This window comes from Pseudomonas sivasensis (assembly GCF_013778505.1).
Taxonomy (GTDB): Bacteria; Pseudomonadota; Gammaproteobacteria; order Pseudomonadales; family Pseudomonadaceae; genus Aquipseudomonas; species Aquipseudomonas sivasensis.
The window spans coordinates 112586-170256 of the sequence record NZ_JAAOWU010000014.1 but is presented as its reverse complement, the minus strand read 5'-3'; the positions used below and the strand labels follow the sequence as shown (position 1 = coordinate 170256).

The window sequence follows — 57671 nt, the reverse complement described above, 5'->3', positions numbered from 1 at the left end:
AATTGCTCAAAGGCCTTCATGCCCGTTCCAAGCCCGTTTAGAAAGAGGCTACGCCTAACGTAAGAGGTGAGCGATTCGTCAGTCTGTATCTGAGGGAGCTTTGTAGAAGGTAGTTGCAATGTATATAGACCAGAAATTGAAATAAGAGGTACAGCCGTTCGAAGAAAAGAGTAAAACCTTTCAAAAAAATGACTGCTTTTGATGATCATTTACCGCTGAATCTCAAAGGATTAATTCTTCCATCGGATACTTTCTAGCGATTTATTATTTAGAAATAAAACCAGCCCGCAAGCGTAATCGGAATTTCTTAGGTAATAGGCTAGATGATGATTCCATTTTCGGTCCTCTGGATCATCGGTTTCGCTAGGTATGTTGAAATTGACAATTTCTCATTAAAGGCTCAGTCGACCCCTATCATTTTAAGCATAGCTGTTAATACCTCCCCGGAATTACCTATCAACATAATCTCATTCGCACCTTCTAATGCGACGTCATCCAAATTTACATGGATCACTGCCGCCCCTGCAGCCAAAGCTCTCTCTGGAATGCTCGCTGCCGGCATGACAACACCGGAAGTGCCAACAGAAATCAGTAAATCGCATTCCCTCACAAGTCGAACAGCTGATCGCCAAGCAACCTCGGGCAAATTCTCCTTGAACCAGACAATTCCCGGTCGAAGCCTGCCGTTGCAGCGAGCACATCGGGGCGGTTCAATCAGTTGTCCTTCTTCAGCAATTTGAAGCTGCTCAGGCGCCAACTCAAATGGGCGGTGACAGCCAAAGCATTTCACGTTCATTAAACTGCCATGAAGGTGGACCACGTTCTTTGAGCCAGCTCGCTCGTGCAAGTCGTCAATATTCTGAGTGATGACAGAGACTTCCCAACCGGCGCTAGCGAACCGAAGAATGGAGAGGTGCGCTGAGTTGGGCACAGCTAAGCTGACCTGCCGGCGTCGCCAGAGGTACCAGCCCCATACAAGAGCCCGGTTTTCGCGGAAAGCGCTCGCAGTCTCCAGACGTTGTGGATCATGCTTTTCCCATAATCCGGTCAGCTTGTCGCGGAAGGTGGGGATTCCGCTTTTTTCGGAGATACCCGCGCCAGTAAAGAAAGCTATCTTTTTGGCCGAAAGGATCGCGTCTACAGCTCGTTGCATTTCCACTGAACAAGGTCCTCTCCTGCTGCGCTCGTTTCAATCTTACTGGGAGTCCTCAATCGGACTATTTACTTCGGTTTCCCAGGACCTGATGGCGGCGAATGCGACTTCATGTAGTGACGAAACGATTTTTTGAGATCCTCGTCTGTCGCCATAGGTATAGGTGCTCGTCGGGTAGGTTTGGCTAGAGTTTTCTCTTCGGGCAAGGCCATACGCTCCAGCACTGAGCGCTCCGTCTCGGTAATCGACGAATCAAAAACCCTCGCCTGTACACGCTGGTCGCGATCTGCCCGAGCGAAGCTCACCACGTTCGACTTAAACTCAACTGGCAACTCAAATGGGCAGTGCAGGTCGCGATTTGTTCGGCTGGTTCCGTTGTTGATGACTTGCAGTTGCAGATCTTCAACATCCCTGGAGTTGCTCGTGTATGCGCTGGACCTGTATGCCTTGTGCAGGTCTTCGACCTCAATCCGATTCCTTTCGGCAGAACGGCATTCGATGTAAGCGAGCTTTATGAGCTGCACAGCGAGTCGCTTGATGCCGAAGGTGGAGCGGTAAAGCTCAGCCGCAAACTTCTCATTGCTTGCTTTGACACGGCCACCGCTAACCCTCATGCACTCGCGCACATAGTCAGACCAATCTTGGCTCTTCGGATCTTCGGGCAGCATGATCCGTGGTTCGGAAAGCAACCTTTGCTTATCCTCACTGTTACGACGAAGCAGCTTGTGCACGAGACTGTAATTGGACACAAAGATCATCGGCGGTCCAATGGCTGCCATCGTCAGCAAGATGTCGGTCACCTTGGAAGCGCCCATACCGGTATTGATGTGCTGAGTTTCCTCTAGGACAACCATTGAAACACCGTCCCGGTTGGCGCGCCGACGGCACTCAACCAGCAGCTTAGCCAGGTTGCCACCGCGCCCGTCATGGCCGCTACCGTGCACGAAATCTAAGAGAAGCTGCTTGCCACTCGCTTTGCCGCGGGCACTCGCGTACCAAAGAGAAGTCAGCTCAACGATGCCTTGATATAGATCGCAAGCCATCTCTATCGGTGGAGGCAGAGCCCTACGCAGAGCAGCAATTGTCTGGCTCTTACCAACGCCCGCCAAGCCGGTAAGGCAGATCGGTAAAACCTCCACCTCAGGAGGCTTGAAGATTCTTGCGGCGTACTCAACCTCACTGCTGAACACTCTAAGGTTGTGCAGATACGCCAGGCCGGCCATTTCATGAATAAAATTGAGAGAGAATGCGTTAGGGAGGTAAATCTCCTTTAGCCTCTCGGCGAGATGATCAGCGGCGAGCGAGGGGGGAAGCGCCTCCAAATTCGCTACAGGCTCCGGACGAATGAGAACTCGTTTACGGATGTTTTCAATGTCCATATAACCGTCGAAACGAGTTTCGATTGTTCTGTTCATTTCGTAACCCCTCTTAAGCGATTGTAATCGGCGGTGTCGCGAAGGGCAGCACCGCCTTTCGATGGCCGTCCTAGTATCCGCTCACCAGCGTCCCAATCCTCGCCTGTGTTCAGTTTGAATCGGTCCTCGAAAAGTTGCTCGTGGGCAGGCCGCTCGTCTCGAAGATCAGCGGCAGATTCTCTCCGCATTTTGGCGATATCCTGCAGATCGCGTAGCGAGATATCGATCGTGCCCTGCAAGGTACGCGCTGTTCTCACATAATCTAACTCATACAATATCCCTTTAACTTCGATCCATATGTGACGAACGCACATGACCAAAACATAAACTGAAGTTTTAATGACGCCTTTCTGAGCTACTAGATCAAATACTCCAGTTTCTACCAATGCATGGGATCTATATTTCCGCCCGTAAAAATAAACGCCATCTTTTCTTATTGCAGCGGGTCGCTCGTCGAGGAACTCCCTTACCGCCACATCGAAAGGAACGCCGATTGAGGAGTCTCGACCACGCATGCTCCAATAACTGTAGATGCCATGTGGCGTCGGCTTAACTCCAGCTAGAATCATCTCCTCGTCCATGCGTAGCTGAGCGTCGGAGGTGTGGTTATCCTTCAGCACCCGAACGATCTCACGCTTGGCCATCTGCACGAAATCAAGCTTGCTGTGCACATAGGTAGGCTGCTCAAGCGTTTTCCTGTTTCTCGGGTGTGAGGATTCAATGGAGGCTTTGGATTGTCCTGAATAGACAGGTGTTAGCTCTACCGACTTTAACCAGTGAATCTCTGGTTCAACTTCGTAGTGTGCAGCAGGACCTCTATCCAGCACCATGTCGCCTGACAAGCCGGCACTTGGCCATTCTTCCGCGCTGATCTCTACTCCATACTGCTCGCACAATTTGACCTTGTTGCAGGCCATGGAGTAGATCGCCATGCGATAAGCGGCCATATTTTCCTTGCCTTCTGAAAAACCAATCCCCAGTACCATCCCAGATAGCGCACACACAGTTCGTACGACGCAGAAGCCGTCTACCGCACTACCTTCAGTCAAACCAGAAAGCTTTTCGGTAATATTGTAACCGTCAAATTCTATGCGCTGATTCACATTAATAAGATTGTCAGCAAAACTTCCTTCAGAACCTGATTTTGCGCGCGCACGATGCTTTCCTTTTAATGCGATACGAAGATCTTTCGCACTAATCAGTTTGGAAATCCAATACCTAAACTGTGGAAAGGAAGGAAAAGGTTTTCCCTTAGGGTGCTTGTATTCCACTGCAGCATCGTGCTGTTTGATAGAGACACAACCAAACTCCTTCGTGAGAATTTCACTGTAAATTTTGTTCTGAGTTTTGTGAGGAGATTTATATTTCAGAAAGCCTTTTAAAATCTTTTGCTGCATGACTACATCGCAACGATAACCATGCCGTTTCCCCTTACGCGAGGGCCGGCCGAGCTTCTTTGTTAGGCTAGGCCCCTCTCGATTCCACGCCCCAATTCGGTGAAGAGATGGCATCAAGGACCATTTGGTCTGGCCGAAAACTACATAGGAATAGAACCAGAGCCTTATTCTGGCTGCGTTCTGATGGGGTCGCTGAGATTTGGCGTGGGCGTTTATGAGCCCGTCAGGATCATCGCTCCCCAATATCTCATCCCGGCGAGCAATCAGGCTTGAGATTGCAGCAAAGCGCTTGTTCACCTTCTGCTCATAACTCTCCTTCGTAGAGACCCGACGGTCTTCCAGACAGTCGATGGCTACACCTTCAATCGGTATTAGCCAAGGAGGAGTCGAATCGGCCTCGCCATCCTCCAACAGCCATCCATTCTCGACAGCTTCCTCAAAGTAGATCCGGCTAAGCTGAACCAGGTGAGTACTGATGCTTTTTCCGTTGTCCTTGAATTCGACCAACCGAACACGGTTTCGTCTGCCGTCGCTGACCAAGAAGTGGTAAACAGTGCCTTGTGCGAGGTTGAGAAACCCCTCTGGGGCGACAATTCTCGACCCCGTCCTCATGATGGTGCCGCGTCTTCGAAAAAAGCGCTGAACTCACAAAGCAGATCGCAGCCTCCGGTAACGAACGGTTGATCAACGTGAATAGGCTCGTTGAAATCGACGAGGAGCTTTCGATCCCAAATATCTTGGTAAATTTTTGCGAAGAATTGATCTCGGTATCCCCAACGTGCGCTGTGCTCAAACACCACATAAGCAACAGGTTTTCCTGCATGGACAGCATCAGTCACAGCGCCGCTGAAATCCTCCAACAGAGCGGCCTCAAGCGAAAAATCAAGATCGTGCATTCCGAATAGAAGATTCAGGTTAGCTTGGATCGTGGGCGGTACCAGGTCGCAGGAAACCTCAACCGTTCGGATGCCAGCGCTTGCGTAATATCGCCGCTCTAGCTCCCCCCTGAGCTCGGCGTACTCGCGATCTCTCCGCTGTTGTACAGGAGTCTTCGGGGATGTACTGCGGCGCTCACGAAACGCCGCGACCTGATCCTTGACAGTCCAGTTGACGGCGAAAGGCTCCCCTCGACTGTTGCGGAGGTACAGCAGAAGATCGCCCTGATAGGGATACGGGATTTTGCGCCTGTCGCCACAAGCATCTTCTACTACGATTGCATGATGCTTAAACCCGATGTCCATCGCGATATCGACAGTGCCGCGCAGAGGGGGCAGGAAAGTCCCCTTCGTTAAAGGGTGTCCTCGTAATGGATGACCTGCATTAACAGGCCAGAGCATTTTCTGCTCATGCAACTCAAACAAGTCAGGGTGGTAGAGCGCCAGTTGCGTAAATATCTTCTCCGGCCGCGAAAGGAGGTGAATCGTGCGTCTCAGCTTTCGGCTGTGCAGCCTGCTGATTCGAGACCCCTTCGGCGCCTCGCGGGGAACCGCCAATGTCGATGGTAGGTATTCCCCACCCCATTCGAACCCACTCTGCCGGTCCATGATGAGGGCGAATCTATCCTGCGGTTTCATCCAAGCATTCCAATTTCATCTGGGATTTCAGTGTCGCGCTTGTTGGGGATAACAACAGGCGCATCAGCGAAACCCTTATCATGCGGGAGGTAACCACGCGTCTGACTGTGGATAACGCGCAGTTTCTTGTGGATGAGTGATGCCGTGCGAGGCTTGACGTCTCGCATGCAAGGAATAGACAATGGAAGAGTCAGGGTGCTTATCTGACTTATCCACAGGGGCCCAAGCTCGTTACTTGGGCCCTTGTCTACTGACTTTCAGCTCTCTCGTTTTTGATAGCTGTCGTATGAAATTCTTTCGATATGCCTACCTTAAGCGTCGCCGATTGAGAATCCGCCCACCGTCGAAGCCTGATTAGGTCATCGAGAGCGCATTGCGTTATTCGCTACCAGTTTGATAAAAAAGAATATATTAACGCCGGGAATTCCTGGCTGACAACAACTTTGCGCATCAACCATTGCAAACTCGTCATGCCCCCACCCAAATAAATCTCTGCCTACGCGGAGCGTACACAAGATTCCGGTCCCCTACGAAAATTGTGGGAGTTTTGAGTGGTACAGAAGGCATCTTTTCATGGTTATTAACAGGAACTCCTATTAATCCTTTTCCTAATAACTTTTAGACCTTTGCAATCATGGCCCGAAGTACTATTTTGTCTTATTTGGGGTCACGTAGATGAACCTCACCGGCAAGAAAACTCCTTTCCTAAATTGGTTACCAGATGAATGCTTTTATAGCCTCTGTAGCCGGCAGCATTGTTTTTTGGGCGACCAGTCGACTGACGATACGCTGAGACTGCTGTTAGGAGATCTCGCGAAATCGTTCGCACACGATTTCCCCCACAACCTCAACCTGTTGAATAAGGATGCAATGCTTGCTTGGGGCAGCCCGGAGAAAATAATCTGTGAACATACAATCTCACCTATATTCTTTCCATTCCAGTCATCCGAACATGTACAGGCACTGAAGGACGCATTGCTTGGCCCCAGATTGGGCTCTTGCAAATATAAACTTGGACTCGTAACTGGCCGGTTCGGTGGAGCACACCCGCTAAAGGCCTGCGCTAAATGTATGACCGCTGATCGATCAGTCTATGGGACCACGTACTGGCATCTATCCCATCAGCTTCCGGGTGTAATCACATGTCCAATTCATGGATTATTTCTGATGGAATCTACAGAGAACAGGCAGTGGTCCAGGAGCTTTCGGTGGATTCTCCCGGATGAACCCGTTCTAGCGGAAATGGGCAAAGCGACCAGCGACCGTTCAACGCTTACCACACTCCAGGCCATCTCTAACTCTTCGGTGACTCTGTATAGATTGGGCATCAACAGCCAGTTTGATCTCAGTAAAGTTGTCCAAGTCTACAAGGAGGCTTTCAGAAATCTAGGCACCTCCAAGAAGGCATGCGTGGCTGCTGGCGACCGCTTTGCTGAGTACTGTTCAGTGCTGGAACCCTTTCCACCTTTCTCCGCATTGCCTTGCGATCGGCAGCATGCGATAGGGTTTATTTCCCAAATGACACGAAAGCCCCGTGGTTACTGCCACCCACTAAAGCATCTGGTTCTGATTTCGTGGCTGTTCGGACGCTTAGAGTTATTCCTAGACGCTTATCAACATTTAATAAAGCGACAGGAAATCCCAAAAGTTCGAAACCCAAAGTCGCTGAGACTTTCTCAAACTATCGATGAGCGACGTCCAAAAGCCGACAGAAAATTGGGCGCTCCGAGACCAAAAAAAATATTCAATGATTTGAAGAAAGAAGTTCTTAACGCGCTTTTGAATGGCTCCACCAAAATAGAGATATGTTCAAGTTTTAATATATCTATATGTACAGTTAATCGGCTTCTGCGTTTAAATCCAGACGTCGATAAAATGTTTATCAATAAATCTTACCTAAAAAAACTTGAAGAAAAGAGAACCACCTGGAGTGCAACAGTTCGTAATTATCCCGGTGCCAGCGCGAAGACTATTAAAAACTTAGTTCCAGACATTTACGCTTGGCTCTATAGAAATGACCGATCTTGGTTACTTTCACAGACAGCTGCACTACCAAGTGGTAGATGCGGAAACCATGTGACCATTGACTGGGATGCACGCGATGAGAATTTTTGTTCGCTGATTAATCAGTTATTGACAACAGCGTCTTCAAACTTGAAGAAAGTCCGTAAGTGCGACCTCTACCAACTGGTACCCAATCTGTTCTCTTCGCTTGAGAAAAGGTCACGTTATCCTAAGACGAGAAAACTTCTAACCGAAATTACGAAGTAGTTTTCCCCAGATTGCGCGACAAGCAATCTTTTGACTGACACAACCACTTGGTATGACAGCACCTCACTGAGAAATGAGGAGGTTGTCGCTCCGGAAGCGACTGAAGCGTTCAAGGAGATCAGCATGCCAACAGCACTGAGCAGTCCTGTGTGGTGAACAGGATGTGAGGATACGGAGGCGGGAAGCATCGCAAGAGACGGTAGAACAGATCTGACCGGCCCTTGCTGTTTCTTGCTAAATAAGAAGGTGACAAGATTCGTTGATTTCATTGACTGAAATGGTGCCATCGTTTCGAACGATATCGAAAAAAAGAAGGTGACAGAATCTAGGGGAGTCGAATTTTCCAACATTTCTTTTGCTAAAAAAGCAGGTTACAAATTTTGCAGCCTCAGCAAACATTACGCCATCCTATCCTCAACGGCGGCAGCTATGAGCCATTTGCCATCGGTCATGCTTGGGTGGGTTGGGTCGACTCCATCGCTTTTTCTAGGGCTGTGGTGGTTGCTGGCAAACTATGTTGTCAGCAACCAATCGCTCAGCACGCGCAATTGTTCCTTGTACATCTCTTCCAAGTCCGAGCAGTCTGCATCGGCCAAGCCCTGGCGGCGTAGTAGTGCAACCACGCCCTCTACCTGGACGTTGTACCGAGCAAGGTCAGCAGCAGCGTACAGAATGCCTTGCTGCAACAGGGTCGGTTTGTCGCCTTACAACAAAGCCTGTCCGGACTTGCTCAGGAGCGTGCAGTTGCATTTTCTCAACGGCCATTTGATGCTGAGTGCACGTCGGTCCCCTTAGCCAATCATGGGCATAGATGGCGCTATCAGGATTATTTCTGCCTAATGAGGGCTGCGCTCCCCCCGTAATAACTCCAACGCCTTATAGGACATTCGGGTCCAGTATTCGATACGCTCCGTGAGCAGATCGGTCGCCTCACGCTGCTTTTCCTGACTGTCTGCAACAAACACTTGAGCCGGTTGTTTAGCGTGCCAGGCGGACGCTGACAGTGCTTTGCTGCGTTGCACGACATCGAGCCCGAAGAAATCCCCCAGATGCCCACTCACCGCACCGGGCAATTCCCAATAGTTCACTGGTAAGCCACCCAAGGCGCGGCAGTGCTCAAGGCCAAAATCGAGAATCCAACCCAGTCGCTGCCCGATGTAGTCTTCTCGCGAATCACTCTGACTTTCTCCGTCCAATGAGCTGGGACCAATGATTCCTGGCACCATGTGCATGCCCGCACGGCGGATATGAGAAACAGCGATTTCCAGTGGATCCCGGTAGATAAACATCCACGGCACCTCAGGAAAGCACTCGTGTAACAGCGGCAATTCTCCGATGTTCCATGCATCCAGTTTGATCACCAGTTTCTGCTCGTTGCCACGTCTGGGCTGGCCGTAAGCGGCCAGTAAACCGTGCAGGGCAGCACGCCGGACAGCGGGTTCAAGCACGCCACGCAACAGTGCATCAAGCGGCGGCGGTTCGGATATCACTATTACTTCATCGAGTTGCGCCAACATCTGGCCAAGCAATGTCGAGCCACAACGCGAGGCATGGTAGACGAAAGCCATGGGTTGAATCGCAGGCCGCTGCCATTCGCAAAGTACCGAAAGCGGTGTCTCGCGTCGGAAAGCCTGGTTGAAAGGCAGCCGCAGCGCTTCGTCTACTGCATCGCGAAAGAAGGGTTGATCAAGCTTGCGTTCACCAAACCAACACCAGTCTACCCGCCAGTCTTCGGCCTTTTGCCAGATGCGGATTGGCAACCAGTCTTTCAGGCTGTCCATTGTCGATTCCATTGGTTACGCCCCAAACGCATCGCAGCGCGCACCTCTTCACGACTAAATTGCAGACCCTGTTCAGCACCCATCGCCAGCGTTCGGACGATGAAGGCTTCGCTGTCTGGTTCGGCCTGCAAGCCGCTGCATAGCAAAGGGGCGCTCTCCAGCAGGGCCCGAAATTTTGCAAAGGCTTCGGCTGCTCGGCCCGTACCCGCTGATGGTGTTGTCGATAAGCCGTCTTTGATCTGCTGTTCAAGCCAGGCATTGGGTCGACAGTCGAGCACCAGATGAACCCGCTCTTGCTGACCCCAATTATCGACACTATGAGGCCGGGCAAGGTCGAGAAACCAGCACTCGCCCGCACTCATCGGGATGCGCTGGCTTTCCATCATGAAGTCCACATCTGGCGAGCTGAGCAAGGGTATGTGCAAACGACAATCAGCCTGGGGGCCCCCGAGGTCATAGTCGCGGTGTTCGTGAATTCTGCTACCTGGCCCGAGGCGCAGCAGACGAGCGCTCCGAATATCCAGTGGCAGCTCGCGCAGGGCCACAGCCCAACGGTCGTCGTTTTGCCAGGAGTCTCGGGAGATGGGTTCACCTGCGCCTGACGATAACGCCGTCAGGGCGTCGGAAGCAGAAATTAACGCGACCCCCGACCATTGCCCGTCGTAGTAACTGGCATTGAAATGCGCGGTCCAGGCTGTATCGGCAATACGCGAGAGCGCCTGTAACAGCAGAGGCAAATCCACTGTTACGAGCAGGCGGGAAAAGACCGGAAGCACAAACCTGACCCTCCGACGCTCCGCTTAGTTGGCCTTGGCTTCAGCCGCTTTCACGGGTTGGGCGATGTTACCGGCCGACCATTGGTTCTCACGCGATGCCAAGGCACCCGCGATCACTTGAACGTCAGTAGAAGGCAGTTGCTCCGGTAATGGATCAAGCCCGGCACTGGCGAATATCTGCCCGTAGGCATTACGCAAGTCGGCGTAAGCCAGGTCACGACGCAGGTCGGCTTGCAGGGTATTGAGCTCGCCCTGAATCAGGTCCAGTTCACCAATGCCTGCCGTCTTGTAGCGATTGCGCAGTTGACCGACGATTTCACCGTCGATGTTCGACAGTTGCTGGCTGGTCTTGAACTGGCGCAGGGCTTCACGGTAGTTGGCGTTCGCTACGTAAAGCTGTGCCAGTACCGCAATCGACATCGCCTGACGACGCGCTTCAGCGACTTCTTCACCCGCCTTGGCCACATTGATTGCCGCTGGAGCGGAGATTACGTTGAAGAGGTTCCAGGTGACCTTGACGCCCATGTCGGCCCACTTGTCATTGACCAGGAAGGAGTTGCTGTCGTAATGACCACCCGCAGAAAACTCCAGGCCCGGCAGCAGACGCAGCATGGCTTTGCGCGTTTCGGCAGCGCTGATACGGGTCTGGTAATCCTGCTCGCGCAGTTCTGGACGGCTGGCCAGTGCTTCGTGCTCCAGCACGGCCATATCGACCTTGAGTTCCGGTATAGAGTAATCGTCCGGGGTCGCCAGGGTGAGTTCACTGCCCAGTGGCAGGTTGATCAGGGTCGACAGTTCGGTCTTGGCCAGCGACAGCGCCTTGCGCTGCTCTTCGAGCTGACGGGTCGCCTGGATCAATGAACGCTGATAGCTCAGCGCCTGAACCGGATCGCCTACGCGCTGTTCGCTCATCTTCTGGCTGTTACCCTGAGCCTGTTCGACGCGGGCCATCAGGCTGTCGATCTGCTTGAGCAAACGCTCGGCGGCCACTGCCCGCCAATAGGCTGAGCGCACGTCCTGAACGATGGTGTTGACGACTTTGCGACGACGCTCCTGAACGATCAAGCGCTGGTCGCCCTGCTGCTTGGCGCTTATGTAGCTGACGCCGAAGTCGAGCACGTTCCAGACCATGGTGAGATCGGCGACACGACGGCTGCGATCCTGGGAAGTCGAAGGTTCCAGAGACTGGGTGCCGGTCTCGACGCTTTCACTGCTTGAGGCACTGACGTTGCTGCGTCCGGCGTAACCCGCGGACAGGGCCATACGCGGCAACATGTCAAAGCTGGCCAGGTCCAGCTGACGCTTTGCCAAGGCTTCTTCCATGATTTTCAGTCGTGCTTCAAGGTTGTACTTTACCGCGCGAGCCATGGCCTGATGCAAGGTAAGAGGGCCGTTTAGTGGCTCCTGATCCTTGTACATCAGTTGCAGGTCGCTTTGCGCACGTTGCTCACTGACACTACGGTCTATCGGCTGGCTGGTGACAGCACAACCACTGACTAACAGCGCCAGCAGGCTCACACTGAATAACTTCTTACTTCTTTTCATCCGTTCGACCGCCCCTAACTGTCCATTCTTTTTATAAGCGCCGGGATTTTTCCGGCGCATGACTCAAACTTTGTCTCAGGCCTGCACTTCACTGATACCGGCTTTCCCCAAAGCCCACGCTAGTTCATGCAGCTGTTTCTGCTCTCCATCTTTAAGCAGTTGCAGTTGTTGCTCCAGCGTCAACGCGCCAAAGCTGCCACGAATACCTTGTGACGAATCACTCAGCCCACGGCTGCTGCCACTGCCAAAAGCACTTTGCGTCGAGGTGTCCGTGGAGGACTCGCGATTGAAGAGTGTCGACAATGTACTACTACCGAACACACTGCCCTCTGCGCCGCTAAAGCCAAGGAATCCGCCCATGCCCCCCGTACTGATGCCAGGAGTATCCGAGCTGAAAACCTGTGCAATGAAGCTTGGAGCCAGCGCGCCATTGCTGATGAAGACGTTACCCAGCGGTGGCAGACTGCCGCCTGTAGTGCGTTGCTCGAACAGTGGTGCAAAACTCAGCGGCGAGCCCAGATTACCGGTCGGGGGACCAAAGATCGTCGGCTGCAATGGCAAGTTTGGCTGGCTAATCAGAGGGACCGAATCGGTAATGCGGAACTGCGGATCGCCACCTTGAGAAAGCGTAGCGATTGCGTAGCCGCTGGAGTTGGTAATACCGATACCGGTATTGCCTGCCAGGTCCGTCACATTGCTGCTGTCGAGCGTGATGAAGTTGCTCGGGGCCTGAGTATTCGCTGTCGGGGTAAGGGTCGCTGTCCAGGTCTGACCACCATCGCTACTGGTCAGGTTCGACAGGGTGCCATTAGCAACGCTGAGGTCCGAAAGATCGAAATTACTGACAGGCTCACTGAACGTGAATGTCACCTGAGTGGTCTGCCCAGTGGTCAGGTTCGGGTTGGCAACCACAATGCTCGAAATGGTTGGAGCCTGACCGTCAATGGCGTAATTGGCGGAGTTCTGGACGCCAGAACCCGCGTTGCCCGACAGATCAGTTACATTACTGCTGTCCATGACGATGAAGTTGGTCGCATCCGTGATATTCGCCGTTGGCGTCATGGTTGCTGTCCAGGTAATGCCACCATCGCTGCTGACCAGGTTCGACAGAGTACCGTTGGCCACACTGAGGTCCGATAGGTCGAAGTTAGTGACCGCTTCACTGAAGGTGATGGTCACTGGCGAGGTTTGAGCAATGCTCAGTGCGCTGTCCGCCACCACAATGGTCGCGGTCGGGCGCGCAGTATCAATCGCATAGTTGTTGGAGTCGGTGACGCCGCTGCCGATATTGCCGGAAGCACTGGCGATGCCTGTGTTATCCAGCGTGATCAGGTTGGTGGTATCGGTCACGTTGACGGTTGGCGTCAAAGTCGCCGTCCATGTGATACCGCCATCGCCGCTGCTGACCGCACTCAAGGTGCCATTGGCCACGGTCAGGTCAGCATTGGTGAAACCGCTCACCGCTTCGCTGAAGGTGATGGTCACAAGCGAGGTTTCACCAACGCTCAGTGCGCTGTCCGCCACTACGATGGTTGCAGTCGGCTGCAGGGTATCAATAGTGAAGTTGGGTGAGTTGGTACTACCCGCCCCGGTATTGCCAGTAAGGTCTGTCACGCCTGTGTTGTCCAGTGTGATCAGGTTGGTGGTGTCCGCGACATTGACGTTCGGGGTGAAGGTCGCCGTCCAGGTGATTCCACTATCGCTGCTACTGACCGCGCTCAAGATTCCATTGGGCACGGTCAGGTCGGCATTGCTGAAACCAACCACAGCTTCACTGAAGGTGATGGTCACCAGCGAGGTTTCACCGGCGGTCAGTGTAGTGTCAGCCACCACGATATTCGCCACAGGACGTGCGGAGTCGATGGCGTAATTACCGGAAGTCGTGACGCCTGCGCCTGCGTTGCCAGCCAGGTCAGCAATGCCGGAATTGGCCAAGGTGATAACGTTGGCGGCACTGGTGATATTGGCGGTAGGCGTCAGGGTTGCGGTCCAGGTAATGCCGCCATCGCTGCTGCTGACCGCACTCAAGGCTCCATTGGCGATTGTCAGGTCAGCGTTGGTGAAACCGCTCACCGCTTCGCTGAAGGTGATGGTCACCAGCGAGGTTTCGCCAATGGCCAGAGCGTTGTCAGCCACCACGATGGTCGCGGTTGGGCGCGAGGTGTCAATGGCGTAGTTGTTCGAGCTTGTGGTGCCCGAGCCCGAGTTGCCCGATGCGTTGGTGAAACCAGTGTTGTCCAGCGTAATGAGGTTGGTGGTATCGGTCACGCTGGCGAATGGCGTCAGGGCCGCCGTCCAGGTAATGCCGCCATCCCCGCTGCTGATCGCGCTCAAGGTGCCATTGGCGATCGTCAGATCAGCGTTGGTGAAACCGCTCACCGCTTCGCTGAAGGTGATGGTCACAAGCGAGGTTTCACCAACGCTCAGTGCGCTGTCCGCCACTACGATGGTTGCAGTCGGCTGCAGGGTATCAATAGTGAAGTTGGGTGAGTTGGTACTACCCGCCCCGGTATTGCCAGTAAGGTCTGTCACGCCTGTGTTGTCCAGTGTGATCAGGTTGGTGGTGTCCGCGACATTGACGTTCGGGGTGAAGGTCGCCGTCCAGGTGATTCCACTATCGCTGCTACTGACCGCGCTCAAGATTCCATTGGGCACGGTCAGGTCGGCATTGCTGAAACCAACCACAGCTTCACTGAAGGTGATGGTCACCAGCGAGGTTTCACCGGCGGTCAGTGTAGTGTCAGCCACCACGATATTCGCCACAGGACGTGCGGAGTCGATGGCGTAATTACCGGAAGTCGTGACGCCTGCGCCTGCGTTGCCAGCCAGGTCAGCAATGCCGGAATTGGCCAAGGTGATAACGTTGGCGGCACTGGTGATATTGGCGGTAGGCGTCAGGGTTGCGGTCCAGGTAATGCCGCCATCGCTGCTGCTGACCGCACTCAAGGCTCCATTGGCGATTGTCAGGTCAGCGTTGGTGAAACCGCTCACCGCTTCGCTGAAGGTGATGGTCACCAGCGAGGTTTCGCCAATGGCCAGAGCGTTGTCAGCCACCACGATGGTCGCGGTTGGGCGCGAGGTGTCAATGGCGTAGTTGTTCGAGCTTGTGGTGCCCGAGCCCGAGTTGCCCGATGCGTTGGTGAAACCAGTGTTGTCCAGCGTAATGAGGTTGGTGGTATCGGTCACGCTGGCGAATGGCGTCAGGGCCGCCGTCCAGGTAATGCCGCCATCCCCGCTGCTGATCGCGCTCAAGGTGCCATTGGCGATCGTCAGATCAGCGTTGGTGAAACCGCTCACCGCTTCGCTGAAGGTGATGGTCACAAGCGAGGTTTCACCAACGCTCAGTGCGCTGTCCGCCACTACGATGGTTGCAGTCGGCTGCAGGGTGTCAATGGTGAAGTTAAACGAACTGATCGTGCCGGTTCCCCCATTGCCAGCCAGGTCGGCAATACCGGCGTTGTTGAGGCTGATCAGGTTGGTGGTGTCCAGTACATTGGTATTCGGCGTATAGGTCGCGGTCCAGGTGATGCCGCCATCGCTGCTGCTGACCGCACTCAATGTACCGTTGGGCACCGTCAGGTCAGCATTGGTGAAACCCGTTACCGCTTCGGTGAATGCGATGGTCAGCAGCGAGGTTTCACCCACAGTAAGGGACGTGTCCGAGAGCGAAATGCTGGCCGTCGGACGGGCAGTATCGATCGCGTAGTTATTGGAGGCGGTCGTGCCAAGCCCGACGTTACCTGCGGCATCCGTGACACCGGTATTGTCCAGGGAAATCACGTTGGTGGTATCAGTAATGTTGTTGGTCGGCGTGAAGGTGGCTGTCCAGACAATGTTGTTGCTGGTGGTAATAGTGCTCAGAGTGCCGTTGACGATAGTCAGGTCAGCGTTAGTGAACCCGGTCACGGCTTCACTGAAAGTAATGGTCACCAGCGAAGTTTCACCGATGCTCAGCGCGTTGTCCGCCACCACGATGGATGCGGTCGGGAGCGCCGTGTCGATTGCATAGATGTTCGACGAGGTTGTGCCAGTGCCCGCATTGAACGACAGGTCCTGCAAACCAGCCATGTTGAGGCTGATCTGATTAACTGCACTGGTGATATTGACCGTCGGCGTCAGGGTTGCGGTCCAGGTAACGCCACCGTCACTGCTGCTTACTGCGGTCAGGGTACTGTTGGCAACCGATAGGTCCGCATTGCTGAAATCCGTTATCGCTTCGCTGAATGTGATGGTGACCAGCGACATTTCGCCCGCGCTCAAAGAGGTGTCCGACACAACGATGGTCGCGGTCGGAGCGACGGTGTCAGTGACTACATAGTTGTTGGACGTCCCGGTACCGGTACCGATATTGCCCGCGGAGTCCTGCACGGCCGAACCGGCCAGGGTAATGGCGTTGGTCGAGTCCGCGACATTATTGGATGCCGTCAGCGTCGCAGTCCATGTAATGTTGTTGGTGGTCGTGAGGTTGGTCAGGGTGCCGTTAGGAACGACAATCTCGGAAATATCCAGACCGAACACCGGCTCACTGAAGGTGAACATCACGGCAGACGAACCTCCCGACCCAAGAGACGGGTTGGCAATCACGATGCTGGAGATGGTGGGAGCCGTCACGTCAGCGCTGTAGGTGATATTCAGCGATCCGCCATCGTTGAAGATGTTATTGACCGCCGTTGGCGAAGTACCGTTTGTACCACCGCTGGTTGCCTGGCCACCCACCCCGCTACCGCCCACGTTGGCTGACATGGCCGCGTTGTTGGATGACGTGATATTGAGCGTGCCCTTGCTCCAGATGCCACCGATACCCCGACCGCCGTTCCCGCCGATGGTACCGCCACCACCACCGCCACCGCCCGCCCCGATATTGCTGCTGATGGTCGAGGTACCAATAATCGCCAAGGTACCAGTAGCGGCGTTATAGATACCGCCCACTGCCGAGCCGCCTCTGCCACCCGTGGCATCAAAGCCCGAACCGCCGCCGCCACCGCCGATGGTACGTCCGCCAGAGCTCGCCGAGCCGCCCGCGCCACCGTTGGTGTAACCAGAAGCGCCAATACTGCCGGCACCGCCCCCGCTCGCATTACCGCCACGCCCACCCATATAAACAGGGTTGAAACCAGCACCGTTGCCGCCGGTGTTGGCTGAGGGAGATGTAGGGACATAGGTTCCGGCACTGCCACCGGTTGCGCCATTCTGACCACCAACACCCCCACCGCCACCGACGCCACCACCGACGTTTGGCGAGAGCACCCCACCGCCACCACCACCGCCTGCGGCAGAGTTAGCCGTCACGGACACGTTCAACAGCGTGAGGTTACCGGCGTTATTAATACCGCCGCCCACAGCGTCAGCCGCTGAAACCGCTGAACCACTATTGGCACCCGAAGTGCTGGCAACACCTCGCGTAATGATCAGGCCGTCAAAGGTGGCAGTCGTGCCGGAGGCAACCCGGATCACACTGGTCCTGTTCTGACCATCCAGCGTGACATCCGCCACACCGTCGTTATTCAGGTCGCCATCAATGGTGATGTTTCTGTTGACCACCAGTTGAGCGTCAAGCGCGACTGTCATGCTACTGGAGAAGGTCACGATATCGCCGTTCTGGGCACTGGCCAGGGCTGCACGCAAGGTTCCTAAGCCGGTACTGCTGTTGGAGGTAACGGTGAAAGTCGCCAACCCCCACTGGTAAGAGTCCATCGCCTGCTGGGACAGCGCACCGATGCTTTCGATGCTGCCGGTCGCGATTTCCAGCGTCCAGTCACCGCCCACACCGGTGCGGTTGGTCGACGCAGCGATGTCGCGCCCCGTGAGCTCTGCCAGCGAATCGACGAAGTTCAGGCCCTGTTGGCCTTCAGCGGTATTACAGGCATAAATCAGGATATCGCCGCCCGCGACCATGTCATTGCCTATCTCGGCCAGCAAGGCGCTGCGTTGCGCAATGTTGTCGGCCGACAGGTAGCTGTTGCCCAGCCACAGATCACCCGAGTTGCCGTGAGCGATGATCTGCACCGAACTAACGCCCTGATGGGACTCCAGATAATCGGCGATTTGTTGCAAGCCATCTTTGGTGGCATCCAGCATCACAACCTGAGCACCGGGCGCAACGCCCACGAGCAGGCTATCGGCTTCCTTGACCCGCGAATCGACGAAGACCACGGTGCCGCCTGTTACGGTTGTTGAGGTCGTCGTGATATCTGCCGTGGCAGCTGATTGCGCACTCTCGCTGCCACTGTCTTTGGCGCTGGCCTGATCGGTATTCCTGGCAGCCTCGGTCGGCTGGTTATCCGGCTGCGCAGCATCGGCGACAGTGGCGGCCACTGCGCCATCGAACAGCATTCGCGGCTCAAGGAACATGATCATAGGGGAAGCGGGGGATTTAGCCTCCACAAAGGCACGCTGTACAGTCGGCGACTTCTTATTATTCCACCACATGCTGCTCACCAGAGATCGAACGTTGTAATACTGATAAGAAAAACCGCTATCAATGGGTCGCGGCGTCGGATTTCATTCGGATGACGTTGGCAGCACTTGCAGAACCATCATTCCAGAACGACAGTTTTGAGTACTGATCAAACAGGTCAGGCGGCAGGATCGTGTGCCTGTTTTCGAAGGCAACCCTGGGTTTTACCTTATGCAGGCCGGAGACGCCCAAGGCGTCGTCGAACTGCGGTGCGTCATAGGAGAGGTTGTTAAAGTCGTGCGCAAACCAGGGCTCGCCGATAAATTCGTACACCAGCCGCATGACTCGCTCTGGAGCCTGGGACAATAGGTCGTAGTCGATCAGCAGCAGCGCGTCGGCGTTTTCGCCATAGTAGGCTTCCTTAAGCGAAGCCCAGGCAAACCCCACCAAGCGATTAGGATGCGCCAGGGTCTCGACCCGGCTGTAAACGGTGCTGCGCTCGGCATCATCGACAAACAGTTTGGTGTTCTCGAAAGGATTGCGGCGATAGACACGCTCGATGCTGTCCATGACCCAGGCCACATTGCGCACGCAGGCAATGATCTTGGATTTAGGGAACAGATCCAATAGCGCAGGCACACGGGAAGACCAACCACGGTTTGTATCGAAAACGATCGATTTGTCGGTCTTGTCAGCGTAATAAGACTCGAAAACCCCACGCAGCAGGCGTCGGCGTGCACTGGTATCTATTATTGAGGCGAATTCGCTGCCCGCACTGCATTGACCAAGGACGCTGGAAAACAGCGAAGCAACCGGACTGCTCATACCGGCATGAAAGCGGGGATTTTGCAGAAGAATGGCTGATAGCAGGGTAGATCCCGAACGCGGAAGCCCCGATATAAAGTGAAAGTCGTGCATCCTTTCCTCTGCCTGAGTCCTGTCCATAGGAAAACCGATATCAGCCTAGCGCAACAATATCTGCACGCATAGTGGTACTTCGACATCAGTTCCCTGTACTTAAGCCGAAACACTCAAAAAATATTTCCCCCTCGCATAACCCTATGTAATAAAAGGATTTTCCTGATCACAAGCTAAAACATATCAGACGAACGGTCGTATTTCGTCTGAAATACTTGTCAGCCTTTTCCCTGAAGCCGAAAGGGCTGATCGCCTAAACGTCGTATACAGGCCTGAATCCTTCAATCGCAAAACGGACATTTAAAAAGCGCGCAATTCGCCAAACGGTGTCTACGCTTCCACTTTGCCACTACTACTGGCACTGCCTGAGTGGATCACTTGTCACCCCATAACATAGAAAGGATGAGAGTTTATGGACGTTTTTATGGGCTCGATCATGACGTTCGGCTTCCCGTTTGCGCCCTATGGCTGGGCGCAATGCAACGGCCAGACGATGAGCGTCAGCCAGTACAACGCCTTGTATGCATTGCTGGGCGTCATTTATGGAGGTACCGCTCCACAGAACTTCAAGCTGCCCGACCTGCAAGGCCGCGTGCCGATAAACCAGGGCACCGGGCCCAACCTGACCAACCGGGTGATCGGTACAGCGTCGGGCGTTGAGAAGGTCACCGTTGCCATCGCCAACATGCCGGCTCATGTCCATCAGATGAGCGCGCTGACCGCAACGACCACCATCAATCTGGGCGCCCTGCCGAGCACCACCGGCTCCATCGTGCCAACGGCCACCAACTGCTATATCGGAGGCACAACAACCGGCCCGACTTCCGCAAACATGTTTGCACCAGACCTGGGAACCGGAGCGCCTATCGTGCAGAAAGGCGTATCAACAGCCATCACCGGCACCATGCAGCCCGTCGGAGGCAGCCTGCCTATCGACAGCATGAACCCCTTCCTGGTCGTAAACTTCAGCATTGCCTTGCAGGGTCTTTTCCCTACTCGCAACTGACTTCCCGAGCCCTGTGAAGGGCTCTTCCACTCTTGCCGGAGTCGTTCCATGCTGCAAAACGTTACTGTCGAACATTTTCGTGCACTGCTGGGTAACCCATGCTCGCTGCAACTGGACGATGGCAGTCAGTTGCCGATTACCATCTCGTCCGTCGACGAAAAACCTCTGGCACGCCTCTCTGACAATGAGCGCCTGCCCTTCAGCGTCAGCCTCAATTCATTGGCGCCCAGCACCTTCGTCGATGGTCTGTGCGCCATTGAACTGCCGGAACTGGGCAAGCTTGAAGATGTATTCGTTTCCCGCGTTCCCCCAATGGGGCGTGATGCGAACCTGGCCTATTACTGCATCAGCTTCAACTGATCAGCTGGCTTTGGACTGACCCGGATACCAGACCAGCCGCTCCGCAGCCACATCCCGCTCTTCGACCTGAAACCCAAGCGCCAGATAATGCTGGCGCGCATGGGGGTTACTGGCCCAGACCACGGTTGCCACAGGGCAACAGACCTTTTCGGCAGCCTGCTGCACGCCTTGTAAAACAGTCCGCCCGTAGCCCTTGCCCCGCGCCGCCGGAATAAACGCCAGATACAACACACGAATTTCATTGGGGCCAAAGTCCACTACCAATGCGCCGATCAAGGTGCCGAGCTTCTCGATCACGTAATGCATTGCATAGGGAAACCCGTTGCCTATGCCGACCTCCTGCACACGAAATTGCTGCCCAATGACCTCCTCTACCAGATCGCGCTCGCCATCGATCAACTGCAAATCAGGTCGAGCCGAATGATAGAGCGACTGTACGAAAGGATTGTCCGAGTCACGTGAGGGCCGGACTTCCAGCCCGCCTGCATTGTTCAACATCAGCGTTGTCCTCTTCCCTGGAAGCACTTTTTTCAGAAACCACTTTCACGAACACCCAAAGCCGCCAGCCTTCGCCAACTCGAGCCCAGCAGCGACTCGCTGCGACCTTGTAACACCGCGACACCTCGTAACGGTTGAACCGGCGTCTTAATCTCTTCCATCACCTTCAAACGCACGCCGTATTGCGCCTGTACAGGTTCAGCGCGGTGGTTTTCGTCGCGGCGGACGGCAATCGGTCCGTGGTGATCAGACGCCAGCGCTTCCTGATCCAGATAGGAAACCCCGTTAGCGTCCACATCCAGCAACTCGACCTGTAGTGAAGAACGCATTGGGTCATCAGCGATAAAACGTCCCTTGGCCCCCGGCGCGATACGCCACAAGGCATCTTCAGCCAGGTAACCACGAATGCGCGTGCCGTCCTCGACCACCCGGGCCAACGGCATCTGGGTCGAAACCCAACGGCCCGGGTTCAATTGCGGCATGAGATCACGCACCTGGCCAGCCTGAGGAGCACGAACCAGCAAACGTTCGCGCTGGGCTGCCAGACCTCGATACTCTGCCACGGCGCTGGCCAGACGCTGTTCAATAACGCCAACGTCCGCAACCGTCTCACTGCGTCCAGCCTGACGGCGCACCTGCAATTGCAGAATCTCGATTTCCCGACGCACGATTGCCTGGCGCGAATCGACATCTGGCGACTCCAGTTCCACCAACACGTCGCCCTGCTCCACCGTCTGTCCGTCTTGCACGTTCACCTGTTTGACCCTCGCGGGCACAGGCGCATGCAGGGCAGTCACCCTCCCGGCCTCAAGCATGACCGGCACCTCGACACTGCTGCGCCAAGGCACCACCAGCAGCAATACCAGCGCCAGCAAGCCCGCGCCACTGAGCAAAACCCTGGGCGTATGAGACTGTTCGCGGTTGGCCCACCAATGGCGCGTCTCCTTGAAGATCGGCAGAAAGATGAACCAGCCCAGTTCCACCAACATCAGGAAGATCCCCAGCAACTTGAAGAACAGGTGATAGACCGCCAACGCTATCCCGAAAAACAGCACAGCACGCCACAACCAGGACAGGTAACCCCACCACAGTAAGCGACGCTGCATCACCGGCGTCCAGGGCTCAGGCGCAGGCAGACCGTAACCAAACAGGGCCTCGCGCAACCGCCAGCGACACAGGGCAAAGGCCCGGCCTTGAAGGTTATGGACTTCCCACAGGTCGCTGATCAGAAAGTAACCATCGAAACGCATGAACGGGTTGAGGTTCACCACCACCGTGGTCAGCCAGGTCGCACTGGCAAGCATGAACGCTGCCGTACGTGCAGGTCCGTCGGGCAGCAGCGACCAGGCCAGCAAAGCGATACAGGCCAACAGCATTTCGGCCAAGACACCACCTGCGCCGATCAGCAAACGGGCGCGCCGGTCATTCACCCGCCAGGCATCGCTGACATCGGTGTAGAACAACGGCAGCAGCACCATGAAGGCAACGCCCATGCTCTGCACGCGACAACCAGCACGCTTGGCCATGAAGGCATGACCGAACTCATGACAAAGCTTGGCGAAAAACAGCGCCGTACCAAACGCCAACGCTCCGCCAAAGCTGAACAGGTGCGGGAAGGTGCCAATGAAACGCTGCCAGTCACGCGCGACCAGAAACACTCCGAGCCCCAGCGTGGCAGGTAGACCGTAACGCAGCATGGCTGGCCCAAAGCGTTTCATCCAGGGCCATGCGCGATTGAGAAATGCATCAGGACGCCACAGCGGGATGCGGAAAAACAGATATTGATGAAGCAACATCTGCCACAACCCTTGCCGCGAAGCAGCAGCCTTGTAGGCGTAGCTGGCGCGCTGATCCGGGTCGGTCGAAGCTATCAGGTCATGGCTGCGAAGAAACATCAGCAGCTCTTGCACTTCGTTATCGCCCAGCGGCAGACCGGGCTCACGGTTCGCAGCCTGCAATACCTTAGAGGGCTCACCCAGCGACCAATGCCGCAACAGGCGGATAGCCTGGGAACCAAGCTTGAAATAGCGACCTCTTACCGGATCGGCCAGAGTCCAGCGTGGCGAACCGTCGAGTGCAGGTGCAGCCGAAGAAAGCTGCAGATCCGAACGTAGGCTGGGCAGTGCCATTTACAGGCCTACGCTTTGACGCAAACCTGCCAAAGGTCTGCGCAACAGATATAACGCCAACGGCGCTCGCTCGCCAAAGACCTTCGCGGTGCCACGCAAACCGATACGCGGTGGCGAATAAAGGAAGCTGGCATCCAGGCGATAAGCTAGTTGACCACCGGGAGTCGGCTGCGCTTCATAAGCCGCACGCTCCAGACGGGCGGAATAGCGATGCAAGGGGTCGCTGTCGAGGAAAAGAGCAATTTCAGCGTCCGGCTCCAGCGCGATGGCATCGCCAACCGCCAATTCGATGCGCAGCTCGGCCTGGGAAGGATCAGCGATTTCCAGCAGCCGCTCGCCTGTCTGGACCGGTTTTCCAGTCCAGCGCTGGGCATCGGCAAAGACCGCGATACCGTTACGCTCGGCACGAACTTCGCTGCGCTTGAGCAATTCAAGTGCGTAATCACGCTCTGCCCGCTTTTGCTCGACGCGAGCCGCCAGCAAGTCGACCTTCGAGCTTGATTCAGCATCGGCAAAGGCTCGTTGCGAATTGGCTTTAAGTTCCGCCTCGGCGACACCCAGTGTGCGCTCGGCTACATCAGCTTGGGCCATGAGGGTGGTGTTTTCAAAACGCACCAGAAGATCACCCATCTTGACTGGCTGGTTAGGCTTGATCAGAAATTCGGCAATCACGCCATCCAGTGGCGCAGCCACCACGCGGCCGGCCAATGGCACGACTTCGGCAGGAGCCAGAACCGACTGGCGAACCGGGATCAGCAAACTCAGCAGTGCAACAGCCACCACCCCAACCTGGCGCTTGCGACTCCAGCGCAGACGCCAGGGCTTGCGCGGTTGCAGCGACAGCCACGCATGGCTGTAGGTATCTCCCAGTTGCGAAAGCAGCACCTGCTCGGGCGCAGCCCAAGGTTTGTCACGGGCCAGCCACAAGCCGCCGAACACATCGCCGTTATGATCCAGCAGCGGCAGCCAGAAAACATGGGTGGCCGATAGGCTTTGCCAGTTTTCGCGTACCGAAGTGCTGAGTGCATCCATTGCAACGACACTGGCAGGCCTGGCTTTCTCCAGCTTGAACAACTGAGCGACCGCATGCTCGACGAACGCGACAAAGGGCGCATTGGGATCGATCACGCTGACGCCCGTCACAGCCCTAACCTTGCCGGCAATCACCAACGCAGCGTGGCGAAAACCAAACATAGGCTGGCCGTCATTCACCAGACTGTAAGCCAGTTGATCGCTCGTGCGGGCAGCGCGGGTCAAGCGTTCAAGATCAAGGAACTGGGCAAAGACCCGCTCTATCACTCCAGGTACTGAAGCGTTCACTTAAGCTCCGGAAAACGTGCCGTTCCGCTCATGCCCGCCAACAGCCCGTCGGACTTTTGCAGACCGGCCACCAGCAGCAATGTCTGACTGCCTTCATCAATCCGCGCACCAAAGCGCTTGATGGTGACGGTCAGTGGCTTGCCGGTTTCGTCAGGCACAAAACTGAACGTCTGCCCCGCTTTGAGCTTGCCCATCCAGCGGGACGGCACCAGCAGGTGGATTTCCAAGGTACGGTTATCGACGATCTCCAACAGCGGCGTGCCAGCGGAAACACTTTCATAACGCTGAACCTTGCGATCCACAATCTGACCGTCATAAGGCGCAATCACGCTGCAGCGTTTGACCTGAACCTGAAAGACGCTTGATTGCGCCTGAGTTTCAGCGACCTTGGCCTCGGCACGAGCGACCTCGAAACGGCCGACAGAATTGAGTGCCGCCAGTTGCCGGTTGTGTGCCAGCTCTTCACTGGCCCCGCGACTGGCAGCCTGAGAGGCATTGAGCTGGGCCTGATAGGCAGAGCAATCGAAGCGCGCCAGCATATCACCCTTGTTGAAGGTCTCACCTTCACGCAGCGGCAGATCGACAATACGCCCGGCCAGCTCACTGGCAAGCACGGCTTGATCCTGCGCTCGCAACACACCTCGGGCTTCACTGGAAGAAGCAGCCTGAGCACCTGCGGAAGCAGCATTATCCAACAACGGATCAAATTCGGCCGGAGTTTGCGCCTGAGCGACACACGCCGCACCGAATAAAACCAAAAACAATCCCTGCAAACACCGCATACCGGAGACTCCTTGTCGGAAGGAGCCAGTCTACGGCAGCCGTGATAAGCGTCAAGCCAATAGCCAATGTCTTTGCTGGGAACGCCGTGACTTTCGCGAAAAGGATTCAAACCAACTCTGTATCCACCATCAACGGCTCAAAGGCATGAGATTTCGAACAGGAGTCATGCTCTCTCAGGCGTGGCCTATGCGGAACCTATGACGCAGGGCAACAGTTCTGCAGAAACGCCTCGATAGTCTGCGCCGCTTGTTCGATAGAGCACGCTGCGCTATCGATCACGATGTCAGGTGACACGGGGCGTTCATAAGGTGAATCGATTCCCGTGAAATTCTTGATCAAGCCTTGCCGCGCCTTGGCGTATAATCCCCTAGGGTCGCGTTGTTCCAGCACATGCAGGGGCGCATCAATAAATATCTCAATGAAATCGTCCGGGGCGAACAGAGCCCTGGCAATGCGGCGTTCCTGTTCAAACGGCGAGATCAGGCAGACCAAGGTGATCACGCCTGCGTCCACCATCAATTTACCCACCTCAGCAGTACGCCGAATATTTTCCTTGCGATCGGCGTCGGTGAAACCCAAGTCAGCGGACAAGCCTCGGCGAAGCTGGTCGCCGTCCAGCATGCAGGTATGCAGCCGATTATCATGCAGGTTGGCCTGAACCCGATTGGCAATGGACGACTTGCCTGCCCCAGACATTCCGGTGAACCACAACAGCAGCGAGCGGTGACCTTTCAAGTCAGAGTGGTTCTGGCGCTCAATCTCGAAGCTGTGGGGTCCCAGCGAAGAGGGCATGAGATATCTCCGAGGGGTTGATAAGGAGTGAAGGTGCGCACCCACCTATATGATGGGTCAAGGGCGGTTATGGATGTAGTAGCAAAGCTACTTATTTTGACCCAGCTCAAAAATCAAGCTTTATTCCAAAACGACGCCCGGGTTTTCTATTCACCTTTGTTTGTGTGTGATCTGTTTTTATAAAACACCACTCCTAATCCTACGATGTCAGAACTGATGCGATTTTGACCGAGGCTGTCGAAATTCATTGACCCAACCAACGGTTCGAGAATGCCCTCCCTGCGGTGCCGCAGAAGGCAGAATATGGGTCAGTAAAAATTAGCAGTCTGGGTCAAAATCACATCAGCACCAAAACTTTCATCAAACCGTTCTCCGTCTCCTCGCAGCATCGGCCCTGTTCGAGTCATGAAGACTGCATCTGAGCACTCTGTGTTGGCGCCGACGCCAAATTGACCCACGTGCTGACGCAAGACTGACCCACCTCCAATCTGCCCAAATTCAGCAAAAGCAATGTTTTGCGAGGAACAGACTGGGTCAGTGACATATCGGCAACTGGATCAATTCGGCGTCGGCGCCAACAGCGTAGCCTGCGTGGACCTCGATTTTACGCCCTGTTGAGGCTTGTCACCTGCTTAATTTCGGTTGTTACCGACTTTTTTATCAAAAAATACTTGCGACAGTTTTAATTATCTTGCGACAGTTTTAATTCTCTAAATCCACCGATGGGCCTCCAGGTGAGCGAGGTATTACTCGACTGTCACCGACTTGGCCAAATTACGCGGCTGGTCTACGTCAGTGCCCTTGAGCACGGCCACGTAGTACGACAGCAGCTGCAGCGGGATGGTGTAGAGGATCGGCGACAAGGTGTCGTTGATGTGCGGCATGTTGATGACGTGGGTGCCTTCGCCATTGATCATGCTCGCCTTCTCGTCGGCGAATACCACCAGTTGGCCGCCACGGGCGCGTACTTCCTGCAGGTTGGATTTGAGCTTTTCCAGCAGTTCGTTGTTCGGCGCCACAGTGACCACCGGCATGTCGTCATCCACTAGGGCCAACGGGCCGTGTTTCAGCTCGCCGGCCGGGTAGGCTTCGGCGTGGATGTACGAGATTTCCTTGAGCTTGAGGGCACCTTCCATCGCCACCGGGTACTGCGCGCCACGGCCAAGGAACAGGGTGTGGTTCTTGTCGGCGAACAGCTCGGCGACTTTTTCCACGACGCTGTCCATGGCCAGTGCTTCGCCCAGGCGAGTCGGCAGGCGGCGCAATTCTTCCACCAAGGTAGCTTCAACACCTTCGGCCAGGGTGCCTCGCACTTGGCCCAGGGACAGGGTCAGTAGCAACAAACCAACCAGTTGGGTGGTGAAGGCTTTGGTGGAAGCTACGCCGATTTCGCGACCCGCCTGGGTCAGGAGGGTCAGGTCGGACTCACGTACCAAGGAGCTGATACTGACGTTGCAGATCGCCAGGCTGGCGAGGAAGCCCAACTCTTTGGCGTTGCGCAGCGCGGCCAGGGTGTCGGCGGTTTCGCCGGACTGGGAGATAGTCACGAACAGGGTATCGGGCTGCACCACCACCTTGCGGTAGCGGAACTCACTGGCGACTTCGACCTGGCACGGGATGCCAGCCAGGTCTTCCAGCCAATAACGGGCAACCATGCCGGCGTGGTAGCTGGTGCCACAAGCGACGATCTGCACATTGCGCACTTTGGCGAACAGCTCGGCGGCCTGGGGGCCGAACGCGTTGACCAGCACTTGGCTCTGACTCAGTCGACCTTCCAACGTGCGCTGGACCACGGCAGGTTGCTCGTGGATCTCTTTGAGCATGAAATGGCGGTATTCGCCTTTATCGGCCGCTTCGGCGCCGTCGCGGTATTGCACGGCTTCGCGTTCGACGGAATTACCGTTAACGTCCCAGATCGCCACGCTTTCACGACGTATGTCGGCGATATCGCCTTCTTCCAAGTACATGAATCGGTCGGTGACCTGACGCAGGGCCAGTTGGTCGGAAGCGAGAAAGTTCTCGCCCAGGCCCAGGCCGATCACCAGCGGGCTGCCGCTGCGGGCGGCTACCACACGGTCCGGTTGGCTGGCACTGACGACGGCCAGGCCATAGGCGCCGTGCAGTTCCTTGACCGTGGCCTTGAGGGCGGTGGTCAGGTCGCTGTGGTCCTTGAGCTTGTGATTGAGCAGGTGGGCGATGACTTCAGTGTCGGTGTCTGAGGTGAACACGTACCCCAGGCTCTTGAGCTGTTCGCGCAGCACTTCGTGGTTTTCGATGATGCCGTTGTGCACCACGGCCAGGTCACCGGAAAAGTGCGGGTGGGCGTTACGTTCGCACGGTGCGCCGTGAGTGGCCCAGCGAGTGTGGGCAATCCCCAAACGACCTACCAGCGGTTCGCCGGCCAGGGCCTGCTCCAACTCACTGACCTTGCCCGGGCGACGCATGCGCTCAAGCTTGCCGGCGTTGGTGAAGACGGCCACGCCGGCGCTGTCGTAGCCACGGTATTCAAGGCGCTTGAGGCCTTCGATCAGAATGGCGGTAACGTTACGTTCGGCGACTGCGCCAACAATTCCACACATGGTGCTTCTCCTAGATGATTGCCGCGCATATCAGCGTAATGCCGCGGGCTTGGATCTGGTCGCGGGCCTCAAGCGGCAGGCGATCATCGGTGATAAGGGTATGGACGCTGCTCCAGGGCAGTTCCAGGTTGGGAATCTTGCGGCCGATCTTGTCGGATTCGACCATCACCACCACTTCACGGGCGACCTCGGCCATCACACGGCTCAGACCCAGTAATTCGTTGAAGGTGGTAGTGCCACGCTGCAGATCGATGCCGTCGGCGCCGATGAACAGTTGATCAAAGTCGTAGGAACGCAACACCTGCTCGGCGACCTGGCCTTGGAACGAGTCCGAATGCGGGTCCCAGGTGCCGCCGGTCATCAACAGCACCGGCTCGTGTTCCAATTCGCTCAAGGCGCTGGCTACGTGCAGGGAGTTGGTCATGACCACGAGTCCGGGCTGGTGGCCCAGTTCCGGGATCATGGCGGCGGTGGTGCTGCCGCTGTCGATGATGATGCGGGCGTGTTCCCGCAAACGCATCACGGCAGCACGGGCGATCGCACGCTTATAGGCCGAGATCGGTTGGGCAGGATCGCCTACCAGTTCCTGAGGCATGGTGATCGCACCACCGTAGCGGCGCAGCAACAGGCCGTTACTTTCTAGGGCGGCCAAATCCTTGCGGATAGTGACTTCCGAGGTTTCGAAACGCTTGGCCAATTCGTCCACGCTGACTTCGCCCTGTTCGTTGAGCAAGGTCAGGATGTTGTGGCGTCGTTGGGGTGTATTTCGTTTCGACATGGTATTGATAAGTTTCGTTTCGAAAGATAACGAAGGCAATCAAAACCTATTAGGACTATATCGTCAAGCGTCTGGAACAGATTCTTCAAACAACGCAGGCCAAATGTGGGAGGGGGCTTGCCCCCGATTGCAGTCGATCAGTCGACTAGAACATTGACTGAAAATCCGCCATCGGGACAAACCCCCTCCCACATTTGGATAGCACTGCTGATGAGGCTGTGGATAACTCAGGTCTTTTTGATTTTGACCGGGCGTTTCCAGCCGTCGATATTGCGTTGGCGGGCCCGAGCTACGGCCAGTTGGGATTTATCCACATCCTGGTTGATGGTTGAGCCGGCGGCAGTATTCGAACCATCACCGATCGTCACTGGCGCAATCAGCGAGTTATTCGAGCCAATGAATACGTCCTCGCCAATAGTGGTCTGGTACTTGTTGGCGCCGTCGTAGTTGCAGGTGATTGCGCCAGCGCCGATGTTGCTGCGAGCACCGATCACCGCATCGCCGAGGTAGGCAAGGTGGCCGGCCTTTGCGTCGTCGCCCATTCGTGCATTTTTCAGTTCGACGAAGTTGCCGACATGCGCCCTGGCCCCCATCACAGTGCCCGGACGCAACCGAGCAAACGGGCCAGCATCGCTGCCCTCGCCCATCACCGCGCCGTCGATATGGCTGTTGGCCTTGATCACCACGCCCTTGCGCAGGGTGCTGTCCTTGATCACGCAGTTCGGGCCGATGACTACGTCGTCTTCGATGATTACGCGACCTTCGAGGATCACGTTGATGTCAATCAGCACGTCGCGCCCCACGGTGACCTCACCGCGTACGTCAAAACGCGCAGGGTCGCGCAGGGTCACTCCCTCAGCCATCAGGCGGCGACCTTCTCGCAGTTGGTAGTGACGCTCCAGTTCGGCCAACTGCTTGCGGTCGTTGGCGCCCTGCACTTCCATAGGGTCGTGGGGCTGCTCGGTAGCTACCAGCAGGCCATCGCTCACGGCCATCTCAATCACGTCGGTGAGGTAGTACTCACCCTGAGCGTTGTTGTTGGACAGACGGCTCATCCAGTCGGCGAGCTTGTTGCCAGGGACGGCGAGAATACCGGTATTGCCTTCAGTGATGGCACGTTGGGCCTCGCTGGCGTCCTTGTGCTCAACGATGGCCGCGACCTTGCCATCGGCATTGCGCACAATGCGTCCGTAGCCGGTGGGGTCTTCCAGTTCCACGGTGAGCAGGCCCATCTGACCAGGCACTACGTGCTTAAGCAGGCGTTGCAGGGTTTCCACTTCGATCAGCGGCACGTCGCCGTAGAGGATCAGCACGGTGTCAGCGGTAATGAACGGCACAGCTTGCGCGGTGGCGTGGCCGGTCCCCAGTTGTTTGTCCTGCAATACGAAATTCAGGTCATCCGCAGCCAAACACTCACGCACTGCATCGGCACCGTGGCCGATCACTACGTGGATGCGTTGTGGGTCCAACTGCCGGGCGCTGTGGATAACATGGCCAAGCATGGAGTTGCCGGCCACCGGGTGCAGCACCTTGGGCAGGGCCGAGCGCATGCGGGTGCCCTGGCCTGCGGCGAGAATGACGATTTCAAGAGACATTAATGGCTACCAATCCTGGACGGTCCGTCTTCAGACCAAAGATGTGTTTTGCTAAAAAAGAAAAAGGGTAGCCGAGGCTACCCTTTTTAATCAATCGCGCATAAGCATCACGGCGTAGCCGCTTACTTCTTGCGGATCTGCTGGAGCGTGCGCAGCTGAGCTGCAGCCTCGGCCAGACGTACAGCAGCAGCGCTGTAGTCGAAGTCCGCACCCTTTTCGTTCAGGGCCTTCTCAGCAGCCTTGACGGCTTCCTGAGCGGAGGCTTCATCCAGATCGCCAGCACGTTGCACGGTGTCGGCAAGTACCTTGACCATGTTCGGCTGAACCTCAAGGAAACCACCGGAGATGTAAAACACCTCACGTTCCCCGCCTTGCTTGGTCAGAGTGATCGGACCTGGCTTCAAGCTGGTGATCAACGGCGCGTGGCCCATGGCAATACCCAGGTCACCGAGTTCGCCGTGTGCAATCACCATTTCTACCAGACCGGAGAAGATTTCCCCTTCCGCGCTGACGATATCGCAATGGACTGTCATAGCCATCTGATTGCCTCAACCTGATGAGCGCCCGTTTCCGGGCGCCTGGATTACAGTTTCTTGGCTTTCTCGATCGCTTCTTCGATGCCGCCGACCATGTAGAACGCTTGTTCTGGCAGGTGGTCGTAGTCACCGTTGAGGATGCCTTTGAAGCCAGCAATGGTGTCTTTCAGGGAAACGTATTTACCCGAAGCACCGGTGAAGACTTCAGCCACGAAGAACGGCTGCGACAAGAAGCGCTGGATCTTACGAGCACGGTTTACCAACTGCTTGTCGGCTTCCGACAGCTCGTCCATACCCAGGATCGCAATGATGTCCTTCAGTTCTTTGTAACGCTGCAGCACGTACTGAACGCCGCGAGCGGTGTCGTAGTGCTCCTGGCCGATCACGTTCGGGTCCAGCTGGCGCGAAGTCGAGTCGAGTGGATCGACCGCTGGGTAGATACCCAGGGAAGCGATGTCACGGGACAGAACGACGGTGGCGTCCAAGTGGGCGAAGGTGGTCGCAGGCGATGGGTCGGTCAAGTCATCCGCAGGTACGTATACCGCTTGGATCGAAGTGATCGAACCTTCCTTGGTCGAAGTGATACGTTCTTGCAGAACGCCCATCTCTTCAGCCAGGGTCGGCTGGTAACCTACTGCGGAAGGCATACGGCCCAGCAGTGCGGATACTTCAGTACCGGCCAGGGTGTAACGGTAAATGTTGTCGACGAACAGCAGAACGTCGTTACCTTCGTCACGGAACTTCTCGGCCATGGTCAGGCCAGTCAGTGCTACGCGCAGACGGTTTCCCGGCGGCTCGTTCATCTGACCGTAAACCAGTGCCACTTTGTCCAGAACGTTGGAGTCCTTCATCTCGTGGTAGAAGTCGTTACCCTCACGAGTACGCTCACCCACACCAGCGAACACGGAATAACCGCTGTGCTCGATGGCGATGTTACGGATCAGTTCCATCATGTTTACGGTCTTGCCTACACCGGCACCACCGAACAGACCGACTTTACCGCCCTTGGCGAACGGGCAAACCAGGTCGATAACCTTGATGCCGGTTTCCAGCAGGTCGTTGCCGCCAGCTTGTTCCGCGAACGAAGGTGCTGGACGGTGAATGCCCCAGCGCTCTTCGGTGTCGATCGGACCAGCTTCGTCAATCGGGTTGCCCAGTACGTCCATGATCCGGCCCAGAGTCGCTTTACCGACCGGTACGGAGATGGCTGCGCCAGAGTCGATTACGTCCAGACCGCGCTTCAAGCCTTCGGTGGAACCCATCGCAATGGTACGAACTACGCCGTCGCCCAGCTGCTGCTGAACTTCCAGAGTAGTTTCCGCGCCTTGTACTTTCAGCGCGTTGTAGATGCTCGGTACGCTGTCGCGTGGAAATTCCACGTCGATAACGGCGCCGATGATTTGAACGATACGTCCGCTACTCATAGCTGGATCCTCTGAATATTTGAACCGTTAAACCGCGGCAGCGCCGCCGACGATTTCCGAGATCTCTTGGGTGATCGCAGCCTGACGCGCCTTGTTGTAGATCAGCTGCAAATCGCTGATCAGATCACCGGCGTTATCGGTAGCGTTTTTCATCGCGATCATCCGCGCCGCTTGTTCAGCTGCGTTGTTCTCGACCACCGCCTGGTACACCTGCGACTCCACGTAGCGCACCATCAAGCCGTCAAGCAGCTCTTTGGCGTCTGGTTCGTAGAGGTAGTCCCAGTGGTGCTTGAGTTCCTGATCCGGAGTCGCCACCAGTGGAATCAATTGCTCCACGGTTGGCTGCTGGGTCATGGTGTTGATGAACTTGTTGGATACCACGGAGAGGCGGTCAATCCGGCCTTCCAGGTACGCATCCAGCATCACCTTCACACTGCCGATCAAATCATTGATCGACGGCTCTTCACCCAGGTGGCTGATAGCTGCAACGACGTTACCGCCGAAGTTACGGAAAAAGGCCGCACCCTTGCTACCAACAACACACAGATCGATCTCGACGCCGTTTTCGCGGTTTACCGCCATGTCCTTGACCAGGGCCTTGAACAGGTTGGTATTCAAACCACCGCACAAACCACGGTCACTGCTCACTACCACATAACCCACACGCTTAACTTCGCGGTCGATCATGAACGGGTGGCGGTATTCCGGGTTGGCGTTGGCCAGATGCCCAATTACCTGGCGGATACGCTCCGCATAAGGACGGCTAGCAGCCATGCGCATTTGTGCCTTGCGCATTTTGCTTACCGCCACTTTTTCCATGGCGCTGGTAATTTTTTGCGTGCTTTTGATGCTCGCAATCTTACTGCGAATCTCTTTTGCGCCTGCCATGTAACACCTATCAGGTTAGCAAGCGGGAGCCTTGCGGCTCCCGCTGCGGCTTACCAGGTTTGGGTGGCCTTGAACTTCTCGATACCGGCTTTCATGCCAGCGTCGATATCGTCATTGAAGTCACCCTTCACGTTGATCTTCGCCATCAATTCGGCGTGATCGCGGTTGAAGTAAGCAATCAGCGCTTGTTCAAAGCTGCCGACCTTGGCGATTTCAACGTCGGTCAGGAACCCACGCTCAGCGGCATACAGCGACAACGCCATGTCAGCGATCGACATTGGGGCGTATTGCTTCTGCTTCATCAGCTCGGTAACGCGCTGACCATGCTCAAGTTGCTTACGGGTCGCTTCGTCCAGGTCAGAAGCGAACTGGGCGAATGCCGCCAATTCACGGTACTGAGCCAGAGCGGTACGGATACCACCGGAGAGCTTCTTGATGATCTTGGTCTGAGCGGCACCACCCACACGGGATACCGAAACACCGGCGTTCACTGCAGGGCGGATGCCCGAGTTGAACATGGCCGATTCCAGGAAGATCTGACCGTCGGTGATGGAAATCACGTTGGTCGGAACGAACGCGGAAACGTCGCCAGCCTGGGTTTCGATGATCGGCAGAGCGGTCAGGGAGCCGGTTTTGCCGGTCACTGCGCCGTTGGTGAACTTCTCTACGTACTCTTCGGAAACGCGGGATGCACGCTCCAGCAGACGGGAGTGGAGATAGAACACGTCGCCTGGGTAAGCTTCACGGCCTGGTGGACGGCGCAGCAGCAGGGAAATCTGGCGGTAAGCCACCGCTTGCTTGGACAGATCGTCATAAACGATCAGCGCGTCTTCACCGCGGTCGCGGAAGAATTCACCCATGGTGCAACCGGAGTACGGTGCCAGGAATTGCAGCGCAGGAGATTCCGAAGCACTGGCAGCCACGATGATCGTGTTGGCCAGGGCGCCGTTTTCTTCCAGCTTGCGAACCACGTTGGCGATGGTCGATTGCTTCTGACCAATAGCTACGTAGACGCAGAAAATGCCGCTGTTCTTCTGGTTGATGATCGCGTCGATTGCCAGAGCGGTTTTACCGATCTGACGGTCACCGATGATCAGCTCACGCTGGCCACGGCCGACAGGGATCATGGCATCGACAGCCTTGTAGCCAGTCTGTACAGGCTGGTCTACCGACTTACGCCAGATCACGCCTGGAGCAACTTTCTCGACCGCGTCGGTCTCGGTGTTGCCCAGTGGACCTTTACCGTCAACAGGGTTACCCAGTGCGTCGACTACGCGACCCAGCAGTTCCTTACCAACCGGAACTTCCAGGATGCGGCCTGTGCACTTGGCGCTCATGCCTTCAGCCAGACTGGTGTATGCGCCCAATACAACGGCACCTACGGAGTCTTGCTCCAGGTTGAGGGCCATACCGTAGACGCCGCCCGGAAACTCGATCATCTCGCCGTACATAACGTCGGCCAGACCGTGAATCCGCACGATGCCGTCAGATACGCTGACGACAGTGCCTTCGTTACGGGCTTGGGAGGTCACATCGAGCTTGTCGATGCGGCCCTTGATAATTTCACTTATTTCGGAAGGATTGAGTTGCTGCATTGCTCTGCTGCCCCTTCAAACTCAAGATTTCAATGCTTCGGCAAGATTCGCGAGTTTGCCGCGAATCGAGCCATCGATAACCAGGTCGCCGGCGCGAATGATGACACCACCAATAAGGGTGGCATCCTCCGCAACTTGCAGGCGCACTTCCCGGTCGAGTCGTGCACTGAGAACCTTGGCGAGTTTGTCTTGCTGTTCTTGGTTCAATGCAAAAGCACTGGTGACTTCAACGTCTACCGATTTCTCTTGCTCGGCCTTGTACAGGTCGAACAGAGCGGCAATCTCCGGCAGAAGCAGGAGACGGTCGTTTTCGGCAACGACGTGCAAGAAGTTCTGCACTTTCACATCAAACTTGTCGCCGCACACTTCAATAAAAGTGGCGGCCTTGTCTGCGCTCGTCAGTCGCGGGGCCTTGAGCACGCGCTGCATGGTGTCGTCTTGCGACACTGCTGCAGCCAGGCCGAGCATGGCTGACCAAGAGGCCAGCTGCTGGTGGGCCTGGGCGTGCTCGAAGGCTGCCTTAGCGTAAGGTCGGGCCAACGTGGTCAATTCTGCCATGATCGCCCTCGCTTAAATTTCAGCAGCCAGTTTGTTAACCAGCTCCGCGTGCGCGTTTTGATCGATTGTGGCACCCAGGATCTTCTCAGCACCGCCGACGGCCAGAGCACCCAGTTGGGCACGCAACGCGTCTTTGACACCGTTCAGTTCCTGCTCGATCTCGGCCTGAGCCTGAACCTTCACACGGTCAGCGTCGATACGGGCTTTTTCAACAGCCTCTTCAACGATCTGGTTACCGCGTTTCTTGGCTTGCTCAATGATTTCGGCTGCTTGAGCTTTCGCTTCGCGCAGTTGTTGACCCGCTTTATCTTGGGCCAACTCCAGGTCGCGAGCTGCTCGTGCTGCAGCGTCCAGTCCATCCGCGATCTTCTTCTGACGTTCGTGCAGAGCTGCGATGACCGGAGGCCATACGAACTTCATGCAGAAAACGACAAAAATCAAGAACGCTAAGGACTGACCAATAATGGTTGCATTAATGTTCACGCCAATACCTCGCTCATTCGTTGCACAACACACCAATCACTCGAAAAGACGAGTGATTAACCGGCGAGTTGACCAACGAAAGGGTTCGCGAAGGTGAAGAACAGAGCGATACCAACACCGATCATGGTCACGGCGTCGAGCAGGCCGGCGACGATGAACATTTTAACTTGCAGCATTGGAACCATTTCTGGCTGACGCGCTGCGCCTTCCAGGAATTTGCCGCCCAGCAGGCCGAAACCAATGGCAGTACCCAGGGCGCCCAGGCCGATCAACAGTGCAACAGCGATAGCGGTTAGACCAACTACAGTTTCCATCTTTCCTCCCGACTTTTACGTCGTATGGTTTAGGTTTTTTAGATTTTAAAGCGGTAAAACAAATCGTTTCATAGCCCTGGTGGGCCACCTTCCCGTTTCACCGGGAAGGACATCAGACTAGTCGAGACTGGTCTTAATGGTTCTCTTCGTGCGCCATCGACAGGTAGACGATGGTCAGCATCATGAAGATGAAGGCCTGCAGGGTGATGATCAGGATGTGGAACACAGCCCACGCCCACTGCAGAACAATGCCCAGGCCGCTAAGCCAGAGCAGGCCGCTGCCGAACATCACAGCGATCAGAATGAACACCAGCTCGCCGGCATACATGTTGCCGAACAGTCGCAGGGCCAGGGAGATCGGCTTGGCGATCAGGGTCACGAATTCCAGCAGGAAGTTCACCGGGATCAGCAGGGCTTGAACAAAGATGTTCTTGCTGCCGAACGGATGCAGGGTCAATTCGCCGATGAAGCCGCCGATGCCCTTGATCTTGATGCTGTAGAAAATGATCAGCGCGAATACCGACAGGGCCATGCCCAGGGTAGCGTTCGGGTCAGTGGTCGATACGGCACGGAATGGAATATGCGGGTCGCCGGAAATCGCCATGGCCAACTGAGGAATCCAGTCAACCGGGATCAAGTCGACGGCGTTCATCAGGAACACCCAGACGAAGATGGTCAGTGCCAACGGTGCAATCACCGGGCTACGGCCATGGAAGCTGTCTTTCACGCTGCCATCGACGAATTCGACCAATACTTCAACGAAGTTCTGCAAAGCACCTGGCTGACCGGAAGTCGCCTTCTTCGCCGCCATGCGGAAAATTAGGACGAAGATCAGACCCAAAGCGACCGACCAGCCCAGAGTATCCAGGTGGAAAGCCCAGAAGCCCATTTCTTTGGCTTCTGCTGCGGAGTGGGCAAAGCCCCAGCCGCCGTTGGGAAGCTGACCGAAGGTCAAGTTCTGCAAGTGGTGCTGGATATAGCCCGAAGCGGTTGTTTCTGCCATGGTTGCCTCAAACGCCCTAAGGTTTCGAAAGTCTTGTTTTCATTAGCAGGGGAGCGAACCAGCTGACCAGTTGGGTCAACACGAAGACGCCGAATACAGCCAGCGGCGCCAATGGCTTCACACCTGCAAAGGTCAGTGCAAACAGCACTGCCGTCAAAATCAGTTTCCCCGCCTCGCCGGCATAAAAAGACCGGACGATAGCCTGGGCTGCTCGGGCGCCGGAAAACCGAAAGGCCCTGTGAGCAAAATACATATTGGGCAGCAAGGCTATCAGGCCTCCGCAAAGTCCCGAATATCCGGCTACGACTCCATGCCAGTACCAAAGCGCCAATGCGGCGATTAGCAAAATGACAAATTGAGCCAATAAAACCGGAAAAACAGCCAAGCGATGGAAGGGCAACGTGTTTGGCGTGCGGGTTTCCATCACTCTTGCTCCTCAATAGTCGGCTGCCGGAAATCAATAACTTGGCATAATTTGTGCCGACAAAATGCGCGCAGAGTATAGGGGCGGTTCTGCCCCTATTCAACTGCCGGGTAGTGATTTCCGATCACACGCTACATAAGCAAATGTTTCAGCGGATGTGGGCAAGGACACCCTGAAGCTCATCAAGGGAGTTATATCCGATGACCAATTGCCCTTTGCCTTTCTTGCCGTGGCGAATTTGTACCGCAGAGCCCAGGCGCTCGGCCAGGCGCTGCTCGAGACGCGCGATATCCGGATCAGGTTTGGCCGTTTCGACCGGTGCAGGTTTGCCGCTCAGCCACTGGCGAACCAGGGCCTCAGTCTGACGAACGGTAAGCCCTCGTGCGACAACGTGTCGCGCCCCTTCAACTTGTTGATTTTCCGGCAAACCGAGCAAAGCACGGGCGTGGCCCATTTCCAGATCGCCATGGGACAACATGGTCTTGATGACTTCCGGCAAAGCGATCAGGCGCAGCAAGTTGGACACGGTGACGCGGGACTTACCCACCGCTTCGGCCACTTGCTGCTGCGTCAGCTGGAATTCCTGCTGCAGGCGCTGCAAGGCGATCGCTTCTTCGATCGGATTGAGGTCTTCGCGCTGAATATTCTCGATCAACGCCATGGCGATCGCCGTTTCATCAGGCACATCACGCACCATCGCGGGAATGGTCTCTTTGCCGGCCTGCTGACTGGCGCGCCAGCGGCGTTCACCGGCGATGATTTCAAAACGACCGCCACCAATCGGGCGCACTACGATCGGCTGCATCACGCCTTGAGCTTTGATCGAATTGGCCAGTTCTTCCAACGCCTGGGGATCCATGTCACGGCGTGGCTGGTATTTGCCGCGCTGGATCAAGTCCAGAGGCAGGTGCTGCAGCTCGCGCTCGTCGGCCTGCACCGCTTGTTCTTCAAGCGATGTGACGGTCGGACCACTCAACAGTGCATCCAGTCCACGTCCGAGACCTCGTTTCTTGACGGCCATGGGGATTCCTTAAGTTGGCTGGGCTGCAGCGGTGCGGGAGTTGCGGCGTTGGCGGCGAACCATCTCGCCAGCCAGAGCCAGGTAGGCAATGGCGCCACGGGACGATTTGTCATACGCCAACGCAGGCATGCCATAGCTTGGCGCTTCGGCCAAACGGATATTGCGCGGAATCACGGTGTCGTAAAGCTGCTCGCCGAAGTGTTCCTTGAGCTGTGCCGACACATCGTTCATCAGGCTCAGGCGCGGATCGAACATGGTCCGCAGTAGGCCTTCGATCTGCAGGTTTGGGTTGAGCAATTCGGCGATACGCTTGATGTTATCCACGAGGTCGCTCAAACCTTCCAGTGCGTAGTACTCACACTGCATGGGGATAATCACCCCATCGGCAGCCACCAACGCATTGAGCGTCAGCATCGACAGCGACGGTGGGCAATCGATCAAAATGTAATCATAGTTCTCGCGGATCGGCGCCAAGGCGCTGCGCAGACGGCTTTCTTTCATCTGCATTTCCAGCAACACCACTTCCGCCGCAGTCAGATCGCGGTTGGCCGGCAGCAATTGATAACCGCCATGCTCGGAATAGTGCATGGCCTGGGCCAGGTCACACTCGCCGATCAGCAAGTCGTAGACCGAGTTTTCCAGGCCATGTTTATCCACACCGCTACCCATGGTGGCGTTGCCCTGTGGATCGAGATCGATCAACAGCACCCGTCGCTTGGTAGCGACCAAGGATGCTGCGAGGTTGATGCAGGTGGTGGTTTTGCCCACGCCACCTTTCTGGTTCGCTATCGCGAATACCTTAGCCATTCTTGCTTGTGTTCCCAATCATGCCGTGCGGCGCAGTATCAGCAGATGGCGTTGGCCTTGGCAACCGGGTACGGCCAAGGCGTGTTCGCTATCGAGGTGGAAGTCTGCCGGCAATGCTAACAGCTCATCACTCGGATGGACGCCCTTCATTGCCAGCCAGCGGGTATCGCGGTCACCCAGGTGGCGTGTCCAGTTGCTGAAGTTCTCCATGCTGCTGAACGCCCGGGAAACAATTCCGTTGAAAGGCAGTTCAGGCGTGAATTCTTCGACACGGCTGTGGATAACGTGAAGGTTATCCAGCTTGAGTTCGAGTTTGACCTGAGTCAGGAATCGGGTTTTCTTGCCATTGCTGTCCAGGCAGGTCACTTGGGACTCGGGAAACAGGATGGCCAAGGGGATACCTGGCATGCCGCCGCCACTGCCCACATCCAACCAGCGACCGTTTTGAATAAATGGCATCACGCTCAAGCTGTCGAGCAAATGCCGGGACACCATCTCATCGGGATTGCGCACTGCCGTGAGGTTGTAAGCCTTGTTCCATTTGATCAACAGGGCTAGGTAGCCCAACAGCAACTCATGCTGGGCGGACGTCAGATCGACGCCCAATTGGCGTGCACCTGTGGATAACTCTTCGGCGTGTTGCAGGGTGACCAACGAACTCAAGCGCTTTGCTCCAACTGACGGCCCGCGCCGCGTTTTTTCAAATGAATCATCAACAGCGAAATGGCTGCCGGGGTGACGCCGGGAATACGTGAAGCCTGGCCCAGGGTTTCTGGTCGAGTTATCCCCAGCTTGCTCTGAATTTCTTTCGAAAGCCCGGAAATCCCGGTGTAGTCGATATCCACAGGCAGCTTGGTGTCTTCACTGGCGCGCAGACGAGCAATCTCGTCCTGCTGGCGGTCAATGTAACCGGCGTACTTCGTCTTGATTTCGACCTGCTCGGCAACCTGTGGATCTTCTGCGCCGCCGCCCGTCACTTCGACCAAGCTAGCGTAGTCGATTTCCGGACGTGACAGCAGGTTCAGCAAGTTGTACTCGTGAGTCAGCGGCGTGCCGAATTTCTCGGCAATTGCATCACCTTGTTCGGTACCGGGGCGAACCCAAGTGCCTTTCAGGCGCTGCTCTTCCAACGCAATGCTTTCACGTTTTTTGCAGAAGGCTTCCCAGCGCACGTCATCGACCAGCCCCAGTTCGCGGCCTTTTTCGGTCAGCCGCAGGTCGGCGTTGTCTTCGCGCAGGATCAGACGGTATTCCGCCCGAGAAGTGAACATCCGGTACGGTTCCTGGGTACCCAGGGTAATCAGGTCGTCCACCAACACACCGATGTACGCTTCATCGCGACGCGGGCACCAACTGTCTTTGCCTTGTGCACGCAATGCGGCGTTGGTCCCAGCCAGCAAACCTTGGGCGCCGGCTTCTTCGTAACCGGTTGTGCCATTGATTTGGCCGGCGAAGAACAGCCCGCCGATCACTTTGGTCTCCAGGCTGTACTTCAGATCACGAGGATCGAAGTAGTCATACTCGATGGCATAGCCAGGTCGCACGATATGTGCGTTTTCCATGCCGCGAATCGATTGCACGATCTGGATTTGCACGTCGAACGGCAGGGAAGTAGATATCCCGTTCGGGTACAGCTCGTGAGTAGTCAGGCCTTCGGGTTCGATGAAGACCTGATGGCTCTCCTTGTCGGCAAAGCGGTGGATCTTGTCTTCGATCGATGGGCAATAGCGCGGGCCAATCCCCTCGATCACACCGGAATACATCGGCGAACGGTCGAGGTTCGCGGCAATGATCTCGTGAGTTCGGGCATTGGTGTGGGTAATCCAGCAACTCACCTGTTTGGGGTGTTGCTCCTTGGAACCCATGAACGACATCACCGGGATCGGCGTATCGCCCGCTTGCTCAGTCATCAACGAGAAATCCACAGAACGCCCGTCGATACGCGGCGGGGTTCCGGTTTTCAGGCGACCGACACGCAGCGGCAATTCACGCAGGCGTTTTGCCAAGGCAATCGACGGAGGATCACCGGCACGTCCACCGGAATAATTCTGCATTCCGATGTGGATAAGTCCGCCAAGGAAGGTTCCGGTGGTCAAAACCACAGATTCTGCGAAGAAGCGCAGACCCATTTGGGTGACAACGCCCTTCACCACGTCTTGTTCGACGATCAGGTCATCCGCTGCTTGTTGAAATATCCACAGGTTCGGCTGGTTTTCCAGGGTTTCACGTACAGCAGCCTTGTACAGAATGCGGTCAGCTTGTGCCCGAGTGGCGCGCACTGCCGGGCCTTTGCGGCTGTTGAGAACGCGAAATTGAATACCACCCTTATCGGTTGCCATGGCCATTACGCCGCCAAGGGCGTCGATTTCCTTGACCAGATGGCTTTTGCCGATACCACCAATGGCGGGGTTGCAACTCATTGCACCGAGGGTTTCCACGTTGTGCGTGAGCAACAGGGTTTTTACGCCCATGCGTGCTGACGCCAGTGCTGCCTCGGTACCGGCATGACCGCCGCCGATGACGATCACTTCAAAACGGGAAGGGAAATCCACCACGCACCTCGTGCCTGCTTAAGTAGGTAATTAGGAATTGATTGATTGAACTGGTTTTAGAGCTTTGGCGGCAAGTATAGGGACTTAGCCCTTCCTAAAGAACCCTTTGCACAAAATTTAACCAGCTGTGGATGAATCACAGACAATAGAAATTAAAAGAGAGAAATTTATTAAATCTTTGTTTTTATGTTTATTTCTACTGAGCATCATTTCTGTGGATAGATCTCTACAAGCCTTTATTTACGGTATGTACAGAGATTCAAAAGTCTGTGGTCATGTGCCAATGAGGCCCTTGGATAAGTACGCTAAGCCTGTGGATTAAACAGCCACTTATCCACAGATGGGTTTTTACTCAGGTTTCAAGCCCTGTTATCAACTGGGCACAGGGGCGGTTATTCACAGGGCTTAATCCACAGAAATCGAGCAAACACGCTATACCGAGGTCACGGTGAAGCCACCGAAATCCTTCGACTCGGAAGTGAACAGCGTAAAAAGAGATCTATTGTGAGAAATCTGCAGTGCAGTTAATAATAGCGATTATCATTAACCTGCCCTCTCGCACCCTATGCCTACTCCTTCACACACGGTTGCCGTCCAGCATATTTACGAACAGCACCATTCTTGGTTGCACGGGTGGCTCAGAGGTAAGTTGCATAACGCCTGCGATGCGGCCGATGTCGCACACGATACGTTCGTGCGCATTCTTGGTGGGCGCCATGCGGCGCAGATCCTTGAGCCACGTGATTATCTGGCGACCATCGCCAGGGGTCTGGTAATTGACCGCTACAGGCGTCACGCCATTGAACAGGCTTATAAGCAAAGCCTGGCCGAGCGTCCTGATGCCACTGCCATCAGTGAAGAAGATAAGGCGATCATCATCGAAACCCTGGTGGCTGTGGATAAAGCTCTCGCCAGCTTGGGCGAACGCTCGCGGCGGATATTCATGCTGTCGCAGATTGACGGCCTGACTTATCAACAGATCGCCGATCAACTACAGGTGTCACTGACGACCGTGAAGAAGCACATGGTTCGCGCGTTGACCGAATGTTCAATGATCATGGCCTCCTTGTAATGGCAGCGCCTGATCGCAAGACCTTCGAGGCTGCCGCCGGCTGGTACGTGCAGTTTCAATCCCAGACGCCCACAGCGGCCGAGCGCCATGCCTGGCAGCAATGGCTCAACATCGATCCGTCCCATCAGGCGGCGTGGAATCAGATGGAGCAATTGCAACGCAGCCTGGGTGCCTTGCCCCAGGATTTCACTCGCCGCGCTTTGTCGGCCACACAGCAACGTCGCCAGGTGCTCAAGTGGATGCTGGTACTCGGCAGCACCGGTTACTTGGGGTGGAATGTTCAGCAACATACGTCCCTGGGCAATGTTTGGGCCGATTTCCGTACACCTTTGGGCAAGCGCCGGCGCATCGAACTGGCCGACGGCACCCGGATTGACCTGAATACCCAAACCGCCATTGATGTGCTGTTCGACGGACGCCAGCGCTTGATACGCCTGCGCGAAGGCGAAGTTCTTATCCACACTGGCAAGTCGGGCGCGCAGATGCCCTTCTATGTTGAGACTCAGCAGGGTCGCATCCAGGCTTTGGGGACACACTTTACTGTGCGCCAACTGCCGGATTTCACACAGGTCGGAGTGCTGGAAGACCGCGTCAGCATTTCACCCACTGATCGACCAGACCTCAGCCGACTGCTTATTGCAGGCGAGAGTGCGCAATTCAATCGGCAAAGCGTAGGGGTAAGCCAACCTTACAGCGGGGCTGAAGCTGCTTGGGTCGACGGACAACTGATCGTGCTCGATGCCCGGCTCGGCGATGTGATCGACGAGCTCGGTCGTTATCGACCTGGGGTCCTGCAATGCGATCCAGCTTCGGCGCGCCTGCGGGTTTCCGGCACATTCCGATTGGATTCCACCGATGCGGTGCTGGCCAACCTGCAAGCGACGCTGCCGATCCAGGTCAATTACTTCACCCGTTACTGGGTTTCGGTGAAGCGAATCGGCTGAGCAAAAAAATAATCCACAGGGTTATCTTTTTTTTACCTGACGCGGCCCTACAGGTAATCACGACGCTACCTTCAGGGTTTATCCACCTATGCGCCTTCCTCCTAAGCTTCGCCAGCGACTCTCCTGCCACGGCCTGACCTACGGTTTGCTGCTTACCTCTACCGCCGCTGCCTGCGGGTTGTTATCAACAGGCGCCCTTGCAGCCAGCGTGGTGCAGCACTTCGCTATTGGCGCAGGTCCGCTCGACAGCGCCTTGAGCCAATTTGCGGCCAGGGCCAATGTGATCCTGTCCTTTTCGCCCCAGCAGACCGCTCATTTGAACACCCCTGGGCTTGAGGGGGACTATTCGGTGGAGCAGGGATTTGCGCTGCTGTTGCAAAACTCGGCGTTAGAGGCTGTGGCCCAGGCGCCTGGTAGCTACATATTGCAAGCGGCGCCCACAGGCGAACTGACCCTTGCGCCCACGACTGTAAGCACGGTTCAACTGGACGGTTTCAATCAGGAGATCGCCGGGGATGTGGGCTACAAAGCTCAAAACAGCCGGGTTGGGACCAAAACCAGCACGCCACTGTCGGAAACACCGCGCTCGGTATCGGTCGTCACCGGTCAGCGCATCAAGGACCAGAAGTCCCAGTCCCTTACCGAAGTACTGGGCTACGTGCCGGGTATTTTCGCCCCGCCCTTCGCTGTCGGCGATAGTCTGGCCGGTGACCTGTTCTTTATTCGCGGTTTCAACGCCACAGACTATGGCTACGGCCTGCTGCGTGATGGACTACGTGTTCAGGGCAATCGGTACGACACCACCAGCGAGCCTTATGGCCTGGAGCGGGTCGAAATATTCCGTGGGCCTTCGTCGCTGCTCTACGGTGAAAATGCCCCCGGTGGCCTGGTGAACCTGGTCAGTAAACATCCAACCGCCACGCCGCAAGGCGAGGTACAACTGGGCTATGGTTCGAATAACCGCCGTCAGGTGGGTGTAGATATCTCCGGTCCGCTCAATGACAGCGGCGACATCCTTGGACGCGTGGTGATGCTGGGGCGCAAGTCTGATACCCAGACTGATCATGTGCCGGATGATCGCCTCTACGTTGCTCCCTCCCTGACCCTGAATTTCGACGACTACAACACCCTCACCCTGCTCGCCAGCTACCAGAAGGATCACACCAACCTGGAACTCGGCCTACCAGCTGCCGGCACGTTACTGACGAATCCCAACGGTAAGTTGTCCAAGCACACCATGCTCGGGAATCCAGACTGGAACACCTTCGAACGGGAAGCCTGGAGCACGGGGTATGAGCTCGCTCATAGCTTCAATGACGACTGGCAGTTCCGCCAGAACTCGCGCTACATGCAGTCGCGTATCAACCGTCACGAAACCTGGCCGGGCCAATTGAACAACGGCGGTTTCGGGACTCGGCTGAACATGAACGCTTACGATCGCTACAACAAGTCGATGGTTTATTCCCTGGATAACCAGCTGGAAGGAAAATTTCAGGTCGGCGGGCTGGAAAATACCCTGCTGTTCGGCACCAGCTACGACCGCACTTCTTTCAATCAGGATTGGAATGCCGGGTTCGCCGGCACCATCGATGTGTATAACCCTGTTTACTTGCGCGACCCGACCACGCCTCTGGCAGTACAGAACACGTTGCTCGAACAGCAGATGAAAGGGGTTTATGCACAACTGCAGAGCAAGTATGACCGCTGGTTATTCTTGTTGGGTGGCCGTCAGGACTGGGTCGAGAGTGATTTCCGCGACAAGGTCAACAAGGCCAGCGATACCGGCTCTGAAGATCGCAAGTTCACCTATCAAGGCGGGGTGATGTACCAGTTCGACAATGGCCTGACGCCGTATGTGAGCTATTCCACTGCATTCGTGCCGGTACAGCAGATTTCCAACGCCGGTTCACCCTTGAAGCCGATTACCAGCAGCCAATACGAAGTAGGCGTGAAGTACGAACCGATCGGCTGGGATACGGCAATGACTGTGTCGGTGTATGACTTGCGCAAGGAAGATGACACCTACCTCGACGCCACCACTAACAGCTACCGCCAAGTAGGCGAAAGTCGGTCCAAGGGCGTTGAAGTCGAGGTCAACAGCAACGTCACGCCTAACCTGAATTTAACGGCGGCCTACACCTACACTGATGCTCGAATCACTAAGGACTCCGCTACTTCTCTGGTCGAAGGGCACCAGCTGACCGGGGTGCCGCGGAATCAGGCGTCCGTATGGGGCAAATACCGATTCCTCGACAGTCGGCTCAAGGGGTTGTCCCTGGGGGCGGGCGTGCGTTATTTCGACAGTACCTTTTCCTACACCGCGCCCACGCTGTACGGAAAATTGGACGCGGGAAGCGTCACCTTGGTGGATGCATCCGTTGGCTATCAGTTCGACAAAAACTGGTCGGTTGATGTTAATGCCAAGAACCTGTTCGACAAGGAATATGTATCCGGTTGCAACGATGCAGGGCGTTGTTACTGGGGTGACAGCCGTACCTTGCTCGGTACGGTGTCCTACAACTGGTAAACCATTGTGGATAACGTTGCTATTTACCGATGCAGAAGCTGGAAAAGATCCGTCCCAACAAATCATCGGAGCTGAAGGCGCCGGTGATTTCCCCCAGCAGTTGCTGTGCCTGACGTAGATCCTCGGCCAGCAGCTCCCCTGCCCCCGCCAAGGTCAGCTGCGCGCGTCCGTGCTCAAGGGCCGCACTGGCATGACGCAGTGCCTCCAGGTGCCTGCGACGCGCACTGAAGCTGCTTTCCGAGGTCTGCTCGTAACCCATGCAGGCCTTGAGATGGTCGCGCAGCAATTCCAGGCCATTACCCGCCGACTTGGCGCTCAGGCTGATCGTGACGTGGCCATCCTCACCCATTTCAAGCGCGATGGCTTCGCCTGTCAGGTCAGCCTTGTTGCGGATCAAGGTGACGTTAGCCGGGTCAGGTCGTTGTTCAAGAAACTCCGGCCAAAGGGCAAAAGGATCCGCAGCCTCAGGCGCAGTGGCATCAACCACCAGTAATACGCGGTCTGCTTCACTGATGGCTTTGAGGGCGCGCTCTACGCCGATCTTTTCCACCTGGTCATCGGTATCGCGCAAGCCTGCGGTGTCAACCACGTGCAGCGGCATGCCGTCGATGTGGATATGTTCGCGCAGGATGTCCCGGGTGGTGCCGGCAATCTCGGTGACGATGGCAGCCTCACGTCCGGCCAAGGCATTCAGAAGGCTGGACTTACCCGCGTTGGGGCGACCGGCAATGACCACCGTCATGCCATCGCGCAGCAAGGCGCCTTGCCCCGCTTCACGCAGCACTGTGGATAACTCCTCGCGGACTTTATCCAACATTGCCAATACGTGGCCATCGGCGAGGAAGTCGATCTCTTCCTCAGGAAAATCAATCGCCGCCTCTACGTAGATGCGCAGGCTGATCAATTGCTCGGTCAAGTTATGCACACGCAGGGAAAATGCCCCCTGCAGCGAACGCAACGCATTGCGTGCGGCCTGTGCGGAACTCGCTTCGATCAGGTCCGCGATAGCTTCGGCCTGGGCCAGATCGAGCTTGTCATTCAAGAACGCGCGTTCACTGAACTCACCCGGCCGGGCGAGACGGCAGCCTAATTGCAGGCAACGCTGCAGCAGCATATCCAGGACTACAGGACCACCGTGGCCTTGCAGTTCCAGGACATCCTCACCGGTGAAAGAGTTAGGTCCAGGGAAATAGAGGGCCAGGCCCTCATCCAATACGCTGTGGTCTGCATCCAGAAACGGGCCGTAATGGGCATACCTCGGTTTCAATTCCCGGCCGCTGATGGCCTTGGCTGCCATGCCGGCGAGGGGCCCGGAAATTCGAACGATACCCACACCGCCGCGACCTTGAGCGGTTGCGACAGCAGCGATGGTTTCACGAGGAGCGCTCATCAGCAGGTTCCAGAACAAAAGTGACGGAAAGCAAAACGCCCCACTAGGGGGCGTCTTGAGTGGTTATCCACAGAGTAAATTACGCCTCGGCTTTTTTGGTAGCCGCTTCGATTTTACGTGTGATGTACCACTGTTGAGAGATCGACAACACGTTGTTGACCACCCAGTACAGAACCAGACCAGCTGGGAACCACAGGAAGAAGAAGGTGAAGATGATTGGCATCATTTTCATCACTTTAGCCTGCATCGGATCCGGCGGTGTTGGGTTCAGACGCTGCTGGATGAACATGGTCGCGCCCATGATGATCGGCAGGATAAAGAATGGGTCCTTGATCGACAGATCAGTTATCCACAGCATGAACGGTGCCTGGCGCATTTCCACGCTTTCCAGGAGTACCCAGTACAGCGATAGGAACACCGGCATCTGCACCAGAATAGGCAAGCATCCACCCAACGGGTTGATCTTCTCTTTCTTGTACAGCTCCATCATGGCCTGCGACATTTTCTGCCGATCATCACCATGCTGCTCTTTCAACGCGGCCAGTTTCGGAGCCACGGCACGCATGCGAGCCATCGACTTGTAGCTGGCAGCCGACAGTGGGAAGAAGATCCCCTTGATCAGCATGGTCAGGAATATGATCGAGAAGCCCCAGTTACCCACAATGCTGTGGATATGTTGCAGCAGCCAGAAGATAGGCTGGGCAATGAACCACAGAATGCCGTAATCCACAGTCAGTTCCAGACCTGGGGACAACTCTTTCAGCACGGCCTGGCTTTTCGGGCCGGCGTACAGGGTAGCGCTGGTTTCAGCCTTGGCACCTGGAGCGACGGTCAACGCCGGGCCAGTAAAGCCAATGATGTAGTTACCTTGGCTGTCTTTACGGGTTTGAACCAGGTTGGCTTCACCCTTGTTCGGGATCCAGGCGGTCACGAAATAGTGTTGCAACCAGGCAACCCAGCCGCCTTGGACGGTTTCTTTCAGCGCGCCTTTGTCGATATCTTTCATCGACACTTTTTTGTACGGCTCGTTACTTGTCCACAGGGCTGCGCCCAAGTAGGTAGCGGTACCAGTAGCGGTGCTTGAAGAAGGATCGGAGCTGCCATCACGCTTGAGTTGGGCAAACAGATTGCCGCTCCAAGGTTTTTCGCTGGTGTTGTCGATCAGGTAAGTGACCTTCAGGTCGTACAAACCGCGAGTGAAACTGAAACGCTTGATGTAGTTGACGCCGTCGAGGCTGAATTTCAGGTCGACGTTCAACTGGTTTTGGCCATCAGCCAGTTGATAAACCTTCTTTTCGGTCGAATAAACCGGACGACCGGTAGCGCGCGCATCCGGACCATTAGTGCCGGTCAGACCGCTTTGCGCCAGATAAGTACGTTCACCACCGTTATCGAACAGTTGGAACGGTACATCCGGATGGTCTTGGCGACGTGGATACAGCGGCAGTTTCAACTGCGCGATATCACCACCTTGTGGGTCGATAGCCAAGTCGAGCACATCCGTTTTCACGAGGATGAGGTCTTTATTGGTGACCACTGGCGTTTCTAAAGGGGCGCTTGTCTCGCCATTCGCGCTGGGAACATCTGCACTCGCGGACGCATTGGTACCCAGCGGGGTGTCCGGAATAGCCGGGGCAGCCTGATTGGTAGCAACATTCTGAGTCGGCAGGGCAGCTTGGCCATAATCCTGGTTCCACTTAAGAACCATGACGTAGGACACGATTGCCAGGGCGACGATCAGGATCGTGCGTTTAATATCCATGATTACTCGGCCATCGAAGAAGAACGGGAGGTAGGGATAGGTGGAACCGGGTCATAACCACCGGGATTCCACGGATGACAGCGACCTAAACGACGAAAGGTCAGCCAGCCACCGCGCAGAAGACCATGATTTTCTATGGCTTCTAACGCGTAGCAGGAACAACTGGGGTAGAAACGACAGTGACTGGCCATCAGAGGACTAATGGCATAGCGATAAAACTGGATCGGAACGAGTGCCAGTTTACGCATTGGTACTGTCTACCCCTACAGTTTCGGTGCTGACTGCTGGTGCTGGTTTGTTGGTACGCGCCAGACGTTTCCAGAGCTTGCCGAAATGCTGAATCAATTCGGGGTTTTCTACATCCCCCAAGCCTTTGCGCGCGACGATAACAATATCCCAACCAACCAGAGTGTCCTGGTGGAGGCGAAACGATTCGCGCATCAGACGCTTGAGGCGATTGCGCTCAACGGAGAGCTTTACGCTCTTCTTGCCAATCACCAACCCGAGACGGGGGTGATCAAGATCGTTGTTACGCGCAAGGAGCAGGAGATTTTTCCCCGGAACCTTGCCGGTGGGGGAGTCAAAGACTGCCTTGAAGTGCCGGGGTGTTAGCAGACGCTTTTCCCGACTGAAGTCCTGACTCACCACCAGTACCGGATTATCAAACTGCCAGACGCGCACGACCTTTGGCGCGGCGACGCGACAGGACAGCACGGCCGTTCTTGGTAGCCATGCGAGCACGGAAGCCGTGAGTACGGGCGCGTTTGATGGTGCTTGGTTGGAAAGTACGTTTCATGGCGTTGTTACCTGGTTCGTCCACAACGGGCCGGAATGGCCCCCGTTTTAAGAGACCGGCGATTCTAGAGAAAGCAAGCCTCTAGGTCAATTTCCAACCAGCTTTTCCTTCAATTAGATCTCTATCGGGTAAAACCCCCTTTTCTATCCGCCTGGCTTCCATGAGCAATGTCATAGATATAAAAATAAAGAAGGAAGTTATTTAAAGCTTTTCTGTAAAGCTTATAAAAGCTAGGCAGGCCATCCTCTGTGGATAACTGCCTTGAGGCCATATTCCACTTGATGTACAGAGGATGACAACATGGGGGAGAAGCGGTGCCCTGCCTGTGCTGCGCTGTCGGATAAGCTGTGTGTGGAATGGCATGTTATCCACAGCCCAGTTACCCACAGACTTTCACCCCCACTTGTACAACGAGCTCAGGGCCGCTTATCCACATACCTTATGCACAGACCACTGGTCGGCTTTTTCCGGGATAAGACATTGATTTTGGGTGCCCTGTGGGCAACCTACATGTGGATAAGTGGGCGGCTCGCCGCTACAATGGCGGCTGTTTTTGCCTCACCGGCTTTCAACTTAGGGGATATCCGTGTCAGTGGAACTTTGGCAGCAGTGCGTGGAGCTTTTGCGCGATGAGCTGCCTGCCCAGCAATTCAACACCTGGATCCGTCCGCTACAGGTCGAAGCCGAAGGCGACGAGTTGCGTGTCTACGCACCTAATCGTTTTGTTCTCGACTGGGTCAACGAGAAGTACCTGAGCCGCGTTCTCGAATTGCTCGACGAACACGGCAATGGCCTTGCGCCTGTGCTCTCCTTATTAATAGGCAGCAAACGCAGCTCGGCGCCTCGCGCTGCGCCGAATGCGCCATTGGCGGCGAGCGCTTCTCAAGCTCAGGCCGCAGCGGCACCTGTTAATAACTCGCCTGCTCCCGTTGCCCAGACGCCTTCCAAATCGGCGTCACAGAAAAACGCACCTATTAATGAAGAGCCGTCTCGCGACAGCTTTGACCCCATGGCTGGTGCCAGCTCGCAGCAGGCACCGATTCGCGCCGAACAGCGCACCGTACAGGTCGAAGGCGCGCTCAAGCACACCAGCTACTTGAACCGCACCTTTACCTTCGAGAATTTCGTCGAAGGTAAATCTAACCAGCTGGCTCGCGCCGCGGCCTGGCAAGTGGCGGATAACCCCAAGCACGGTTACAACCCGCTCTTCCTTTATGGTGGCGTGGGCTTGGGTAAAACTCACTTGATGCACGCTGTGGGTAACCACCTATTAAAGAAGAACCCGAATGCCAAGGTCGTTTACCTGCACTCGGAGCGCTTCGTAGCGGACATGGTTAAGGCCTTGCAGCTCAATGCCATCAACGAGTTCAAGCGCTTCTACCGTTCCGTTGACGCCTTGCTGATCGATGACATTCAGTTCTTTGCTCGTAAGGAACGTTCACAGGAAGAGTTTTTCCATACCTTCAACGCCCTGCTCGAAGGCGGCCAACAGGTCATCTTGACCAGTGACCGTTATCCGAAGGAAATCGAAGGCCTGGAAGAACGCTTGAAGTCGCGCTTTGGCTGGGGCCTCACCGTTGCGGTAGAGCCGCCGGAGCTGGAAACCCGCGTTGCGATCCTGATGAAAAAAGCCGATCAGGCAAAAGTCGATCTGCCACACGACGCTGCTTTCTTTATCGCACAGCGCATTCGTTCCAACGTGCGTGAACTCGAAGGCGCGCTCAAGCGAGTCATCGCACACTCGCATTTCATGGGGCGCGACATCACCATCGAGCTGATTCGCGAATCCTTGAAAGACTTGCTGGCACTGCAGGACAAACTGGTGAGTGTGGATAACATCCAGCGCACCGTGGCCGAGTACTACAAGATCAAGATTTCCGACCTGCTGTCCAAGCGCCGTTCTCGCTCGGTGGCTCGTCCGCGACAAGTGGCCATGGCCCTCTCCAAGGAGTTGACCAACCATAGCCTGCCGGAAATCGGCGATGTGTTTGGTGGTCGCGACCACACCACAGTCTTGCACGCATGCCGCAAGATCAACGAACTTAAGGAATCCGACGCGGATATTCGCGAGGACTACAAGAACCTGCTGCGTACACTGACCACTTGATGACACCAGCGCAGCTTATTAAGGCAAGGGACTAGACCATGCATTTCACCATTCAACGCGAAGCCCTGTTGAAACCCCTGCAACTGGTCGCAGGCGTCGTCGAGCGCCGACAGACCTTGCCGGTGCTCTCCAACGTATTGCTGGTTGTCGAAGGCCAGCAGTTGTCCCTGACTGGTACCGACCTGGAAGTCGAATTGGTTGGCCGCGTGCAGCTGGAAGAGCCTGCAGAGCCTGGCGAGATTACTGTGCCAGCGCGTAAGCTGATGGACATCTGCAAGAGCCTGCCGAACGACGCGCTGATCGACATTAAGGTTGATGAGCAGAAGTTGGTGGTCAAGGCAGGTCGCAGTCGTTTCACGCTGTCCACTTTGCCGGCCAATGATTTCCCGACTGTGGAGGAAGGCCCAGGCTCACTGACCTGCAGCCTTGAGCAAAGTAAACTGCGCCGTCTTATCGAACGCACCAGCTTCGCCATGGCCCAGCAGGACGTGCGTTACTACCTCAACGGCATGCTGCTGGAAGTGTCGGAAGGCATCATCCGCGCCGTGGCTACCGACGGTCACCGTCTGGCAATGTGCTCGATGCGCGCCGATATCGGCCAACCTGATCGTCACCAGGTGATCGTTCCGCGTAAGGGGATTCTCGAACTGGCGCGCCTGCTCACCGAGCCGGATGGCAATGTCAGCATCGTACTGGGTCAGCACCATATCCGCGCGACCACCGGCGAATTCACGTTCACGTCCAAGCTGGTCGACGGCAAATTCCCGGATTACGAGCGTGTGCTGCCTAAAGGTGGTGACAAGTTGGTAATCGGTGACCGTCAGGCCCTGCGTGAAGCGTTCAGCCGTACCGCGATTCTGTCCAACGAAAAGTACCGTGGTATTCGTCTGCAATTGGCCAACGGTCAGTTAAAAATTCAGGCCAATAACCCGGAGCAGGAAGAAGCGGAAGAAGAAGTCGGCGTTGACTACAACGGTGGTTCCCTGGAAATCGGCTTCAACGTGAGCTACTTGCTGGACGTGTTGGGTGTGATGACCACTGAACAGGTTCGCCTGATCCTGTCTGACTCCAACAGCAGCGCTCTGGTGCAGGAATCCGACAACGACGACTCGGCTTATGTTGTTATGCCGATGCGCCTGTAATCATGCTCAGCAGAAGCTAGATGTCCCTTAGTCGCGTCTCGGTCACCGCGGTGCGCAATTTGCACCCGGTGACCTTCTCCCCCTCCCCCCGCATCAACATCCTCCACGGCGCCAACGGTAGTGGCAAAACCAGCGTGCTGGAAGCCATCCACCTGCTAGGGCTTGCCCGTTCCTTTCGCAGTGCCCGCTTGTTGCCGGTGATTCAGTACGAACAACTGGCCTGCACGGTCTTCGGTCAAGTCGAACTGGCAGAAGGGGGCCACAGCAGCCTGGGGATTTCTCGTGATCGCGGCGGTGAGTTCCAGATTCGCATCGACGGGCAAAACGCTCGCAGTGCTGCGCAACTGGCAGAGATCCTGCCGTTGCAACTGATCAACCCTGACAGCTTCCGATTACTGGAAGGTGCGCCGAAAATCCGCAGGCAGTTCCTCGATTGGGGAGTGTTCCACGTGGAACCACGATTCATGGCCACATGGCAGCGCCTGCAGAAGGCCCTGCGGCAGCGGAACTCATGGCTGCGGCATGGTACACTTGACGCCGCTTCGCAAGCGGCCTGGGACCGGGAATTGTGCCTGGCCAGCGATGAAATAGATGAATACCGCCGCGCCTATATCAAAGCCTTGAAACCAGTCTTTGAGCAGACCTTGAGTGAGTTGTTGGATCTCGAGGGGCTGACGCTGAGTTACTACCGTGGTTGGGATAAAGAGCGTGAGCTGAGTGCAGTGCTCGCGACTTCCCTGCAACGGGATCAGCAAATTGGCCATACCCAGGCCGGACCCCAACGGGCTGATTTGCGTCTTAGATTAGGCGCACACAATGCTGCGGACATCTTGTCCCGTGGCCAGCAGAAGTTGGTGGTGTGTGCACTGCGTATCGCCCAGGGTCATCTGGTTAGCCAAGCCCGACGTGGTCAGTGTATTTATCTGGTGGATGACTTGCCGTCTGAACTCGACGAGCAACATCGCCGTGCGTTATGCCGCTTGTTGGAAGAATTACGCTGCCAGGTTTTTATCACCTGTGTAGACCACGAATTATTGAGGGAAGGCTGGCAGACGGAAACGCCAGTCGCTTTGTTCCACGTGGAACAAGGCCGTATCACCCAGACCCACGACCATCGGGAGTGAAGGCATGAGCGAAGAAAACACGTACGACTCGACCAGCATTAAAGTGCTGAAAGGTTTGGATGCCGTACGCAAACGTCCCGGTATGTACATTGGCGACACTGATGACGGTAGCGGTCTGCACCACATGGTGTTCGAGGTGGTCGACAACTCCATCGACGAAGCTTTGGCCGGTCACTGCGACGACATCAGCATCATCATCCACCCGGACGAATCCATCACCGTGCGCGACAACGGTCGTGGCATTCCGGTAGATGTGCACAAAGAAGAAGGTGTTTCGGCAGCAGAGGTCATCATGACCGTGCTCCACGCCGGCGGTAAGTTCGACGATAACTCCTATAAAGTATCCGGCGGTTTGCACGGTGTGGGTGTGTCGGTAGTGAATGCTCTTTCCGAAGAGCTGATCCTCACCGTTCGCCGTAGCGGAAAGATCTGGGAACAGACCTACGTCCACGGTGTTCCACAGGAGCCTATGAAAATCGTTGGCGACAGTGAAACCACCGGTACTCAGATTCATTTCAAGCCGTCCGATGAAACATTCAAGAATATCCACTTCAGCTGGGACATTCTGGCCAAGCGTATTCGCGAACTCTCCTTCCTCAACTCCGGTGTGGGTATCGTCCTTAAGGACGAGCGCAGCGGCAAGGAAGAACTGTTCAAGTACGAAGGTGGTCTACGTGCATTCGTTGAATACCTGAACACCAACAAGACTGCGGTCAACCAGGTGTTTCACTTCAACATCCAGCGTGATGACGGCATCGGCGTGGAAATCGCCCTGCAGTGGAACGACAGCTTCAACGAGAACCTGTTGTGCTTCACCAACAATATTCCCCAGCGCGATGGCGGCACTCACTTGGTGGGTTTCCGTTCCGCGCTGACGCGTAACCTGAACACCTACATCGAAGCCGAAGGCCTGGCGAAGAAGCATAAAGTTGCCACCACCGGTGACGATGCGCGTGAAGGTCTGACCGCGATTATCTCAGTGAAAGTGCCGGATCCTAAGTTTAGTTCCCAGACTAAAGACAAGCTGGTGTCTTCCGAAGTGAAGACAGCCGTTGAACAGGAAATGGGTAAATACTTCTCGGACTTCCTGCTGGAGAATCCGAACGAAGCCAAGCTGGTCGTCGGTAAGATGATCGATGCTGCGCGTGCCCGGGAAGCCGCGCGTAAGGCTCGCGAGATGACCCGTCGTAAAGGCGCGTTGGATATCGCCGGCTTGCCGGGCAAACTGGCTGACTGCCAGGAAAAAGACCCTGCCCTCTCTGAACTGTACCTGGTGGAAGGTGACTCTGCTGGCGGTTCCGCCAAGCAGGGTCGTAACCGTCGCACCCAGGCCATCCTGCCGTTGAAGGGTAAGATCCTTAACGTAGAGAAAGCTCGCTTCGACAAGATGATTTCCTCCCAGGAAGTTGGCACCTTGATCACTGCGTTGGGCTGCGGTATCGGTCGCGACGAGTACAACATCGATAAGCTGCGCTATCACAACATCATCATCATGACCGATGCTGACGTCGACGGCTCTCACATCCGTACTCTGCTGCTGACTTTCTTCTTCCGTCAGTTGCCGGAGCTGATCGAGCGTGGCTACATCTACATCGCCCAGCCACCTTTGTACAAAGTGAAAAAGGGTAAGCAAGAGCAATACATCAAAGACGACGACGCCATGGAAGAGTACATGACGCAGTCGGCTCTGGAAGATGCGAGCCTGCACTTGAACGACGAAGCACCGGGTATTTCCGGTGAGGCGTTGGAGCGTCTGGTTAACGATTTCCGCATGGTTATGAAGACCCTCAAGCGGCTGTCGCGCCTATACCCACAGGAACTGACCGAACACTTCATCTATCTGCCGGCCGTGAGCCTGGAGCAGTTGGGCGATCATGCAGCGATGCAGGAGTGGCTGGCCCAGTACGAAGTACGTCTGCGCACTGTGGAGAAATCTGGCCTGGTGTACAAAGCCAGTCTGCGTGAAGACCGTGAACGTAACGTATGGCTGCCAGAGGTCGAACTGATCTCCCATGGTCTGTCGAACTACGTCACCTTCAACCGCGACTTCTTCGGCAGCAATGACTACAAAACTGTGGTCACCTTGGGCGCGCAACTAAGCACCCTGCTGGACGACGGCGCCTACATTCAGCGTG

At 55.8% G+C, this 57671-nt stretch carries 46 protein-coding genes and 1 pseudogene (2 of these 47 running past the window's edge); 11 read left to right on the top strand and 36 right to left on the bottom strand.

The features are described from left to right. The 5 genes from G9Q84_RS21540 to G9Q84_RS21520 all read right to left on the bottom strand — a co-directional run. Window positions 1-209, bottom strand: partial view of a TniQ family protein gene (locus tag G9Q84_RS21540; protein WP_181644062.1) — the 5' end (the start) only. 952 nt of this gene lie to the left of the window's left edge; only the first 209 of its 1161 coding nucleotides appear in the window; the start codon lies at window positions 207-209; the stop codon falls past the left edge of the window. Between the two features lie 191 nt (window positions 210-400). After that, window positions 401-1153, bottom strand: a complete 753-nt coding sequence (locus G9Q84_RS21535; RefSeq protein WP_181644073.1) for an SIR2 family NAD-dependent protein deacylase — start codon at window positions 1151-1153, stop codon at window positions 401-403. 68 nt (window positions 1154-1221) lie between these two features. After that, on the bottom strand, window positions 1222-2568 hold the full coding sequence (locus tag G9Q84_RS21530; protein WP_181644061.1) for an AAA family ATPase: 1347 nt from the start codon (window positions 2566-2568) through the stop codon (window positions 1222-1224). After that, window positions 2565-4472: a transposase gene (locus tag G9Q84_RS29430; RefSeq protein ID WP_242461471.1), complete on the bottom strand. Its 1908-nt coding sequence runs from the start codon at window positions 4470-4472 to the stop codon at window positions 2565-2567. The genes G9Q84_RS21530 and G9Q84_RS29430 overlap by 4 nt, the downstream gene beginning before the upstream one ends. Before the next feature lie 101 nt (window positions 4473-4573). Next, window positions 4574-5539, bottom strand: a complete 966-nt coding sequence (locus G9Q84_RS21520) for a PDDEXK family nuclease (RefSeq protein WP_242461470.1) — start codon at window positions 5537-5539, stop codon at window positions 4574-4576. Between the two features lie 675 nt (window positions 5540-6214). Here G9Q84_RS21520 and G9Q84_RS29880 point away from each other — a divergent pair. Together G9Q84_RS29880 and G9Q84_RS21515 are read left to right on the top strand one after the other, a co-directional pair. Continuing rightward, a pseudogene (locus G9Q84_RS29880) lies at window positions 6215-6694 on the top strand (TniQ family protein); the annotation flags it as partial. Between the two features lie 12 nt (window positions 6695-6706). Continuing rightward, complete coding sequence (locus G9Q84_RS21515) at window positions 6707-7810, top strand: TnsD family Tn7-like transposition protein (RefSeq protein WP_242461469.1); 1104 nt, start codon at window positions 6707-6709, stop codon at window positions 7808-7810. A gap of 836 nt (window positions 7811-8646) precedes the next feature. Here G9Q84_RS21515 and G9Q84_RS21510 read toward each other — a convergent pair. From G9Q84_RS21510 to G9Q84_RS21490, 5 genes are all read right to left on the bottom strand, one after another. Further along, window positions 8647-9591 carry a sulfotransferase family protein gene (locus G9Q84_RS21510; RefSeq protein ID WP_181644059.1) on the bottom strand — a complete coding sequence of 315 codons (945 nt, stop codon included), beginning with the start codon at window positions 9589-9591 and terminating at the stop codon, window positions 8647-8649. After that, window positions 9579-10367, bottom strand: coding sequence for an aspartyl/asparaginyl beta-hydroxylase domain-containing protein (locus G9Q84_RS21505; RefSeq protein WP_338104106.1), 789 nt, complete (start codon window positions 10365-10367; stop codon window positions 9579-9581). Before G9Q84_RS21505 ends, G9Q84_RS21510 begins: the two co-directional genes overlap by 13 nt. 24 nt (window positions 10368-10391) lie before the next feature. Then, window positions 10392-11912, bottom strand: a complete 1521-nt coding sequence (locus G9Q84_RS21500) for a TolC family protein (RefSeq protein ID WP_181644058.1) — start codon at window positions 11910-11912, stop codon at window positions 10392-10394. A gap of 75 nt (window positions 11913-11987) precedes the next feature. After that, a complete protein-coding gene (locus G9Q84_RS21495) occupies window positions 11988-18245 on the bottom strand; it encodes an Ig-like domain-containing protein (protein WP_181644069.1) in 6258 nt (2085 codons plus the stop codon). Window positions 18246-18390: 145 nt separating this feature from the next. Beyond that, window positions 18391-19227, bottom strand: a complete 837-nt coding sequence (locus G9Q84_RS21490; RefSeq protein WP_181644057.1) for a sulfotransferase family protein — start codon at window positions 19225-19227, stop codon at window positions 18391-18393. A gap of 412 nt (window positions 19228-19639) precedes the next feature. Between G9Q84_RS21490 and G9Q84_RS21485 the strand changes: the two genes are divergently transcribed. Both G9Q84_RS21485 and G9Q84_RS21480 read left to right on the top strand, forming a co-directional pair. Continuing rightward, a complete protein-coding gene (locus tag G9Q84_RS21485) occupies window positions 19640-20233 on the top strand; it encodes a phage tail protein (protein WP_181644056.1) in 594 nt (197 codons plus the stop codon). Window positions 20234-20281: 48 nt separating this feature from the next. Beyond that, window positions 20282-20593, top strand: a complete 312-nt coding sequence (locus G9Q84_RS21480) for a DUF6916 family protein (protein ID WP_181644055.1) — start codon at window positions 20282-20284, stop codon at window positions 20591-20593. Here the strand turns inward: G9Q84_RS21480 and G9Q84_RS21475 are convergent, their stop codons facing one another. The 21 genes from G9Q84_RS21475 to mnmG form a co-directional block, all read right to left on the bottom strand. Continuing rightward, complete coding sequence (locus G9Q84_RS21475; protein ID WP_181644054.1) at window positions 20594-21091, bottom strand: GNAT family N-acetyltransferase; 498 nt, start codon at window positions 21089-21091, stop codon at window positions 20594-20596. It lies immediately after the preceding gene. Between the two features lie 32 nt (window positions 21092-21123). Further along, a complete protein-coding gene (locus G9Q84_RS21470; protein WP_181644053.1) occupies window positions 21124-23220 on the bottom strand; it encodes a site-2 protease family protein in 2097 nt (698 codons plus the stop codon). Next, window positions 23221-24540, bottom strand: a complete 1320-nt coding sequence (locus tag G9Q84_RS21465; protein ID WP_181644052.1) for an efflux RND transporter periplasmic adaptor subunit — start codon at window positions 24538-24540, stop codon at window positions 23221-23223. Continuing rightward, window positions 24537-25322: an efflux RND transporter periplasmic adaptor subunit gene (locus G9Q84_RS21460; RefSeq protein ID WP_181644051.1), complete on the bottom strand. Its 786-nt coding sequence runs from the start codon at window positions 25320-25322 to the stop codon at window positions 24537-24539. The genes G9Q84_RS21465 and G9Q84_RS21460 overlap by 4 nt, the downstream gene beginning before the upstream one ends. Window positions 25323-25518: 196 nt before the next feature. Further along, a complete protein-coding gene (gene cysC / locus G9Q84_RS21455; protein WP_181644050.1) occupies window positions 25519-26115 on the bottom strand; it encodes an adenylyl-sulfate kinase in 597 nt (198 codons plus the stop codon). A 746-nt stretch (window positions 26116-26861) separates the two neighbouring features. Continuing rightward, on the bottom strand, window positions 26862-28694 hold the full coding sequence (glmS, locus tag G9Q84_RS21450) for a glutamine--fructose-6-phosphate transaminase (isomerizing) (RefSeq protein ID WP_032885169.1): 1833 nt from the start codon (window positions 28692-28694) through the stop codon (window positions 26862-26864). Between the two features lie 10 nt (window positions 28695-28704). After that, window positions 28705-29472 (bottom strand): DeoR/GlpR family DNA-binding transcription regulator, encoded by a 768-nt coding sequence (locus G9Q84_RS21445; protein WP_024078249.1) that lies wholly within the window; start codon window positions 29470-29472, stop codon window positions 28705-28707. 227 nt (window positions 29473-29699) lie between these two features. Then, window positions 29700-31067, bottom strand: a complete 1368-nt coding sequence (gene glmU, locus G9Q84_RS21440; RefSeq protein WP_181644049.1) for a bifunctional UDP-N-acetylglucosamine diphosphorylase/glucosamine-1-phosphate N-acetyltransferase GlmU — start codon at window positions 31065-31067, stop codon at window positions 29700-29702. A gap of 122 nt (window positions 31068-31189) precedes the next feature. Then, on the bottom strand, window positions 31190-31606 hold the full coding sequence (locus G9Q84_RS21435) for a F0F1 ATP synthase subunit epsilon (protein ID WP_032885166.1): 417 nt from the start codon (window positions 31604-31606) through the stop codon (window positions 31190-31192). Window positions 31607-31650: 44 nt separating this feature from the next. Beyond that, window positions 31651-33027, bottom strand: a complete 1377-nt coding sequence (gene atpD, locus G9Q84_RS21430; RefSeq protein WP_003177062.1) for a F0F1 ATP synthase subunit beta — start codon at window positions 33025-33027, stop codon at window positions 31651-31653. Between the two features lie 27 nt (window positions 33028-33054). After that, entirely contained in the window at window positions 33055-33915 is an 861-nt protein-coding gene (gene atpG, locus G9Q84_RS21425; RefSeq protein ID WP_010565870.1) for a F0F1 ATP synthase subunit gamma, read from the bottom strand. Window positions 33916-33965: 50 nt separating this feature from the next. Further along, on the bottom strand, window positions 33966-35510 hold the full coding sequence (gene atpA, locus G9Q84_RS21420) for a F0F1 ATP synthase subunit alpha (RefSeq protein WP_003177064.1): 1545 nt from the start codon (window positions 35508-35510) through the stop codon (window positions 33966-33968). A 21-nt stretch (window positions 35511-35531) separates the two neighbouring features. Next, on the bottom strand, window positions 35532-36068 hold the full coding sequence (locus G9Q84_RS21415) for a F0F1 ATP synthase subunit delta (RefSeq protein ID WP_032885165.1): 537 nt from the start codon (window positions 36066-36068) through the stop codon (window positions 35532-35534). 12 nt (window positions 36069-36080) lie between these two features. Then, window positions 36081-36551: a F0F1 ATP synthase subunit B gene (locus G9Q84_RS21410; RefSeq protein ID WP_008439543.1), complete on the bottom strand. Its 471-nt coding sequence runs from the start codon at window positions 36549-36551 to the stop codon at window positions 36081-36083. 56 nt (window positions 36552-36607) lie between these two features. Then, window positions 36608-36865: a F0F1 ATP synthase subunit C gene (gene atpE, locus G9Q84_RS21405; protein ID WP_002555987.1), complete on the bottom strand. Its 258-nt coding sequence runs from the start codon at window positions 36863-36865 to the stop codon at window positions 36608-36610. Between the two features lie 133 nt (window positions 36866-36998). Continuing rightward, window positions 36999-37868 carry a F0F1 ATP synthase subunit A gene (gene atpB, locus G9Q84_RS21400; protein ID WP_017736231.1) on the bottom strand — a complete coding sequence of 290 codons (870 nt, stop codon included), beginning with the start codon at window positions 37866-37868 and terminating at the stop codon, window positions 36999-37001. A 16-nt stretch (window positions 37869-37884) separates the two neighbouring features. Beyond that, window positions 37885-38292: a F0F1 ATP synthase subunit I gene (locus G9Q84_RS21395; RefSeq protein WP_010565865.1), complete on the bottom strand. Its 408-nt coding sequence runs from the start codon at window positions 38290-38292 to the stop codon at window positions 37885-37887. A gap of 148 nt (window positions 38293-38440) precedes the next feature. Next, window positions 38441-39313: a ParB/RepB/Spo0J family partition protein gene (locus G9Q84_RS21390; protein WP_016970690.1), complete on the bottom strand. Its 873-nt coding sequence runs from the start codon at window positions 39311-39313 to the stop codon at window positions 38441-38443. Window positions 39314-39322: 9 nt separating this feature from the next. Beyond that, window positions 39323-40120 (bottom strand): ParA family protein, encoded by a 798-nt coding sequence (locus tag G9Q84_RS21385; protein ID WP_032885161.1) that lies wholly within the window; start codon window positions 40118-40120, stop codon window positions 39323-39325. 18 nt (window positions 40121-40138) lie between these two features. Next, window positions 40139-40783 carry a 16S rRNA (guanine(527)-N(7))-methyltransferase RsmG gene (rsmG, locus tag G9Q84_RS21380; RefSeq protein WP_032885159.1) on the bottom strand — a complete coding sequence of 215 codons (645 nt, stop codon included), beginning with the start codon at window positions 40781-40783 and terminating at the stop codon, window positions 40139-40141. Continuing rightward, on the bottom strand, window positions 40780-42672 hold the full coding sequence (mnmG, locus tag G9Q84_RS21375; protein ID WP_181644048.1) for a tRNA uridine-5-carboxymethylaminomethyl(34) synthesis enzyme MnmG: 1893 nt from the start codon (window positions 42670-42672) through the stop codon (window positions 40780-40782). The genes rsmG and mnmG overlap by 4 nt, the downstream gene beginning before the upstream one ends. A 565-nt stretch (window positions 42673-43237) precedes the next feature. Here mnmG and G9Q84_RS21370 point away from each other — a divergent pair. The 3 genes from G9Q84_RS21370 to G9Q84_RS21360 all read left to right on the top strand — a co-directional run bounded on the left by G9Q84_RS21370 (window position 43238) and on the right by G9Q84_RS21360 (window position 47215). After that, a complete protein-coding gene (locus G9Q84_RS21370) occupies window positions 43238-43744 on the top strand; it encodes a sigma-70 family RNA polymerase sigma factor (RefSeq protein ID WP_032885157.1) in 507 nt (168 codons plus the stop codon). Continuing rightward, on the top strand, window positions 43744-44688 hold the full coding sequence (locus G9Q84_RS21365) for a FecR domain-containing protein (protein WP_181644047.1): 945 nt from the start codon (window positions 43744-43746) through the stop codon (window positions 44686-44688). Before G9Q84_RS21370 ends, G9Q84_RS21365 begins: the two co-directional genes overlap by 1 nt. A gap of 88 nt (window positions 44689-44776) precedes the next feature. Continuing rightward, a complete protein-coding gene (locus tag G9Q84_RS21360) occupies window positions 44777-47215 on the top strand; it encodes a TonB-dependent siderophore receptor (protein WP_181644046.1) in 2439 nt (812 codons plus the stop codon). Between the two features lie 19 nt (window positions 47216-47234). Here G9Q84_RS21360 and mnmE read toward each other — a convergent pair whose 3' ends face one another. The 5 genes from mnmE to rpmH all read right to left on the bottom strand — a co-directional run bounded on the left by mnmE (window position 47235) and on the right by rpmH (window position 51163). Then, a complete protein-coding gene (gene mnmE / locus G9Q84_RS21355; RefSeq protein WP_032885154.1) occupies window positions 47235-48605 on the bottom strand; it encodes a tRNA uridine-5-carboxymethylaminomethyl(34) synthesis GTPase MnmE in 1371 nt (456 codons plus the stop codon). A 79-nt stretch (window positions 48606-48684) separates the two neighbouring features. Beyond that, entirely contained in the window at window positions 48685-50367 is a 1683-nt protein-coding gene (gene yidC / locus G9Q84_RS21350) for a membrane protein insertase YidC (protein ID WP_032885153.1), read from the bottom strand. A gap of 2 nt (window positions 50368-50369) precedes the next feature. Then, window positions 50370-50615, bottom strand: a complete 246-nt coding sequence (gene yidD / locus G9Q84_RS21345; protein ID WP_010207715.1) for a membrane protein insertion efficiency factor YidD — start codon at window positions 50613-50615, stop codon at window positions 50370-50372. After that, entirely contained in the window at window positions 50608-51012 is a 405-nt protein-coding gene (gene rnpA / locus G9Q84_RS21340; RefSeq protein WP_026013533.1) for a ribonuclease P protein component, read from the bottom strand. Before rnpA ends, yidD begins: the two co-directional genes overlap by 8 nt. A gap of 16 nt (window positions 51013-51028) precedes the next feature. Beyond that, complete coding sequence (gene rpmH, locus G9Q84_RS21335; protein WP_003213577.1) at window positions 51029-51163, bottom strand: 50S ribosomal protein L34; 135 nt, start codon at window positions 51161-51163, stop codon at window positions 51029-51031. Between the two features lie 586 nt (window positions 51164-51749). On the opposite strand from rpmH, the gene dnaA reads away from it, so the two are divergent. The 4 genes in view from dnaA to gyrB are tightly spaced (at most 38 nt apart) and all read left to right on the top strand, a layout consistent with a single transcriptional unit that may run on beyond the window. After that, window positions 51750-53270, top strand: coding sequence for a chromosomal replication initiator protein DnaA (gene dnaA / locus G9Q84_RS21330; RefSeq protein ID WP_032885151.1), 1521 nt, complete (start codon window positions 51750-51752; stop codon window positions 53268-53270). A 38-nt stretch (window positions 53271-53308) separates the two neighbouring features. Further along, entirely contained in the window at window positions 53309-54412 is a 1104-nt protein-coding gene (dnaN, locus tag G9Q84_RS21325; protein WP_005783345.1) for a DNA polymerase III subunit beta, read from the top strand. A gap of 20 nt (window positions 54413-54432) precedes the next feature. Next, window positions 54433-55536, top strand: a complete 1104-nt coding sequence (gene recF, locus G9Q84_RS21320) for a DNA replication/repair protein RecF (protein WP_012721452.1) — start codon at window positions 54433-54435, stop codon at window positions 55534-55536. A 4-nt stretch (window positions 55537-55540) separates the two neighbouring features. Further along, window positions 55541-57671 carry the 5' portion of a DNA topoisomerase (ATP-hydrolyzing) subunit B gene (gene gyrB, locus G9Q84_RS21315; RefSeq protein WP_032885149.1) on the top strand. 287 nt of this gene lie beyond the right edge of the window, so the window shows 2131 of its 2418 coding nt (coding positions 1-2131); the start codon lies at window positions 55541-55543; its stop codon lies beyond the right edge, outside the window.

What these genes read in the sequence shown, in the direction of transcription:
- mnmE (WP_032885154.1), bottom strand. Translation starts at nt 48,605, where the DNA reads ATGAGCGCTCCTCGTGAAACCATCGCTGCTGTCGCAACCGCTCAAGGT.
- recF (WP_012721452.1), top strand. Translation starts at nt 54,433, where the DNA reads ATGTCCCTTAGTCGCGTCTCGGTCACCGCGGTGCGCAATTTGCACCCG.
- atpE (WP_002555987.1), bottom strand. Translation starts at nt 36,865, where the DNA reads ATGGAAACTGTAGTTGGTCTAACCGCTATCGCTGTTGCACTGTTGATC.
- glmU (WP_181644049.1), bottom strand. Translation starts at nt 31,067, where the DNA reads ATGTCTCTTGAAATCGTCATTCTCGCCGCAGGCCAGGGCACCCGCATG.
- G9Q84_RS21370 (WP_032885157.1), top strand. Translation starts at nt 43,238, where the DNA reads ATGCCTACTCCTTCACACACGGTTGCCGTCCAGCATATTTACGAACAG.
- G9Q84_RS21445 (WP_024078249.1), bottom strand. Translation starts at nt 29,472, where the DNA reads ATGTCGAAACGAAATACACCCCAACGACGCCACAACATCCTGACCTTG.
- G9Q84_RS21520 (WP_242461470.1), bottom strand. Translation starts at nt 5,539, where the DNA reads ATGAAACCGCAGGATAGATTCGCCCTCATCATGGACCGGCAGAGTGGG.
- G9Q84_RS21515 (WP_242461469.1), top strand. Translation starts at nt 6,707, where the DNA reads ATGGAATCTACAGAGAACAGGCAGTGGTCCAGGAGCTTTCGGTGGATT.
- atpG (WP_010565870.1), bottom strand. Translation starts at nt 33,915, where the DNA reads ATGGCAGGCGCAAAAGAGATTCGCAGTAAGATTGCGAGCATCAAAAGC.
- G9Q84_RS21530 (WP_181644061.1), bottom strand. Translation starts at nt 2,568, where the DNA reads ATGAACAGAACAATCGAAACTCGTTTCGACGGTTATATGGACATTGAA.
- G9Q84_RS21510 (WP_181644059.1), bottom strand. Translation starts at nt 9,591, where the DNA reads ATGGACAGCCTGAAAGACTGGTTGCCAATCCGCATCTGGCAAAAGGCC.
- G9Q84_RS21495 (WP_181644069.1), bottom strand. Translation starts at nt 18,245, where the DNA reads ATGCTGTTCGATGGCGCAGTGGCCGCCACTGTCGCCGATGCTGCGCAG.
- yidD (WP_010207715.1), bottom strand. Translation starts at nt 50,615, where the DNA reads ATGCGTAAACTGGCACTCGTTCCGATCCAGTTTTATCGCTATGCCATT.
- dnaN (WP_005783345.1), top strand. Translation starts at nt 53,309, where the DNA reads ATGCATTTCACCATTCAACGCGAAGCCCTGTTGAAACCCCTGCAACTG.
- G9Q84_RS21385 (WP_032885161.1), bottom strand. Translation starts at nt 40,120, where the DNA reads ATGGCTAAGGTATTCGCGATAGCGAACCAGAAAGGTGGCGTGGGCAAA.
- G9Q84_RS21470 (WP_181644053.1), bottom strand. Translation starts at nt 23,220, where the DNA reads ATGGCACTGCCCAGCCTACGTTCGGATCTGCAGCTTTCTTCGGCTGCA.
- G9Q84_RS21500 (WP_181644058.1), bottom strand. Translation starts at nt 11,912, where the DNA reads ATGAAAAGAAGTAAGAAGTTATTCAGTGTGAGCCTGCTGGCGCTGTTA.
- glmS (WP_032885169.1), bottom strand. Translation starts at nt 28,694, where the DNA reads ATGTGTGGAATTGTTGGCGCAGTCGCCGAACGTAACGTTACCGCCATT.
- atpB (WP_017736231.1), bottom strand. Translation starts at nt 37,868, where the DNA reads ATGGCAGAAACAACCGCTTCGGGCTATATCCAGCACCACTTGCAGAAC.
- G9Q84_RS21475 (WP_181644054.1), bottom strand. Translation starts at nt 21,091, where the DNA reads ATGTTGAACAATGCAGGCGGGCTGGAAGTCCGGCCCTCACGTGACTCG.
- G9Q84_RS21415 (WP_032885165.1), bottom strand. Translation starts at nt 36,068, where the DNA reads ATGGCAGAATTGACCACGTTGGCCCGACCTTACGCTAAGGCAGCCTTC.
- G9Q84_RS21490 (WP_181644057.1), bottom strand. Translation starts at nt 19,227, where the DNA reads ATGCACGACTTTCACTTTATATCGGGGCTTCCGCGTTCGGGATCTACC.
- atpA (WP_003177064.1), bottom strand. Translation starts at nt 35,510, where the DNA reads ATGCAGCAACTCAATCCTTCCGAAATAAGTGAAATTATCAAGGGCCGC.
- G9Q84_RS21390 (WP_016970690.1), bottom strand. Translation starts at nt 39,313, where the DNA reads ATGGCCGTCAAGAAACGAGGTCTCGGACGTGGACTGGATGCACTGTTG.
- rpmH (WP_003213577.1), bottom strand. Translation starts at nt 51,163, where the DNA reads ATGAAACGTACTTTCCAACCAAGCACCATCAAACGCGCCCGTACTCAC.
- G9Q84_RS21360 (WP_181644046.1), top strand. Translation starts at nt 44,777, where the DNA reads ATGCGCCTTCCTCCTAAGCTTCGCCAGCGACTCTCCTGCCACGGCCTG.
- atpD (WP_003177062.1), bottom strand. Translation starts at nt 33,027, where the DNA reads ATGAGTAGCGGACGTATCGTTCAAATCATCGGCGCCGTTATCGACGTG.
- G9Q84_RS21485 (WP_181644056.1), top strand. Translation starts at nt 19,640, where the DNA reads ATGGACGTTTTTATGGGCTCGATCATGACGTTCGGCTTCCCGTTTGCG.
- G9Q84_RS21535 (WP_181644073.1), bottom strand. Translation starts at nt 1,153, where the DNA reads ATGCAACGAGCTGTAGACGCGATCCTTTCGGCCAAAAAGATAGCTTTC.
- yidC (WP_032885153.1), bottom strand. Translation starts at nt 50,367, where the DNA reads ATGGATATTAAACGCACGATCCTGATCGTCGCCCTGGCAATCGTGTCC.
- G9Q84_RS21480 (WP_181644055.1), top strand. Translation starts at nt 20,282, where the DNA reads ATGCTGCAAAACGTTACTGTCGAACATTTTCGTGCACTGCTGGGTAAC.
- cysC (WP_181644050.1), bottom strand. Translation starts at nt 26,115, where the DNA reads ATGCCCTCTTCGCTGGGACCCCACAGCTTCGAGATTGAGCGCCAGAAC.
- G9Q84_RS21395 (WP_010565865.1), bottom strand. Translation starts at nt 38,292, where the DNA reads ATGGAAACCCGCACGCCAAACACGTTGCCCTTCCATCGCTTGGCTGTT.
- G9Q84_RS21460 (WP_181644051.1), bottom strand. Translation starts at nt 25,322, where the DNA reads ATGCGGTGTTTGCAGGGATTGTTTTTGGTTTTATTCGGTGCGGCGTGT.
- G9Q84_RS21365 (WP_181644047.1), top strand. Translation starts at nt 43,744, where the DNA reads ATGGCAGCGCCTGATCGCAAGACCTTCGAGGCTGCCGCCGGCTGGTAC.
- G9Q84_RS21435 (WP_032885166.1), bottom strand. Translation starts at nt 31,606, where the DNA reads ATGGCTATGACAGTCCATTGCGATATCGTCAGCGCGGAAGGGGAAATC.